Annotated in this window: 50 protein-coding genes and 1 pseudogene; 38 read left to right on the forward strand and 13 right to left on the reverse strand. The window is 40.0% G+C overall.

Features of this window, described 5'->3' with window-relative positions:
- The first annotated feature begins 14 nt into the window (after positions 1-14).
- Positions 15-353, forward strand: coding sequence for a hypothetical protein (locus tag NB463_RS09045; protein WP_258431652.1), 339 nt, complete (start codon positions 15-17; stop codon positions 351-353).
- Positions 354-602: 249 nt separating this feature from the next.
- Here NB463_RS09045 and NB463_RS09055 read toward each other — a convergent pair whose 3' ends face one another.
- The gene (locus tag NB463_RS09055; RefSeq protein WP_258431655.1) at positions 603-1,370 is read right to left on the reverse strand and encodes a BRO-N domain-containing protein; all 768 of its coding nucleotides are present in this window, start codon (positions 1,368-1,370) and stop codon (positions 603-605) included.
- Between the two features lie 229 nt (positions 1,371-1,599).
- On the opposite strand from NB463_RS09055, the gene NB463_RS09060 reads away from it, so the two are divergent.
- From NB463_RS09060 to NB463_RS09100, 7 genes are all read left to right on the forward strand, one after another.
- A complete protein-coding gene (locus NB463_RS09060) occupies positions 1,600-2,025 on the forward strand; it encodes an N-acetyltransferase (protein WP_042764686.1) in 426 nt (141 codons plus the stop codon).
- A gap of 145 nt (positions 2,026-2,170) precedes the next feature.
- A complete protein-coding gene (locus NB463_RS09070) occupies positions 2,171-2,563 on the forward strand; it encodes a nuclear transport factor 2 family protein (RefSeq protein WP_145473816.1) in 393 nt (130 codons plus the stop codon).
- A 158-nt stretch (positions 2,564-2,721) separates the two neighbouring features.
- Entirely contained in the window at positions 2,722-3,138 is a 417-nt protein-coding gene (locus tag NB463_RS09080; RefSeq protein ID WP_023623408.1) for a lysozyme inhibitor LprI family protein, read from the forward strand.
- A gap of 740 nt (positions 3,139-3,878) precedes the next feature.
- Entirely contained in the window at positions 3,879-5,732 is a 1,854-nt protein-coding gene (locus NB463_RS09085; protein WP_025607840.1) for an ATP-binding protein, read from the forward strand.
- A 366-nt stretch (positions 5,733-6,098) separates the two neighbouring features.
- Positions 6,099-6,812 carry a hypothetical protein gene (locus NB463_RS09090; protein WP_025607893.1) on the forward strand — a complete coding sequence of 238 codons (714 nt, stop codon included), beginning with the start codon at positions 6,099-6,101 and terminating at the stop codon, positions 6,810-6,812.
- Between the two features lie 331 nt (positions 6,813-7,143).
- On the forward strand, positions 7,144-7,623 hold the full coding sequence (locus tag NB463_RS09095; RefSeq protein ID WP_015728478.1) for a DUF1456 family protein: 480 nt from the start codon (positions 7,144-7,146) through the stop codon (positions 7,621-7,623).
- Positions 7,624-8,172: 549 nt separating this feature from the next.
- On the forward strand, positions 8,173-8,448 hold the full coding sequence (locus NB463_RS09100) for a hypothetical protein (protein ID WP_258431828.1): 276 nt from the start codon (positions 8,173-8,175) through the stop codon (positions 8,446-8,448).
- Here the strand turns inward: NB463_RS09100 and NB463_RS09105 are convergent.
- Complete coding sequence (locus tag NB463_RS09105) at positions 8,445-9,293, reverse strand: hypothetical protein (protein ID WP_258431829.1); 849 nt, start codon at positions 9,291-9,293, stop codon at positions 8,445-8,447. The two genes, NB463_RS09100 and NB463_RS09105, sit on opposite strands and share 4 nt — an antisense overlap.
- A 185-nt stretch (positions 9,294-9,478) precedes the next feature.
- On the opposite strand from NB463_RS09105, the gene NB463_RS09110 reads away from it, so the two are divergent.
- From NB463_RS09110 to NB463_RS09130, 5 genes are all read left to right on the forward strand, one after another.
- Positions 9,479-10,324 carry a DNA-processing protein DprA gene (locus NB463_RS09110; RefSeq protein WP_120416723.1) on the forward strand — a complete coding sequence of 282 codons (846 nt, stop codon included), beginning with the start codon at positions 9,479-9,481 and terminating at the stop codon, positions 10,322-10,324.
- A gap of 27 nt (positions 10,325-10,351) precedes the next feature.
- On the forward strand, positions 10,352-11,737 hold the full coding sequence (locus NB463_RS09115) for an HAD family hydrolase (RefSeq protein WP_120416722.1): 1,386 nt from the start codon (positions 10,352-10,354) through the stop codon (positions 11,735-11,737).
- 630 nt (positions 11,738-12,367) lie between these two features.
- Positions 12,368-13,486: a hypothetical protein gene (locus NB463_RS09120; RefSeq protein ID WP_258431830.1), complete on the forward strand. Its 1,119-nt coding sequence runs from the start codon at positions 12,368-12,370 to the stop codon at positions 13,484-13,486.
- Complete coding sequence (locus NB463_RS09125; RefSeq protein ID WP_258515985.1) at positions 13,486-13,965, forward strand: three component ABC system middle component; 480 nt, start codon at positions 13,486-13,488, stop codon at positions 13,963-13,965. The genes NB463_RS09120 and NB463_RS09125 overlap by 1 nt, the downstream gene beginning before the upstream one ends.
- Entirely contained in the window at positions 13,962-15,914 is a 1,953-nt protein-coding gene (locus NB463_RS09130) for a DUF3732 domain-containing protein (RefSeq protein ID WP_258515986.1), read from the forward strand. The genes NB463_RS09125 and NB463_RS09130 overlap by 4 nt, the downstream gene beginning before the upstream one ends.
- A 286-nt stretch (positions 15,915-16,200) precedes the next feature.
- Here NB463_RS09130 and NB463_RS09135 read toward each other — a convergent pair whose 3' ends face one another.
- On the reverse strand, positions 16,201-17,409 hold the full coding sequence (locus NB463_RS09135) for a MarR family transcriptional regulator (RefSeq protein ID WP_258431982.1): 1,209 nt from the start codon (positions 17,407-17,409) through the stop codon (positions 16,201-16,203).
- Positions 17,410-17,503: 94 nt separating this feature from the next.
- Between NB463_RS09135 and NB463_RS09140 the strand changes: the two genes are divergently transcribed.
- From NB463_RS09140 to NB463_RS09155, 4 genes are all read left to right on the forward strand, one after another.
- On the forward strand, positions 17,504-18,331 hold the full coding sequence (locus NB463_RS09140; protein WP_257890076.1) for a hypothetical protein: 828 nt from the start codon (positions 17,504-17,506) through the stop codon (positions 18,329-18,331).
- 72 nt (positions 18,332-18,403) lie between these two features.
- Complete coding sequence (locus NB463_RS09145) at positions 18,404-20,791, forward strand: hypothetical protein (RefSeq protein ID WP_258431984.1); 2,388 nt, start codon at positions 18,404-18,406, stop codon at positions 20,789-20,791.
- Between the two features lie 457 nt (positions 20,792-21,248).
- Positions 21,249-22,592 carry a DUF262 domain-containing protein gene (locus NB463_RS09150; protein WP_140162643.1) on the forward strand — a complete coding sequence of 448 codons (1,344 nt, stop codon included), beginning with the start codon at positions 21,249-21,251 and terminating at the stop codon, positions 22,590-22,592.
- Positions 22,585-24,498, forward strand: a complete 1,914-nt coding sequence (locus NB463_RS09155; protein WP_025574272.1) for a DUF262 domain-containing protein — start codon at positions 22,585-22,587, stop codon at positions 24,496-24,498. The genes NB463_RS09150 and NB463_RS09155 overlap by 8 nt, the downstream gene beginning before the upstream one ends.
- Positions 24,499-24,530: 32 nt before the next feature.
- On the opposite strand, the gene NB463_RS09160 is transcribed toward NB463_RS09155, so the two are convergent.
- Together NB463_RS09160 and NB463_RS09165 are read right to left on the reverse strand one after the other, a co-directional pair.
- Positions 24,531-25,856 (reverse strand): relaxase/mobilization nuclease domain-containing protein, encoded by a 1,326-nt coding sequence (locus tag NB463_RS09160; RefSeq protein ID WP_258432012.1) that lies wholly within the window; start codon positions 25,854-25,856, stop codon positions 24,531-24,533.
- Complete coding sequence (locus NB463_RS09165) at positions 25,846-26,598, reverse strand: chromosome segregation ATPase (RefSeq protein WP_258431986.1); 753 nt, start codon at positions 26,596-26,598, stop codon at positions 25,846-25,848. The genes NB463_RS09160 and NB463_RS09165 overlap by 11 nt, the downstream gene beginning before the upstream one ends.
- Before the next feature lie 730 nt (positions 26,599-27,328).
- Here NB463_RS09165 and NB463_RS09170 point away from each other — a divergent pair.
- Together NB463_RS09170 and NB463_RS09175 are read left to right on the forward strand one after the other, a co-directional pair.
- Positions 27,329-27,619 (forward strand): helix-turn-helix transcriptional regulator, encoded by a 291-nt coding sequence (locus NB463_RS09170; protein WP_025574276.1) that lies wholly within the window; start codon positions 27,329-27,331, stop codon positions 27,617-27,619.
- A gap of 283 nt (positions 27,620-27,902) precedes the next feature.
- Complete coding sequence (locus NB463_RS09175; protein WP_258431987.1) at positions 27,903-28,550, forward strand: hypothetical protein; 648 nt, start codon at positions 27,903-27,905, stop codon at positions 28,548-28,550.
- Positions 28,551-28,791: 241 nt separating this feature from the next.
- Here the strand turns inward: NB463_RS09175 and NB463_RS09180 are convergent, their stop codons facing one another.
- Positions 28,792-31,665, reverse strand: a complete 2,874-nt coding sequence (locus NB463_RS09180; RefSeq protein WP_258431988.1) for a UvrD-helicase domain-containing protein — start codon at positions 31,663-31,665, stop codon at positions 28,792-28,794.
- Between the two features lie 890 nt (positions 31,666-32,555).
- Here NB463_RS09180 and NB463_RS09185 point away from each other — a divergent pair.
- The 5 genes from NB463_RS09185 to NB463_RS09205 all read left to right on the forward strand — a co-directional run bounded on the left by NB463_RS09185 (position 32,556) and on the right by NB463_RS09205 (position 37,283).
- The gene (locus tag NB463_RS09185) at positions 32,556-32,810 is read left to right on the forward strand and encodes a helix-turn-helix domain-containing protein (RefSeq protein WP_065771941.1); all 255 of its coding nucleotides are present in this window, start codon (positions 32,556-32,558) and stop codon (positions 32,808-32,810) included.
- 270 nt (positions 32,811-33,080) lie between these two features.
- Positions 33,081-33,356 (forward strand): hypothetical protein, encoded by a 276-nt coding sequence (locus NB463_RS09190; protein ID WP_258431989.1) that lies wholly within the window; start codon positions 33,081-33,083, stop codon positions 33,354-33,356.
- Positions 33,357-33,976: 620 nt separating this feature from the next.
- Positions 33,977-35,644 carry a P-loop ATPase, Sll1717 family gene (locus NB463_RS09195; RefSeq protein ID WP_258431990.1) on the forward strand — a complete coding sequence of 556 codons (1,668 nt, stop codon included), beginning with the start codon at positions 33,977-33,979 and terminating at the stop codon, positions 35,642-35,644.
- A gap of 107 nt (positions 35,645-35,751) precedes the next feature.
- On the forward strand, positions 35,752-36,630 hold the full coding sequence (locus NB463_RS09200; protein WP_258431991.1) for a DUF6236 family protein: 879 nt from the start codon (positions 35,752-35,754) through the stop codon (positions 36,628-36,630).
- A gap of 80 nt (positions 36,631-36,710) precedes the next feature.
- Positions 36,711-37,283 carry a hypothetical protein gene (locus tag NB463_RS09205; RefSeq protein ID WP_258431992.1) on the forward strand — a complete coding sequence of 191 codons (573 nt, stop codon included), beginning with the start codon at positions 36,711-36,713 and terminating at the stop codon, positions 37,281-37,283.
- 139 nt (positions 37,284-37,422) lie between these two features.
- On the opposite strand, the gene NB463_RS09210 is transcribed toward NB463_RS09205, so the two are convergent.
- Both NB463_RS09210 and NB463_RS09215 read right to left on the reverse strand, forming a co-directional pair.
- Positions 37,423-38,679 carry a Y-family DNA polymerase gene (locus NB463_RS09210; protein ID WP_258431993.1) on the reverse strand — a complete coding sequence of 419 codons (1,257 nt, stop codon included), beginning with the start codon at positions 38,677-38,679 and terminating at the stop codon, positions 37,423-37,425.
- A complete protein-coding gene (locus NB463_RS09215; protein ID WP_029838628.1) occupies positions 38,679-39,092 on the reverse strand; it encodes a S24 family peptidase in 414 nt (137 codons plus the stop codon). Before NB463_RS09215 ends, NB463_RS09210 begins: the two co-directional genes overlap by 1 nt.
- Before the next feature lie 385 nt (positions 39,093-39,477).
- On the opposite strand from NB463_RS09215, the gene NB463_RS09220 reads away from it, so the two are divergent.
- From NB463_RS09220 to NB463_RS09230, 3 genes and pseudogenes are all read left to right on the forward strand, one after another.
- A complete protein-coding gene (locus tag NB463_RS09220) occupies positions 39,478-40,191 on the forward strand; it encodes an AraC family transcriptional regulator (RefSeq protein WP_258431994.1) in 714 nt (237 codons plus the stop codon).
- Positions 40,192-40,293: 102 nt separating this feature from the next.
- Positions 40,294-41,190 carry a DMT family transporter gene (locus tag NB463_RS09225; protein WP_258431995.1) on the forward strand — a complete coding sequence of 299 codons (897 nt, stop codon included), beginning with the start codon at positions 40,294-40,296 and terminating at the stop codon, positions 41,188-41,190.
- 285 nt (positions 41,191-41,475) lie between these two features.
- Positions 41,476-42,012: pseudogene (locus NB463_RS09230) on the forward strand (integrase).
- A 172-nt stretch (positions 42,013-42,184) separates the two neighbouring features.
- Here the strand turns inward: NB463_RS09230 and NB463_RS09235 are convergent.
- Positions 42,185-42,532 carry a winged helix-turn-helix transcriptional regulator gene (locus NB463_RS09235; RefSeq protein ID WP_104970134.1) on the reverse strand — a complete coding sequence of 116 codons (348 nt, stop codon included), beginning with the start codon at positions 42,530-42,532 and terminating at the stop codon, positions 42,185-42,187.
- 192 nt (positions 42,533-42,724) lie between these two features.
- Between NB463_RS09235 and NB463_RS09240 the strand changes: the two genes are divergently transcribed.
- Both NB463_RS09240 and NB463_RS09245 read left to right on the forward strand, forming a co-directional pair.
- Positions 42,725-43,132: a YybH family protein gene (locus NB463_RS09240; RefSeq protein WP_074189953.1), complete on the forward strand. Its 408-nt coding sequence runs from the start codon at positions 42,725-42,727 to the stop codon at positions 43,130-43,132.
- A 45-nt stretch (positions 43,133-43,177) separates the two neighbouring features.
- Positions 43,178-44,158: a quinone oxidoreductase family protein gene (locus tag NB463_RS09245; RefSeq protein ID WP_258431997.1), complete on the forward strand. Its 981-nt coding sequence runs from the start codon at positions 43,178-43,180 to the stop codon at positions 44,156-44,158.
- Between the two features lie 955 nt (positions 44,159-45,113).
- On the opposite strand, the gene NB463_RS09250 is transcribed toward NB463_RS09245, so the two are convergent.
- The gene (locus NB463_RS09250) at positions 45,114-45,488 is read right to left on the reverse strand and encodes a YybH family protein (protein WP_074189956.1); all 375 of its coding nucleotides are present in this window, start codon (positions 45,486-45,488) and stop codon (positions 45,114-45,116) included.
- A gap of 110 nt (positions 45,489-45,598) precedes the next feature.
- Between NB463_RS09250 and NB463_RS09255 the strand changes: the two genes are divergently transcribed.
- A complete protein-coding gene (locus NB463_RS09255) occupies positions 45,599-46,462 on the forward strand; it encodes a LysR family transcriptional regulator (protein ID WP_258431998.1) in 864 nt (287 codons plus the stop codon).
- 282 nt (positions 46,463-46,744) lie between these two features.
- Here NB463_RS09255 and NB463_RS09260 read toward each other — a convergent pair whose 3' ends face one another.
- The 3 genes from NB463_RS09260 to NB463_RS09270 form a co-directional block, all read right to left on the reverse strand.
- A complete protein-coding gene (locus NB463_RS09260; protein ID WP_258431999.1) occupies positions 46,745-47,518 on the reverse strand; it encodes a hypothetical protein in 774 nt (257 codons plus the stop codon).
- Positions 47,519-47,532: 14 nt separating this feature from the next.
- A complete protein-coding gene (locus tag NB463_RS09265) occupies positions 47,533-48,375 on the reverse strand; it encodes a hypothetical protein (protein WP_258432000.1) in 843 nt (280 codons plus the stop codon).
- A 142-nt stretch (positions 48,376-48,517) separates the two neighbouring features.
- Positions 48,518-49,867 carry a tyrosine-type recombinase/integrase gene (locus tag NB463_RS09270; RefSeq protein WP_213897820.1) on the reverse strand — a complete coding sequence of 450 codons (1,350 nt, stop codon included), beginning with the start codon at positions 49,865-49,867 and terminating at the stop codon, positions 48,518-48,520.
- A gap of 318 nt (positions 49,868-50,185) precedes the next feature.
- On the opposite strand from NB463_RS09270, the gene NB463_RS09280 reads away from it, so the two are divergent.
- The 8 genes from NB463_RS09280 to NB463_RS09340 all read left to right on the forward strand — a co-directional run bounded on the left by NB463_RS09280 (position 50,186) and on the right by NB463_RS09340 (position 55,065).
- A complete protein-coding gene (locus NB463_RS09280; protein ID WP_258432001.1) occupies positions 50,186-50,812 on the forward strand; it encodes a hypothetical protein in 627 nt (208 codons plus the stop codon).
- Positions 50,813-51,573: 761 nt separating this feature from the next.
- A complete protein-coding gene (locus NB463_RS09290) occupies positions 51,574-51,852 on the forward strand; it encodes a hypothetical protein (RefSeq protein ID WP_258432002.1) in 279 nt (92 codons plus the stop codon).
- Between the two features lie 136 nt (positions 51,853-51,988).
- A complete protein-coding gene (locus NB463_RS09300) occupies positions 51,989-52,516 on the forward strand; it encodes a hypothetical protein (protein ID WP_258432004.1) in 528 nt (175 codons plus the stop codon).
- A gap of 111 nt (positions 52,517-52,627) precedes the next feature.
- Positions 52,628-53,155, forward strand: a complete 528-nt coding sequence (locus NB463_RS09305) for a CbrC family protein (RefSeq protein ID WP_059678521.1) — start codon at positions 52,628-52,630, stop codon at positions 53,153-53,155.
- A 146-nt stretch (positions 53,156-53,301) separates the two neighbouring features.
- Complete coding sequence (locus NB463_RS09315; RefSeq protein ID WP_053809700.1) at positions 53,302-53,706, forward strand: hypothetical protein; 405 nt, start codon at positions 53,302-53,304, stop codon at positions 53,704-53,706.
- 146 nt (positions 53,707-53,852) lie between these two features.
- Positions 53,853-54,320, forward strand: a complete 468-nt coding sequence (locus NB463_RS09325) for a hypothetical protein (protein ID WP_258432007.1) — start codon at positions 53,853-53,855, stop codon at positions 54,318-54,320.
- 1 nt (position 54,321) lies between these two features.
- Positions 54,322-54,651: a hypothetical protein gene (locus NB463_RS09330; protein WP_258432008.1), complete on the forward strand. Its 330-nt coding sequence runs from the start codon at positions 54,322-54,324 to the stop codon at positions 54,649-54,651.
- Between the two features lie 141 nt (positions 54,652-54,792).
- Positions 54,793-55,065, forward strand: a complete 273-nt coding sequence (locus tag NB463_RS09340) for a PnuC protein (RefSeq protein ID WP_258432009.1) — start codon at positions 54,793-54,795, stop codon at positions 55,063-55,065.
- Positions 55,066-55,173: the final 108 nt, after the last annotated feature.

Consider the following 55,173-nt stretch of genomic DNA (forward strand, 5'->3'; position numbering starts at 1 on the left):
ACTAGGAGATAATATTGGCTAAGGTAACTAGAATCCAAGCGGGACAATACTCGGTGGATGATGGGAGGTTTATCGTAAAACAAGGTTCAGGCTGGCTTGTACTTACTGCAAACGGTTCTCATGATTTTGGTCCTGTACCTACACTCGCATCTGCGAAACAGTATGTTGAGTCGGGAACCACACCGTTGGAGCAGCATAATTTGTCCACGAAACATGGCAGAAGACAAAGTAAAAAAGAGTTCAATTCATATTTGGCGTCTGAAGCTAAAAATGGAAACCCGATGCCCGCAATTTTGTGGTTTATTGTTCTTTTCATAGTCTGCGGTGTTGCATTCGCTGTTCGAGGTCATTAGATAGCCAAAAGTCGTCGCCTAACAAATTGTTCAAGAGTGATTCGGCACGCGTGGCATTTTTATTATGCGTCGGTTTCTGTGGTTAAGGTGTTATACGGAAGCTTAGGTATTGCGTGCCTCACACCTTAACAAGGCGTTAGTACTGGTTGGGCATCAAAGGTTAAACATTCGGTGTTTATTGGTTCCCTTTCCCAGGTTTGCACCTGAAACGGAGCCAATTACGGCTCCAATGTTATACTTACTAGTTATTTATGAGATTTTGGCCATACTCAGAGTTATGATATCGAAGAAATGGCGATCTTCTTTTGATGGAGTAGAAACAATTTCGTGTCTACCATTTGTTTTAAATTTGTAATTTGCACAAGCACTTAGAAAGCGGTCCCTTGATACTTTTATTTCTGGATTATCGTTAATGAACTCATCCATACATACTAATCCGTAGGTCTTATCTTTATCTTCTAAATTCTCTAATCGTGCTTTAGTCTCGGATTTGAATTGTTCTGCATCAGCTCTAACGTTAGCAATTTCTTTCCTTGTTTCTATCAGCCCATTTGCGAGGTGAGCAATCATTTGAAGGGATGTGTCAGTAACATCCATACTTGCAAAGTTAGTACTCGTCGCTGGAGTGTTATCTTTTGCTGGCGGTGGGTACTGCTTGTGCTCACGTATCGATGGAATTACATCGTGGAAAATCCATCTTTGAAAAGCTTTGCCTGCCTCAGATGTGTCCCTGCTCAATACTCGGTACAGTCCCGGTTCTGTAACGCAAATTTCGTCGTGATCTTCTCCGGTTTCCGGGTGCTTTAACATGAAGTTTTTATGTTCATCACGGTCTAAAACTTTAAGCTGTGCTTGTAATAAAGTCAGCATTGATTTTGAATTACCGTCTTTTATTTTCTGGTTTTCTACACTAAGAGTTTTCAGTACGTCCCTTAAACAGGCGTATATAATTCCATTTGAGTAAAAGCTACGAATTACATGATCTTGCTTGTATTTTAGTGTAAAAAAGTCGTCCATCTTTATGCCTACAGTGGTTCAGGTATCAGAGTCATATTACAATACCGTCGAGCGATCCGTAAATGTAAATTTGGCGCAAAGTGTGACGTAGGGGTTTCAGCTAACAAAGCATTTAAGAGTGATTCGCAACGCTTGGCAGTTTCGCTTCGCTCAAGTATAGCCAAGCGTCGCTCACACCTTAATGCGGCGTTATATTGCCCCGATAAGTTCGGCTATTTAGAGCTTTAAAATGATAAGAAAGTACAACGAAAATGATATGGATTCAGTTCTTGAAATTTGGCTTAAAGCGTCAGTTAAAGCTCACGATTTCATTTCGGCTGAGTTCTGGGAATCTCAAGTAGAAAACATGCGTAGCATCTACATTCCAGCTTCAGAAACTTACGTTTACGAAGCTGAGTCGAAAGTAGTCGGCTTTTACGCACTGTATGAAAATAGCCTAGCTGCTATATTTGTCTCTCCTGAACTTCAAGGTAAAGGCATTGGTAAGCAACTATTGAGTCATGCTAAAACTCAGAGGGCGGAATTGAGTCTTTCTGTATATAAGGAAAATCAGGCTAGTTATCAATTCTATTTGTCTCAAGGCTTCAAAGTCGTGAGTGAGCAATTGGATGAGCACACTGGTCATCCAGAGTACACAATGAGTTCGGGCATATAACAAACTGTTTAAGAGTGATTCGCAACGCGTGGCATTTTTGCTATGCGTTGCGTTTAGTGTTTAAGGTGGTATGCGGGAGCTTCGGCATTGCGTTGCTCACACCTTAACAGGGCGTTAGGCAAATATTGGTGAGGTGATAATTGAAATGAGTTTAGAAAAAGCACTTATTAAAAATTTATTTACAGATGTTCTTATGGCGCCAGAGTTAGATGTTTCATTAATTGAGCAGTACGTCGACCCATCTTATATACAAAAAGTGGATGGAGTAGAGTTGGATTATGATAGCTTTGTAAATCATATAGAGGCACAGAAGAAAGTTATTAGTACATTAGATGTCAACTTTCTTACTTTGGTTCAAGAGGGCAATGTTCTTTTCAGTAATCATGTAGTAACAGCCCACAAAAAAGATGGCTCGATTATAAAAGTCAAAGTTATAGCCCAGTTCACGATACATAATAATCGTTTAGTCTTGTGTGATGAATTAACAAGGTTAATTGAGGGCGGTGATGAAGATCATGATATTGGGTCAAGGCATTAAATCACTTTGACTATTTGCCTAACAAGCTGTTCAAGAGTGATTCGCAACGCGTAGCATTTTCACTATGCGTTGGGTTTAGTGATTAAGGTGGTATGCAGCAACTTCGGTATTGCGTTGCTCACACCTTAACAGGGCGTTATGTGCTTACGGAGAAAACGATGAATAAGTGTCTAATCATCATATTAGCTAGTCTTTCATTTGGTGCTCTTGCTGAAGAAGAGTCCATTGACTGTAATAACGCGATGACCACAATCGAGATAAATCAATGTGCCGCTATTGAACTAGAGTCAGCACAAGTTAAATTAGACAAATATCTAAGTACTAGCTTTGAGCATAACTCTCATGACCCAGAACTGATCGCAGCAATTAAGCTTGCGCAACAGGATTGGCAAGCATATATGTCCTCTCACTGTGATTCGGTTTATACGCAATGGCGTGATGGAACTATTCGTGGAATTATGGCGATATCGTGCAAAACTAAGCTAACTAAACAAAGAACGCACGAGTTATGGGAAAACTTTTTAACTTACATGGACAGTACACCACCAGTTTTACCGGAGCCAAGTGTAGAGTAGGTTTCAACCACGCACATAACAAACTGTTCAAGAGGGATTCTCGCTTTTACCATAAGATACTGTTTTATAAGTTCTTTTTTCTTGATGTCACCCCCTGGGGGAACATTGAGGGGAACAGCGGAAAATAACTCTTAATTGTGATTTAAATCACTATTTTTGCTTATTTTTGTTTCGGCTCTTCACCGAATAGCCTCTCAGAGCAAAATGTGCTCAAGAGGAGCAATTCAAGTTTGTGGAACTAGCTCAGGCTTCGAGATACTTTTTAAGATAGCGCCCAAGCTTTTTAAAGCGGTAGCTCTTGCCCCATTTCGTGCTGGCAACAAGTAAGAAACCATTACCAGTTACTTTCCAACTCAAAGCAATTCTTTAGTTGTTGCGTCCGCTGTAACTGTGACAAGCTCTGCCCCGAAATGAGCTAGCTAGTTAACTGCCTTACGGCTATAGGTTAATTGAAACAACTTATTTAGAGTAGTGGGTAAATGTGCAAGCCACTAGCTTATAAGTCTTTGCCCCTTTTTGTCCTGGCAACTAGAAAGGAATCCTTCTCGGTTGCTTTCCAGCTCTAAGAAATACTTAGTAATTGCGTCCTCGGCCGCTGTAACGAGCCTATGCCCCATTCTGAGCTAGGACTGCTCTGTACCTCATTTCTATATGAGATTCTTTGACCTATTCTTTCTTATGCTACAAAGTGTCTATGGCCTTGGTGGCAATCCATCTCTCATTGGCTTAAGGAGTACGGGGTGAAGATTACAAAATTGACGTTGAAAAATTTTCGTGGTTACAGGGATGTGTCTGTCGATTTTGACGAAAATTTTAATGTGATAATTGGTAAAAATGACATTGGTAAATCTACGATTCTCGAAGCATTAGAGATATTTTTCAATAATGATACGGTGAAAATAGATATTAACGACCACAACGTTCATGCGGCTGGTCAAGACTTCATGTCAATTCAAGTCTCCTTCAAGCCTGAAGATAAGGAATACACGATAGATACCGTACCAACAGACCTGAAAAAGGAGCATCTTCTAGATAGTGACAACAACCTATCTATAAAGAAAGTATGGGATTGTTCAAAAGATAAACTAACGGCATCATCCCTAAAAACGTATCTAGTTGCCAACTACCCAACAGCATTTGACTCACCTCTGATAAACCAGAAAATTGCAGATTTAAAGAAACTTCTAGATGGCTATAAAGACCAGCTTGATGTCAACGAAGTCAAGAAGCATAAAAGCTCTTCCATCCGTCAAGCAATATACGGTGTTGAAAATCTGAATGATTTTTCTGTTATAGAAATCCCAATTGATAAAGAGGATGGGAAGAAAATTTGGGAGTCATTAAAGTTAGACTTGCCGCTGTTCTTTATTTTTCAATCTGATCGTGCAAACAAAGACTCAGATAAAGAAGTTCAAGACCCTCTTAAAGCAATTACAAAAACAGCTATTAGTCAATTAGAGGCTGAGCTTGAGGATGTAAAAGAGCAAATTAGAATCAAAGCTGAACAATTAGGACACAATACATTGGCAAAGCTCAAGGAAATGAGTCCAGAGATTGCCGATGTTCTTTCTCCTGAGATGACCCACAAACCTTGGGAGTCATTATTTTCGTTCTCATTCAACTGTGACGATGGCATTCCGATCAATAAAAGAGGGAGTGGTGTAAGGCGGTTAATTTTGCTTAATTACTTCCGTGCGGAAGCTGAGCGTAAGAACTCAGAAGAGCGTAACGTTATCTACGCAATTGAAGAACCCGAAACATCACAGCACCCAACATGGCAGGTTGAACTTTTTAATGCTCTTGTAGATCTATCGGAAAATTCTAATACTCAAGTGCTGATTACTACGCATAGCCCGTCTCTTGCGGGGCTGGTGAATACAGATAAAATCCGATTTATTGATCGAGTAGACGGTTCCACTATCGTTCGTAAAGGGAGTCAAGAAAACTTGGAGGATATTGCAAATACGTTAGGTATGTTACCTGACGTATCGCTCTCAATAGATAACTTAGGTGTGCAAACGATCCTTTGTCTGGAAGGGCCAACTGATGTTGAGTTCTTTAGTCATATGGGCAAACTATTCGATCTAGACTTGAAAAATGATGACCGCATATTAACGATATTCTTAGGCGGTGGCACTTTAATGCATTGGGTTAATAACAACTACTTAGCTAAATTGAATAAGCCCGAAGTTCATATATATGATAATGATGTATCTAAGTACCAGCTTGCTGTCGATCAAGTTAACCAGAGAGAAGGCTCTTGGGCTACATTAACCAATATGCTAGAGGTGGAAAATTATATTCATCCTCGTTTGTTTAAAGAAGTTTACCCTATTGACGATGACTTCATTGACTTAGTGGATGGTTGGGAAAGTGAATGGAAACATAAGAATATTCCAAAGGATTTATCTATATTTTTGAAGGAGCTAAAGGCTGCGGGCAATAATGAAATAGCTGGTGAAGGCGCAGGATCAATAAAAAGGATTCTATCCGAAAAAGCAGCCCCGCTTGTCACTGTCGAGGATCTCAGACAGCTTGGAGCTTATGAAGAGGTCTGTGGTTGGTTTGATAGGATAAAAGAGAACCTCCAATAGATACTAGCGTTAAGGCTTCAAGATACTTTTTCTTACCCTAAATAAATACGTTAGTTCATTTGCACTAACGTATTTCTGCCCCAAACCTTGCTAGCAATGATGATTCGTTCAATCTCATCATGGAAGTTTGAACTAGATTTTGTTATCCAAGTGATGCCTCAAGGTATGGGTTTTGTTAGTTTGACTAATGAGTTAGTATGAGATAAATTGTTAAATTAAGGCTGGATGGAAGCCTGCTCACTCCAATAAGGCAAACTCTTTCGAGAACCATAATCCTAAATTATATATTTTTTTCTTATTTATTTCGGCGGGAAGAAGAAAATTAGGAGTGGATTTACTTAGCTTTTCGTCTAGGTATATAAGATCATGAATATTACTCAATCTTTCATTTCAAATGTCAAGAAATTAGCTAAAAAGATTCAAGTTGAACTAGGTGTTAAGCACACCCAAGCACTTGAATTAGCAGCACGAGAAGTTGGCTTCCCTAACTACCATTCACTATTACAGCATTCGAAAAAAGCTAACAATCATAGAGCTAATATAGTTAATGCAAATAAAGGTATGGATGGGGTTAATCAAGAGTTCGCTATGGCTCAGGGGAATAGAGGTAAACAGCTTAATCCAAATCAAAACAGCTCTCTATTGGTTATATTTGATGATGATTTGATGGTAAATGAGCTAGAGTATGAAGGCACCACTCCCAAACTTATTAGACGTAACTTTAAGGCCGAGTATCTCGATAAAGGCTTTGCAACCGATATAGGTGCAAGGATACTAAGTTTCGCTGAAGTTAAACACCGTGACTTGGATATAGGCTATGGTTCGCAATTACACCAGTGGGGATACATCTGTGTTGAGTTCTTACGAAACAGAAACAATCCTTGGACTATTGAAGACGCTAATGAAATTGCGAAAGAGCGCATAGGTTCGAAATTTGGCTCTTGCTACCGTGAATTCTTTTTCATCGATGGAGAATATGTAAATAACCATGTCTATGATGAAAGAACTACAGCATTAGACCTCGAAAACGATAGACAGTACCATCCAGCAATCGATGGCTATCATGACAACTATAGCTAAGTGTTAAATTAACTAGTCCACTTTGAGTCAGTTGTTCTTCCTAGCTGACTCATCATTGCCCCATTCCTTGCCAGTAACCTTCTACCTCACAAATAACAGTGAGGTGGTTTGACCTACTTCTTCTAATCAGCATAGTGTCTATGAAGGTGGGGTCTTACCAACTTAGCCGACTAGTTCGAATAGGCCGTCTTATTTATATTTTTTAACCTACCGAAGAAACGTGTTCTCTGTTAAAGTCACCGTCAACTACGCTATTGAATAAAGACACCCACAGATCGCATGTCATTGATGGATTTTTATTCACCCTTAGAACTCATTTTAGGAATCCCTAGTGACTAACAACGAAATTTTACGTCGTATCCAACACGCGTTAAACCTTAAAAACGCGCAGATAATGAAAGCTTTCGGGCAGGCCGAAGTCACTGTGGCTCACGATAAAGTGGCAAACTGGTTAAAAGATGAAAGCGACAAATCTTGCGTTAAGATGAAGGATCAAGAGTTAGCGGTATTCTTAAATGGCTTTATTAACCTCAAGCGAGGAAAAAAAGACGGCGAGCAACCTAAACCAGAAGTCACGTTGACCAACAACATGATTCTTATGAAGCTGCGCATTGCGCTAGACATGAAAGCAGAAGATGTGTTGGACGTATTAGAAGTGGTTGGTATTAGTTTAAGTAAATACGAAATTGGTGCGTATTTCCGCAAGCCAAACAACAAAAACTACAAACAGTGTGAAGACCAACTGCTGTGCGACTTCTTAAATGGTGTGCAGTTTACCAATCGTCCCGATTCTGAAGAGTTTACGGGGTAATTTTTATCTCGAATCGAACGTGGTAATTGATTAAAAAAGCGAGAACCATTTTATTTTGCTACTCGCTTTTATCATGCTAAAGACCGATTTTAGAGCTTCACAATCACGTCAACTCTTTGTCTTTCTTCAGTAGATACCTATCAAACCACGCTGAAATCTGGTCGGCTTTTAGAATCAAGACACACACCGCCCCCTATGACCCTACCAAGATAAACCCAAGCTAAAACCCCAATCCAGTTAGGGGCCACTATTCTGGTCAAGATTACCCAGACATCTTGTAGTGATTAACTAAAACTGGCCACGTATATAGAGTTTTTCCATACTTTTGGTCATGCGTGCAGAGTCACGACTGACGCCATTGGTAACACCAATTTGCCCCAAAATGTGTCGGCATCGCTGGTTCCTCAGATTTGAACACGTGATTTAGAAATACTTAAACTTAGTGGTAGGCAAAAGGCAGGGCCTGCCCCCGAGCGGTGCGCTCTTAGCCCACGCTAATAAGCCATGACTTTGTTTATAATTCATAAAGGTGTGATATGGTTAACATAATTGACTAGAGAATATTGGTCTGAAAGCGCTATCGATGGTCACATCTGTGCTACTTACGAAATCACTGACTACGTAAAAGCAGAGGCTTGTCTGACAGCAAGCTACCCATTGACTAACAAGACCCAAAGAGAAGGTACTTCAACATCAACTACAACCAAGAAGGAATCGAGCATGAAGAAATCATCTAAATCTCTAAAAAAACTTGGTGCAGTTACTGGCTTATCTTCAGCGTTACTAGGGGGTTCTGGACTACAGGTTCAGACCAATGCGCTTTAGTCTTCATCTACCGAGATAAAAATCCTGTCAGCATTCCATAATTCAATGATTTTCCTAGTTTTCTGAGCATTCCAGAAGCACTTGCCAAATAAGATGAATCCCGCACCTTCTAGATCACGTCTTTCAGTTATCTTAAAACGTTTGAAGAGCTTATCTTTATGTCTTTTTATTGGAATCCCCACATCATCACAGTCGGCTGGGTTTAACCATTCCAGATCAGCGTCAGAGTGCGAGATTGTCCCCCAAAACATCTTAGGACGGGCATCTTTTGGGTTATCCGCTGGCTCAGCATCTGCAAAATTCACAAACAAGTTCTTAGCTTTATAAGGGTACTTTTCATCTATTGTGATGATTGTGTCTGAATGAGCTAAATCACTTCCACGCATCAAACTATTCAGCGCTTTTTCCATACCTAAGACAGTATTTCTAACAGTAGTTACAGCACCTGTATGCGATTTACTACTTCCTGTTTCTGTTGATTTAGGTCTAGATGGGCGAGCTATATTACTTTCCCCTGATGGCTTGGAGTCGGCAGCAAAGAAGTCAAAAATAACTTCACTTGAATCAGCTATGATCTTATCTACTTCGAGCGCATGCTTAATTTCACGTTCACGTTGCGGGGATGAACGTCCTTCGTCGCATCCTTGGACATGATAGCGCGAACCAAAACATGCAGCTTTACCATCAACACTTTTTTTACGGTAGTACGCTTCTGCTGAACATTTCGGATTAGGGCATTCTAGATGCTGTCTGTACTTTTCGATATCTGAGTTAGACAGCTTTTGAAAATTGAAGATGTTGTAGGTCTTACGTTTCCCACCATATGTACAAACAGCATCAATCATTTAGTAACCCCTACAATTAGTGTAATCTATTGACTTTTCAACATTTATAAATGTAGTTGTAAAGTGTTAGTACCACTCATTAAACTAAAACTTGAACTAAATCAATTAGTAGGTAAAAAGTAAGAATATTCAGTTGCAGTCAGTGCGCTTATTAGCATAGATTCGAGAGTGATTGGAGTATTATTGTGATTAATTTGAATAAAGATCAAAAACTTGCATGGTGTCACGCAGCCCTGATACTGACCAAAAAGGTTCCAGTAGGTAGTGTCACCGCTAATAACAAGCTACGAGATATGTTGTTGAATATAGGTTCTTTTGAGGACATCTATAATCAGCATTTCGGCATGTTTCCCATTGAAGAAAAGATTGAAAGTCAATTGGATAGAGCTTACAGCAAGATTGATTTCGACTTCAAAGTAATCACCATAAACGACCCTGAATATCCTGAGAAATTAAGGTCTGTAGAGGGGGCAACGCCTGTACTGTACTGCCGTGGTGATTTGAATCTATTAAATGCCGATAAAACCATTTCATTTGTTGGAACACGTGAGTTGCACAACCCTGAGCACTTAAGACATGGGGATGCAGTAATAGGTAGGCTGCTGAATGCTGGCTACCAAGCGATTGTAAGTGGTTTAGCGGCTGGTTCTGACACATTGGGGCATCAATCTGCATTAAAGCATTCAGGAAGGACTATAGCGGTTCTAGGGACACCTCTAGACCAGTACTTTCCAAAGGAAAATAGGGAACTTCAAGATGAAATTGCCAAGAATCATCTTTTGGTATCTGAGTATCCGATAGGCATACGTAGTTTTGGTTCTTTCTTTGCTAACAGGAACAGAACAACTGTGGGTTTATCAAGTGAAGGTGTTGTAGTCGCCCGTGCGGGTGATAGAAGTGGAACACAGTACGCTATTAGGCACTGCGTCGAGCAGGGTAAGCAGTTATACGCCCTTGAAAATAACATCTACGAACCTGAGTACCAGTGGGTTCAGAAATACAAAGATAATATGAAAGTGATCAGGCAATAGGTTCATTGATAATGCAGAGGTCTGCAAATGAAACTACTGATCTTCGATCTAGATTTAACTTTGGTCGATACGACCAATTGCCATGATTATTTGAAGACAGCGGCAGGTCGTGAAGCTATTGTCGATTTGCTTGATTCTGGTGAAGTAGAAACATCACTTTACTTCGATAAAACAGTTACTTTTTTCAATTCATTGGTAGATCGTTTTACCGATGGTGAAACAGATACACTACCAATCATAGTCTCAGATTCCCCGAAAGCATACTGTGAAAAGGTGTTGAATGTACACGGGTTTAATATTCCGACTTCCATGGTTTTCGGTGGAGTTGGGAAGCCATGTGTTGACTTAGACAAAATTGTCGATGTCATTCAAAAGCTCGATATAGAAAAATATGTCGATAGTACTGAAATTACAGATTATTTGATCATTGGTGACAGTCCAAAAGACGTTCACTTTGGACATGTACACAGCATACCTTCTGTTTGGGCGAAATGGGGCTACGTTTCCGCTGAGTATCGATTTTCCTTTAATGAATGTGAACCTACACGAACTGTCGAACGACTACGTGAACTTCGTAATGTAATCGCTGAGTTTATTGCTGATGGTGAAGCCGCTTTTAACTACAAAAAGCCCGACTTTGCAAAGACCAATAAGATGCGCACTGTCGATATTGATAATTTCACTGAGCATACAGTGCAAGACATAGGTTACGTGCGAAAGTATGTTCCAGAGGCTTTTGAGTTCGATAACGCTGACTATATAGACGCATTCTTTGAAGTACACTGGATGCTAAAACGTGCTAAAGATGTCCCGCAATCGCTCATTCGTAGAAACCGAGCAACTTACTTTTTTAAAAAAGATGGTGAGTTTATGGAAGCGAAGCGATTGAAAAGTCGCGCTGGTGCTTATAAGCGTAACTTTGTCACATGGCTTGAATCTAAAGGTATCAAAGGTAAGGTTCTATTAGTTCCTGTCCCAAGTAGTGTTCCAGCTGAGTGCAATCGAACATATACGGTAGATGAGATAGCAAAGTGGTGGGCTAATTGGACTGATCATAAAGATATCAAATTGCTCCATAGTCGATACCTTTTTGTAGAAAGGTTTGCACCTAAAATACCTACGCATGCACAGGCAGGACAGCGTTACATCGAAGACCAATTAACTACATTGGGTTTCTATCCTTCTATGTTTAACACTATCCCCAATGACTTAGCAGCAGTTGTGTTTCTAGATGATGTTGTGACTTCTGGTAATAGCATCAATGCTATGGCTACTATCTTTCGAGAGTTGGGGGTAGTCCCAAAGACATTGCCACTATATGGCTATGTCTGGTTCAAGACTTACCATCCAGATTTCGAAGATGATGACGAAGAGCTATTTGCTATGGCTGATACTGTTGCTGGTGAGAACTAACAGTCAATGGGGCGCGTTTTACCCTGCATGTTTACAGCGCCACACGATGTAACAGCCACAGCTTTACGCATGTCGGGCATAAGCATTAACCGTTTATGCCCATTGTAGTATTCAACCGAATAGTACTAAGAGGGGCAGGTTGCCTTTTGCTAGGCTAAGTTCCCATACTTGAAGTAATCCGTTTCAAAATAAATTAGTAGATGCCCTGACACATAAATGTCCATCTTCGTTTCAGCCTGTTCGGGCTGAAACATTTCTGCCCCAAGTGAGTTGCGCCTCCAAATCACAAAATGATGCTCAGTCAACTTTGATATACAAAAAGTAATAAGAGACAAAAGACAAGACCTGACCCCGTGAGTTTTAACAGCTTTCCCTTCAATGGTGTAAAAATTGTACAAGCGTAACCCTTTTTACAAAATCTTGTAACTACACAGGTCAATATTCAACAGGTTTTACTTGCATTTGTGGAGTATTTGTACAAAATTAATCCCTTCTAACCGTATGGTAACTATGGTGATTTTATTTGCTTCGATCTAGCATGGTGGTGAAATTGGTTTCGAGAACATAACGAGATCGCGAGTTTCCCAGTGCGCGAAGTTAATGAGAGTGAATCTAGGAGTAATCGACAGCATGACAGAAGGTTTTGCCAACAACGCTACACCAAAGTATTTAGGCTATGTTTACCAAGTCTTAATCGCCATTGAGAAGTGCTTTGATGCAAAACCCAATGAGACTATCTGGATAGAGTGCTTTGGGGATGTCTATGATGGTAAGACGTTCACAGAGGTAAAACACCACGTAGAAGAGCATAACTTAGCTAGTAACTCAAAAGATTTCTGGAACACTTTGAAAAACTTGGTGGTTGAAGATTCCTCTATATTTGAGCAAATCGTGTTACACACGACATCTTTCATTTCCGAGAGTTCAATATTTCATGGTTGGAACACACGAAGTGCTCATGAAAAACTCAACATCATAAAGTCTCACGTACCATCATCTTCAGTTAAGCCTCTCTATGACAAAATTTTTGAAGATGCATCGGATGCCGAGCTATTGAGCATATTGTCTAGATTTACAATTGATCAATCTCGGGAACATGTAGAAGAGAAATGGAAGAGCTTATTGGAAGCTCGCAAATTGAAGTGCGTGTTGGAGCCATACAGAGAAAGCATTTTCCATTGGATATACTCATACGTTAATAAAAATGCAATTGTAGACCACCGACATTGGAAGGTTAATATCAATGATTTTGACGATGCTTTCCAGTTTCAGGTTAACAGATGGAGTGGAGATAGCATTCCTTTTCCTGTAGACCGCACGGAGTATGATACGGAGCAGCAGCATGCTGACGGTTACTTGTTTTTATTGGAGTATAGAGATATTGGTTTGAAAGGCAGAGATAGAGGTGTTGCTCTCAATGATTACTTCAAAGTTAAAAACAGTGAAGAGAGCCTTGTAGATCTTAAACCAGATATTATGCCCGAAATTATTGATAACTATTTAGTAGATGCGGTAGAGAAAGCTACAGGATATAAAAGACAATATTCTTACGAAATAGATTATGAAGATTTAGGTTCATCTAAATCTAACAAGGCAGCTTGTAAAGCATATTTTGAATTTCATAATAGTTCGGTGTTAGAAGTGCCTGAGGTAAGTGGTACGAAACCTTACTTCATGAGAGGTAAAGTTCACGAGGCTATTAATAACACCGCTTATACTTGGAAATATAATAAAGAGGATATTGACTAATGAATCCTCAGGTTATTAGAGATTTGAAGTATTCTCCCTCTTTTGTTGCTGAAATACTATATTCATTTATTCAAGGAGCTAGACGAGTTGATGAGCGAGGCGCGAAGTTTGAGTTGATTTATCTTGTTGTTCCTTTTGTTATGGATGATGTTTTAAGGAAGAAACTAAATAGGTCTAATGTTAGTAGTACATTTCAAACTGCATTTCTAAAAGATGATGAAATTAAAGAACGGTTGTTTTTGATAAATGATAAAGTTCAATACTCAAAGTCTGTGACAAATTGTGGGATAATCTACCTCAGTTCAATTTGTGAAATTATAATTAATTCTTTTGTTTTGAATGGAAATGATTTAGAAGAAATATCAATAACAAATGACTATAAAAAAGAATTTATAAAGGCATCTTATAACTTAGGTATTATTTTTTCGAAAGAAGGATATGTTAATGTTCTTCTGAAATCCAAGGTCACAAATATATGAAAGCTTTTTTAAAAAATATAATTCTCATTGGTCATGATGGTGATTTGAAACGTCTTGGCTTTGACCGAGGGTTAAACATAATAACAGGTGACTCTAAAACAGGTAAAAGTGCTTTAATAGAGATTGTAGATTTTTGTTTGTTTTCGAATCGCTCTACAATCCCTGTGGGAAAAGTTACTGATTTCACAGATATATTCTGTTGCGTATTTGAACATAATAATAAAAAGATAATCATTGGACGCTCAAATAATCAGCCAACAAAGTGTTATTTTTCTGTTGAATATTCGGCTGATTTCTATGTTGATAATAAAATTAACTCTAACTATTTTAAGTCCAAGAAAACTAGAACTAAATTCGAAGTTCAAAAGGATTTCGAAGAGCACTTAGGATTATCGGTTGAAGATACATCATTGAATGATGATGACGATTATAAACTTAAGAAAGGGAAAGTCTCGATTCGGAATGCTACTTCACTATTCTTTCAGCATCAAAATTTAATAGCTAACAAGCATAGTTTGTTTTATAGGTTTGATAACTTCATTAAAAGTAGAACAGTAATTGATCAATTTCCTATATTTATGGGTTGGGTTGATAGCAGATACTACAGGTTGAAGAAAAGATCTGAAGATTTAGAAAAGCAAATAAAAAAGATAGAGACAGAAGAAAAGAAAGCTCTGCTAGGTATTCAAGAAAAAAGAGAAAAATTACTTATACCAATTAGGCAGTATTATAGAGTTTTAAATCTTAAATTTTTGGATGAAGATGCATCACTAGGAAAGCTGAAAAATTTAGCGAGAAACCTGCCTTCTGTACCATTGAATGCAGAGCAAAATGTTGATTTCAATAAGCAGCTAAATGCCTTAGAGAAAGCAAAAGATAAAGAGCTAACGTCTTTATATGAATGTAATCAATTGATAAGTCTTATTAAGGCGAATGAGGAGGAGTCAATAGATTACTCCAACTCGATGGCACGCCTTGCTGAAGTATCGCAAGATGAGTCAGTACCTAAAAACAGTGTTAGTTGCCCGTTATGTAGCACACCAGTAACTAGTGTTGTTTCTAAAGTGGAAGAGGTTAAGCGATCTAGAGCGCTACTTCTTGATGAACTGTCCCGAATTGGTAGTTACAAACAGGACAGTTCTAAGTCTCTTAACTCATTACTTTTAAAGCGAGACAAGCAAAAACAGGTCGTAGCTAATATAGATAATGAAATAAGACAATTAAGAAAATTATTCAAAGTTAAAAATAATCTAGATATAAGGGACTCACTAAATAATATTCGAGGGAGGATAGAGAACACCTTAGAATTCTTTATTGAAGGGCAAAAGTTAGAAAAATCTAACCACGATCTTCCAGCTATGAAAGAGGAATTAGAAAATTGTATCAGACTGATTCGAGGCTATGGTCTTGAACATAAATTTTCCGAGGCTAATGCACTTATCAATGAGACAATGAATGAGCTTAAAAAAGACTTAGATTTTGAAGATGATTTACGAAATGGTGAAATGAAATTCAAAACAGAAGATTTCACGTTCGCTTATTACTTTAAAAATCAAGAAATACTACTATCAGAAATGGGTAGTGGTGCGAACTGGTTAGCTTGTCATCTAGCGGTTTTCTTGTCAATTTTAAAATTAACCTCAAGCTCAAATTCTGTAATACCAGCAATATTATTTCTAGACCAACCTAGTCAGGTATATTTTCCAAAAGTAACAAGAAGATTTTCTTCTAATAATAAGCAAGAGTTATTGGGTGAAGAAGAAGTTGATGAGAATATTAAACAAGTAATAAATATATTCAAGGTTTTTGAACGATTCTTAAATGAACTTGAAAGAGATCCAAAAATTGGGTTTAAGCCACAGATTATAGTTTTAGAACATGCAGATGAACCTGAGTTTGATCAGTATGTTAGATATAGGTGGTCTTCAAATGGTCAAAAGTTGATATAATTTTACTAAGGTCAAGCAGTAACGTTTGACCTTAATATTATTGCTAATGATATCTATGACATAAAGGCTAACAATACTCGGGGTCAGATCCTTCTTTTTACCCTAGCAAAATTTATCTGAGAGTCCGACATTCACCAGATATCGTAACACAGAAATGTTCACTTTCGAGTTAGCGAGGTTAAGCTTGATTGGTCGGACTATAGGTCAGCACAAGCACTTGTTGCTTGTGCATTCAGAAAAGTGCATTTTTGTTAGGTTATATATATAAACTGAACAAATGCACTTTTTACATTAACAGAAGCTCTTTCACTAACACACTCACTCTTTGCCTAGAGAGTCCCATTTCTCTGGCAATTTGGGATAAGTTGACTTGTCCGTTATCTTCTAACTGCTTACGGTAGAGTACACGCAAAATTTCTCTGCGCTCCACGTCTGCACCATAGCCTTTCATCGGACCCGACTTCAATGGCTGATATATGCGCTGCGTAGCTTCATACCTCGCTAAAATGCTCAGAATAGCAAACCTCAATTGACCGTTATTGAAATGATTTAATTCTTCAGAAGCTTCCCATCGTGAAGATTCACTCTCCGAGTCATCAAGGCTTTCGATAACCATGAATCCCCAACCTAGAAGAGAATTAAAGCTGGAGAATTGCGTTAAATTATCGGTCTGTTGTAAGCGATGAAAGCTAGTAGGGTAGTTATTTTTAGCATAAAGAATTATCGATTCGGCATATGACTCCCAGTGTTCATCGGTTTGATAACTGAGAACATCAACTACTGCTGGGACGCTATCGTTCACCATGCAGAACAACTTAGCAGCTAGGCCTCTTTGCTTTCCGTTCTTCTTTCTATATGCATTGGAAAAATCTTTTAACTCTGAATTAGAAGAGTGTCTTTCCGTAAATGATAGAACCTTTCGTACGGCCGAGTTGTACGCTTTTTTGTTGTGAATGGAATGGTGCTCTTTACAATAGTAACTGGATGAAAATGTCCGTTTCCAACAAACAGCACACATAGGCAAACGAGTTTTGTATTGGGACTCAAAAAGATTTAATCGACCTTGCTCTTGAGCGATTTCAAAAGGTATCCATTTTTTAGTTTGGTTAGTTGCACTCCTTGCTTTTAGCAAAACGCTTTCTAACGAAAAAAGTAAGAACTCTAAATCATCATCTACTTCCACCCTCATCGGTAATTCGAATTCGTAAGCATATTGGATGTTATTTATAGCTGTGCTTAGTCCACCACAGTAGCGTATTAACTCTTCAACACTTTGTGGCTTCAGGCCTTCATATTTCCTGCAAAAAGGAATGGTATCTGAAATTAAGCTTGAATAATGGGCTGACAATTGTGGTTGAGAAAATGCTGTTGAAACCAGAATTCCCGAACTCTTGTGACACTTCTTTTTGAGGAGGTTAAGCCCTTTGTGAGATGCACTAGCTTTGAGTTTTTCAAGGTTGGATACTAATTCGGCTTCTAGTTCTTTATATCTCATGTCAACATGGTTGGGTGGTTTTTTGGTTGTTTTGTGTATGGTACAGAGATTTTAAAGTGAAGTCATGTTCAACACATAAGTCGGAAAATCAAAAATGAAAAAACAAAATTACAACCAAACAAAGTCAGTCAGTGAGCAGACTATAAGTAACTTACTTACTGACGGACATACCGAACAAACTAACTTTACTGACCAAACTTACTTGCTGATGGAAGCATCGTTTGTAGAGAAACTGAAATCGTTGGGATATAGCCCCCAAAAAGGAAAGCCATTCTCTGATTACTACAAAGCAATGAAAGAGGGCGAAAACTCAGGGGAGCCAATTGAAAACGTGACTCAATTGAATGAAGCGGTCGGCGGTAAGTTCAATAAATCGAGAGCGGCTTATGAAGCGTACTGGGAGTTCCATTCTCCAAACCTGGCGTTAGAGCCTATTCCGCAAGCTTTTTCCCAAAAGCTAATGGGTTCGATTCAGGTGGATATTGAAAGCATATGGCGGCAGACACAGGAAGAGATTAACAATGCCCTAGCTGAAAAATCTGCTCAAGACGACGTTGAAAAATCAATGCTATCACTTCAGTTGATAGAAAGTGGCGAACTCATCGATGAGTTGAGGGGCCAGTTAGTAGTATTGGAAGGGAAGGCGATTGAGTCTCAAGCAAAGATGGAAGAACTTTTTGAGACTAAAGCTCAGCTCATGCAACTAGAGCAATGTCAGATAGAAATTGAAAGCTTACAAGACAGAGATGCTGAAAATCAGAGAGTGATAACTGAGCTTAATGTCATGAATCGACAGCTAGAAATTCAAGCTCATCAACTCATGGAGCAAAACCAAAGGTTACAACAAGAATATGAGTTCTCAATGGCAGAGAGGTACCGTCTCGAAGGCCGCTTAGAACAGCATTTATCTGAACAAATATAGAGCAATCAACATAGATATACAGGCACTCAGTGCCTGCTTCAAAAAACTAGAATAAGAATAAGAATAAAAATAATGAAACTAGTAGCTAAAAATCATAATTTTGCTCATTTAGTTGAGCAAGAAAGACAAACGAAAAGTATCGTTGTTAAGGCATCAGGCAAAATCAATTTCCAGTCAGAAACAGCAACAATCGTAACCCCTTTAGATAAAAAAAATCTCCAGAAAGTTTGTGAGTATTATCGATATGCAAACTATCGTGTAACCATTGCTATTGACAGCCAAAATTTTCGCAAAGAAGCAGTCAGGATATTACAAGAGAATTACTTAGGGCTAGGTTGTTCTGTGTTTGATTTGTCAATTTCGGAGTCCCTCCCGCATCCTAAAAATGCAAAGCTTGAGTACTTATGTAAAGCATTTGAGTTAACGCGCTCTGGAAACCTTGCTCAGCTAGCAGCGAAGATAGCGATCATAAAAATTCCGTTTGTTTTTTCTTGTGCTAAACAGTGTGCAGCAGCATATATTCAGGATGATAGTTTGAAAGCACCTTTCATTCGATGTCTTGAGCGCAAGATAGAAAGGGTGAAAGAGGCTGTAGAGCGTGACTTTAAAATCAATTCATCTGATAACTATCAGCGAGTGGACAGCTTGAGAGGTTTAGAACTCTCTCAACTCCCGTCAACTACGGCAATTATCGCTGCGACGGGAGTGGGTAAAACAAGCTATGTATATACTCCTATTGCTCGTAGCGCTTCGGCAGATAAAAATGTGACTTATATTTCGCATTTGATTTCGTTAGTGGAGCAATTTTGTTTGGAAGTAAGCTGTGCGTCCTATCAAGAGCAAGATCTAATGAAGTTAGGACAAGCCAACAGCATGGGGAGTGTAATTAATAGTATTTGGAAACCCCATCTCTTCGAGAAGATATGCTCATCACATACTTTACTTATCGATGAGTTTGAGAAGGTCTACAAGACTCTCGTATGTAGCGAGAACAGTCGAACGATGCAAGCAGATAGAGTGTTTGATGCACTAGTTCATATTTTAAAAACTGTACCAAGGGTAATAGTAGCTGACGCTGATCTTACAGATAACTCATTATCCTTTCTCAAGCAAATTCGTGGGGAACTGTCAGTAATTGAGTGCGCAGAAAACCCTTATAAAACCCTTAACGCAACGATCTTGAACAAAAAGGAACTTTTAAATTCTAAGCAGATTCGAACTGTATTAGAGCGGGATAAAGTGTTTCTGTTTGACAATCTTCAAACACTGAAACAAGTCGTTGGTCAGCTAGGCTATCAAAATCATCTGGGTTTAGATTGCGAAACGAAAGCTTTAAATGACGGTGTACTTGTGCTGCATAGTGATAATCGAGAGATGCCAGCTCAGAAAGCTTTTCTAAAAGATCCAAATCGAGAAGTGACAAAGTACAAAGCTGTCATTGCATCTCCATGTTTAGGTGCTGGTTTTTCGATTATTGAAAACTATACCAACACAGTGAATGTCATCTGTGAATCCACCTTGATACCAAGAGAGTTAGTTAATTTCTCGAGGCGATTTCGATGTGCAAAGGAATATAACTTTTGGTGTGGCGATTTGAAAAGCTCTCGTAATAACCAATCTAACGACTGTCTTGAAAAACACCGCCACTCACATCTCGGGCTACGTTATACAGAAAGGTTGAAATTCGAAAGGCAAAAGCGAGAGCTTAATGAGCATCTAGCTCTATCAATGCGATTTACACTAGAAAAGCTTGGCTTTGCAGTCTCTTGTGAAAATTCTATGCAGCACAATACTGCCGTTTCCAAACATAAAAGGCAGTTTGATATTGAATTCAAAGCCCAACAGCAAATTGCAGTCGTGAAAGCGGTTGATATAACATCGACGGAATTTGCCACCAAACAACGTTGTAATGCACTATCGTCAATAGCTTTAGCAGAGGTCAGAAAGTTTGAGATCAAAATGATCTACAATTTAGACAAAATCAATGTAGAGCATGTAAAGTTTGATGATAACTTCGATAGAGAGCTATTTGCTCACCTCCCGTTTGTGTTGGACAAATCGAGTCTTCTAAAGCTCGGTATTTATTCAAGGCAGAAAGAATACATAGCGAATATGATTTATCTCGTAGTGTTTGATGGCTATAACTTCGAAGAAGAAAAGTCGAATCACTTCTTATTTAAATCTTCTGTAGCCGACGTATTGAGAAAGATGGATGGTGATGGCCTTGGCCTCTATTTCCCACCGCACTTGAAATTCCCCAGCTTAGATAAAGCGGAGCAGACTTACAAAGTAACAAGTTATTTAAAAGCAGTGCTGGCTAAGCTTGGGTTTGTGCTTGGAAGATACGGAGGAAAGGAGCAAAAAACCAGAGTATCGGTGTCACCTCTAGCAAAAGAGTACAAAATATGGTTGCGTCGAGCCTCACTGAAGCCTGTTGCTGGCTATGAATCAAGTGATTAATGTATTAGCTATACTCGGTTTTTCTAGCACAAGTAAAGCGATGAAAGATAGGACAGAAACAATACTGTCTGAGCAAGTTCAGTTCGGTCATTTGGAAATAAAGGGCGGCACCTACCAAGTTGCTTAGTATGCTTTTAGCCATATTCCACTGAGTTGTTGCTCAGTGGAATCCTTTTACTTTTTTAAGCATAGCAGCACGTTATGCTTATCGATAGACTATCGGATTCATATGTTGATTACGGTATACTGATTAGAAAAGATAAACTGAGCGAACGCACAAAATGGTCACCAGAATCAACAAAGCTAAGCTATATAAAATTGATATTATAACTAGGATTATTCTGTCTGCGTTTAAAGAGTCAGTGATACTATGCGACCAACATAAAGCTCGCTTAAAAGAGTTTCAAGCTACTCAACTGTATCTAACTGAAGCTATTATTGAGCAGGTGGCGTAATTATGGCAATTGTCTTTAATCAACCTCAAACCATTGCACAGTTGTTGGAGCAAAAACTCACGATTCCTGAGTACCAACGCCCATACAAATGGCAGCCAAAGCATGTTAACCAACTGATTGATGATATTTTTAACCATCGTACTAAGCTTTGTTATCGGCTTGGTACGGTGGTACTGCATCAAGACAAAGATTCAGAAAGTGGGGGGGAAGGTGGCCTCAACATCGTTGATGGTCAGCAGCGCCTTCTTACCTTAACGCTACTTTGCACTATTCTGGATGGAAAAGAGAAAACCATCTCATCAACTCTGCTTGAGCACCAATTTGAATCCTCAGTCAGTATCGAAAGCCTCAAGAACAATGCGCAAATTATCTCTGAACGGGTAGCGAATCTGCCTGCCACAGAAAAGCAGGAACTACTCAATTTTGTTCTTAATAAGTGTGAGCTTATTCAAGTAACGCTGGATGACCTGAGTGAAGCATTTCAGTTCTTCGATTCACAAAATGCCCGTGGTAAAGCACTTGCCCCTCACGATCTACTAAAGGCTTACCACCTACGTGAAATGATGGACTCAACAGAGCAAAACGAGCGTCTTCACCACGTAAGCTTGTGGGAGCAGGGCGTCAACCCTGATGATGAGTCGGCGAACTTGCACACCATAATGGGGGATTTTCTGTTTCGTATGCGCCGCTGGATTGACGGTGACTACGGCATCCAGTTTAGTCGCCATAACATTGATGTATTCAAAGGCATTAACCTAGACAGTACTCAGTACGCCTATGTTGATGCAATGCTTGCGCTTGATTACGCGATTGAAACCTTCAATGCCGATCCTGCGAGAAAATGGGACAAGCAAACTAAGGGTTATCCATTCCGAGTTGACCAAGTGATGATCAACGGAAAACGGTTCTTTGAGTACATTCAGCACTATATGGCGATTCACTCTAAGTTGTTTGTTGGCAAGGATGCAAGGCTAGCTTCATTTGTAAAGGAGCACACAAAATACAGTGGCAGTAACCGCAAAGGGGATAGCTATGTGCGAAACCTGTTCTTGTGTGCGGTGATGTACTACTACGATAAGTTTGGTGATGTGGAATTAGATAAAGCAGCACAGATCTGTTATCGCTGGGCGTATTTCTTACGTCTTGATTTGCAGCGTATTGGTATGGAGTCGGTAGATAATCACGCCAAAGCTCGAAGTGGACTCTTCAGGGCTATTAGCAAAGCCGTTCACCCTCAGCAGGTACTGAACTATCAGCCCCGTTATATCCAAAAACCTAAGTTCAATAACGCTGAGGACGTGCAGGCATCAATTGAAGCAATGAAATCGGGAAGTGTAAATGAGTGATTCGAACCAAGTAGAACAGTTATCAGTTAAAGACCTTTTCGATAGTAAAACTCAATATGTAATTCCTATCTACCAGCGTAACTACGCTTGGGGTGCGACAGAGATTGAGCAGCTAATTCAAGATATCAGTGATGCCGCAGGGCTTATTACTCAATCTGATGAAACAGCTACTGCCCAACAAGCTAAATATTATCTGGGTAGCCTCGTCGTTTATCAGCGTACAAATCACACGCACCAAACTGATGTAGTGTACGAAACCATTGATGGACAGCAAAGACATACCACGCTCTCTATATTATTAGCGTATCTGAAACACCGTAAGGTGCTGGGTGCAGACAAACTCGAAGGGCTAAATATTAATTTAACCTTTGATAGCCGCCCAAAGTCTTCCAGAGCGTTAAATGATATCTATACAGGTAACAATAATGGCGAGTCTGAAGAGCCTAACATCCATGCTGCCTTTAACATTATTCAGCGTTACTTCAAAACCAAAGGGTTAGACGCAGACGATAAAACTAAGCGTTTTTTCGACTACTTGTTAGAAAGCGTCACTATACTAAGAGTTGTTGTTCCACCGCAAACCGATCTCAACCACTACTTTGAGATCATGAATAACCGTGGCGAGCAGTTAGAAAAACATGAAGTATTGAAAGCGAAGTTTATGGCTACACTCGGTGATGAGGAAAGAAGCTGCTTTTCTACAATTTGGGATGCTTGCTCGAATATGAAGCGCTATACGCAGATGGGCTTTCAATCTGACTTGCGAAAAGAAGTATTCGGTGACGACTGGCAAACCATGCCACATAGCTTTGAAGCTATACAAGATAAGCACACAAGCAAGCTGCAAAAGCAAGATGCAATGACGCTACGAGAAATTATCGCCAACAAGACATCCAGCTCAAACAGTGATGATGAAGATCGAGAGAAAGAAGAGCGTTTTGGCACTGTTATCGACTTCTCAAACTTCTTGCTTCATGTTTTAAAACTTATGAAGACAGAAGAAAACGTTTCGTTAGATGACAAGAAGCTGATCGATTCATTTATTTCTAAAGACGATGGTTTGAGGGTTGGTGCCAAAGACTTTGTGTATCAACTGCTTAAGTACCGAATTCTATTTGATAGCTACATAATTAAGCCTGATCAACACGATGAAAAACGTAAGTGGAGTTTGTTGAGGCTCAATGCTTATAAAAACGGTAATAGTCTAAGTCCTGAGTATCCAAATGCCTTTAGTGACCATAACGAAAAGATTCGCATGATATTGGCTATGTTCCATGTATCGAATCCAGCATTAGTCTATAAGCGTTGGTTAAATGATGCGTTAAGGATATTAAATAACCTAGCTACTGACAATGAAAGGTTGGAAGTCGATGGTAGTACGTACTTGATAGATCTTGAAGCTCTGAGTGATAGCTACTTTGATGAAATTTGTGGTGGTTCGAAACTTGAGTTTAGGGAGGATAATGTTGGCGTCTTGCATCAAGGGACGGGCGTCCAAAACTTCGTGTTTAATCGACTAGACTACCTACTGTGGAAGCGTCTATCTGACGATGAGTCGTTTGATGGTATAGGTAAAAAAGAACTTGGGAAGCACTTTGATGATTTCCAATTTTCATTCCGAACCTCTGTTGAACATTACTTCCCGCAAACCGATCCATCTGGCGCACGTAAGATGGACGATGTGGATCGATTTGGCAATCTCTGTCTTATTTCGCCAAGCAGTAACTCAAGACTTAGCAATTACTCTCCTCAAGATAAGAAGAAGTTCTATCAAGAGAACAATCGCGCCGAGAGCTTAAAGCAAGCGATAATGATGAGCTACGATGAGTGGGGGTCAGAAGGGGCAGGGCATGACAATATCCTTAACCATGAAGCTGAAATGATTAAAGTTCTGTGTAATCAGTAGCAATAAGTGAGGCTCTCTGAGCCTCACTTTTTCTAACTACCGAATGTCTGTTGAACGATAGGGTTCTTTTCATGCTGAGTTGTTGCCAGTTCATCCAAAGGAGTAATCGAGAGGTTAAACTTATTTTGAAAAGAATACTCGAAGACAGTCAGTATTAGATGATAAAACAAGTTGCTTATCATACTGGATGCAGTGTAAATCCCCCGTTCACACTCATAAATAGCTCTTACAATCGCTTTGTCAAGGGTTGAACGTATACGCTTTGCATATTCAAACCAATACTCCATTTGTGATTGCTGAGCAGCTTCATGAGCACGAGAAAACGAGAACAGCAGGTAACGATACTGCTGATGCTCGTATTCCTCTAGTTGTTTCTTGAGTTTATCAGCGTGTTCAATCGCCTGTTTCCGAATCGTCTCAAAATGAATGATGGCTTGATCCACTTCAATTTTGCACTTGTTGTAATTGGTGCTTTCAAGGCATGAAGCGTTCAGTACGCCATTTTGAATCAGTTTACCTAATGTATACTTATTGCCACTTCGTAGCGAGGATGCTGCAAAGCGATATTGATGAAATCGATAAGCAATACCTTTAAATCGAGAGTTTGCTTTGTCTGGTATTAGCTCTATTTCAATTCCTTGTTTGAGCAATGCCATTTCAAACAGAGTCAACGAGCAAGAGGGCTGCAAAGTACGAATTGCAGTATCAACTTTTCTTCTCATCATACGAATCACCGTTTTCTCTTTTTCGCCTTGTACATCAGTGTCGTAACTTGAGTGGAGTTCCCCTGAGCTTTGTAATGCTTGTAACCCTAGCGTAACTTCTTGCTCCCTCATGATTTCTTGGGCTTTGAGGTGCGATTGCCAGTTAGAAATAATTTTTCCAGTAAGTAAATCAGTCGTAGACGCTACAATATGGACGTGTTCATTGTCGGTATCGGAGTGCTTAAAAACGATATAACGAGCATGCTCATATCCTAAATGGTCCATCAGCTTCTTAATCGTGTTTCGCCATTGGGTTAGGGGTAACTGTTCCCCCTCCGCGAGGGAGACAACAAAATGGCGGAAGGGTTGTTTCGTATTAGGGTTAGCTAGGTGAGCGCTTTGTAGTTCAGCAATCGCACGGCCCCAATCAATGTCTCGGGCATCTTGGTTTCTTGCATTCAGGGGAACCGAAGCGATTTCGTTGGCGCAGATAAACTGCGATGTTCCCCCGAGTTCGTCACCCTTGGAGTGACTTGAAGAATACTCGACCAACAGCATGACGTCGTCATTTTGCTTGGCGCCATATTGAACTAACTGCGTAGCATCATGCACCGTTTGTTTATCATTCTTACATTTCAATTCCTCAAATATCATCACTGGTGTTCTCTTGTTCAAGTTTGCGACGGTAAAGCTCACGTAAGGCACGGCTATCCAGAAATTGCATTGCTAACAGCTCGGCAGTTTGAGAATTATGTGCATCGATAGCGAGGTTTCGGATGAGTTGTAAATTCTGCTTTAGTTCATATAGAGCATCACCCAGTTGGCGGGCAGTTTCATGGTCGTAAAGGGGGTTATCTTGTTCAATGAGTGATTCCATTACATTCGCGATACATTTAGTTTGCTTGAAGTAATCGGTAATTTCTGAACTTTGTTGAGGTTTGATTGTGAGTTTTTGAGTTATGACATCTCTCAGGAACCGACTAGCGGATTTATAGTTATAGCTATGCATGACTTCAAGAAACTGTTGGTATTCGCTTTCTGTTAGATTGGTTTTTACTGCTCTGCAATACAGCTCTTTGTCAGTTTTTCGTTGTTTCTTGAAATTGGCTTTAACGGTACGAATGAGGGCTTTTACCTGCAAAAGTTCATCTTGATTGGAAGACGTTTGAGGATGTTGGTGGATGAATAGGGTATGAGCAAATGTCGTGATAAATGCTTGCTGCTCCTTGATACTGACACCTGATTCAATTGGGGAAGGTAAAACCCCTGGGAGTAGGGTCGTTAATTCATCAACGGAATAGTCATGATATTCCATCCATGATGTTAGATGTTGCTTTTGTTTTCTGGAGGTGCAGCGAATAACAGCCGCTACGACTGTATTTATATTAATGTCCATTTTTTAATTCTCTATTTATTATTTTAATTATTTAGAGTGTATTGTTTTTAGCGATAACGCCGAAGGCTGTTATCGCAACCCTACTAAGTAGGGCAAGTTTTCGTACGTTTATTTGGAACAAATAAGAACGAGCGATATCAGCTTGTTACTGTTTTTGTTCTATCTATTTTTATTATAACAATATAATTTATAATATTAAATGTGCTTATTTAAATAAGTAGAATATATCTTGTGTGATGGCTGGTGTAATACGGAGTTCAACTGAGGAATATGATAAGGAGCTTGTCGCATGCGACAGGGAAAGTGTGGGTTACGACATCGCAAATGCCGTTTGCGACAAGGAATTTGCGCCGCACTCTCACTACGTCTCAGCCGCTTTCATCCGCTTTTGCTCTGTCTCACTGAAAGTCAGTAGGTAGTTGTCGGGACAGATGTTATATGATTTAAGCTAAGAAGTAACAACAAAAGGAAGTGTGTTCGTGATGGCTGAGTTAAATTAAAATAAAGGATTTATTTATTATGTCTTTATTTTGATTGCTTTGCGTGGTTATATTGTGTGATATCCAATATATGTTGCATGTATATTTTGTGCGTTGTTAAATATATGGAGCTTGTATATTTTACCTCATAAAATAAAAGCAAAAAAGTGATTGCTTTTTACTTCTAAATACGAATATTATATTTGCAACGACTCCTTGAGTCATAATAATAAAAAGAACGGAGGCGTCCAATGGCGCTTATACACCCAATCAACCAATTAAAAATAGAAAAAAAAGTCGATGTATTAAAACGCGTTGGCTTATCCCAAGCCACGCTTCACAGACGTATAAACGATGGCACATTTCCGCCCGCCGTGCAACTGGGTCCCAAGGCTGTGGGATTCATGTCGCATGAAGTCGATGCGTTTCTTATTGCATGTGCTTTGGGAGAAGATAAAAAGCGAGTTGTATCTGAGCTTCTTGCGCAGCGACAAGCGCTTAAACAAGCGAATCCCTTATTGCAGTACATGAACTTTCACTAATCTATCTTTTAGTTCTGTGCATACGTTGCACAGAGCTTGCTCAACTTCAGTGGTAATTGCAAGATTCTCAACGACTTTTGCGCTCAAACTGAGGAGGATAAAAAACTCTTGACATTAAAGCACAGGCTAAGTTAGCTTGATAAGGCTTCCAAATCGCTCTGCTCTTTGAAAGCTCTGAATAATAATATAACAGCAAAAATAATAACGATAAAAACAAGATAAGTGGCTGAAAGCCATCAATAAAAGTTATTACGTTGTCACTCATTATTACTTCGGAGGAAACATGAAAGAGTTTAACGTCTTAAAGAAAAATCGAAAGTATTTTGCTGCATCGCTTAACGGCTACAAGTGCAGAATCTTAATCGATGAGCTGTCCCAGAATCTCTCAATCGGTACGCAACTGCTGGATGTCGAAGACATCTCCATTCGTTCAAAGTATGGAACCGACCTCATATTCAAACTTAAATCCTCGATTGAGGAGCAAAATGAGTCTGGTTTTATTACTTTAAACAGCACTTACAATACTTATCTCGTTGATAAATGCCGCGCTCTGGGTGGACAATGGGATAAGTCCAGTGAGTGTTGGGTTTTTAGCGGCCTTATCGAAGAAAAGGTTGATGAACTGGCTTATATTTTCAATTCCTCTCTCGTACCCGTCGAAGTGACGATTCATGATGACTATGATGTGTACGAAGAAAAGGGGACGCTGTGTTGCCTTGGCTACCCAGTCGCACGCGCATTTGACCGTGATTCAGGAGCAAGAGTTGAAGAAGGGGTGGGTGTCGTAGCGGGCGGCTTCACAAGCGGTGGTAGTAAGAAAAATTGGGTGACTCAAGCCGAATCTGGGACAGTGTTTCGCTTTGAGGTGGCAGAGCAAGTGCTCATCCATTTTTCTGAGAAAGAGCCTCATTACCACTTTAAAGCTATCTGAAAATAAATGATATAAAGTGGTTGCCACCACGTCTTGATGAAACTGAGGCCGTACTTAACAACGCTATTATTCATAATAGCGTTGTTTTTTCCAAGTTCTTCATGGGGTGCCGCAACTGCGTTTGTCTTGTATGGCATATTCATGCCAAGTTATCAGAGTTTCATATGTGAGGTCTGATGGTTTTAAGTTGACCAAATTTTAGTAATGATTCCTTGTATATATTAGTTCAGTTACGATTTGTCTATCCTTTTTTCTTGTATGTGCAGGTATTCGTAGTCCCTTTTCGGTAAGTAGAACATCCCCAGAAATTGCCATACTTACCTTCCCAAAGCTTCATCTCACCACCGCAGTTTTTACATATTGGACGTTCATCGTTACAACTCTTATCTATACAGACTTGGAAGCCGCTCTTAATACCACGGCTCATCGGGCTGCCACATTTGCTGCATGGTGCTTCCGTGTTCTTACAGCGTGGATAGAGAGAACAAGACAGAAATTTACCATACTGACCGAACTTGGGGCGTAAAGTACCTTCACCGCATTGATGGCAAGAAATTTTATCGGATTCTTTCTGAATAAGAGAGACATCAAATTCGTTGGTTTCTACAGGGTACTTAGCTTTAATAAGCTCGGTAACAAAATCACTAGCATCCATCATATCAACAAGCAAATAAGCTCTGTGTTTTGCACGAGTGAGAGCAACATAGAACAAGCGGCGTTCTTCAGCATGTTCGAATCTATCTCCCTGTGGCAATAGTGCATCCACTAACGGTGGAGTTTGTTTCTCTGAGGGAAATCCATGCTTACCAGTGGTAAGCCCCAGTACAATTACATACTCAGCTTCTTTCCCCTTGGAGGCGTGGAAAGATTGATTCTCTATGTTCAAAGTCGGGAACTGATGCTTCAAAGTCCTTAGCTGGTGTAAATCAGGGAGTTGGTGCCAGTAGCGGGCAAGCAAGTATACCTTGTTCTTGCTCGGTTTCTGAGATGCGAGCAATTGATTAGATATCGAAATGAGCGCCTTTTCTAATGCCGAGATTCCTTGTTCATCTTTTCCATGACGAACGATACTCACCGCAGGTTTATCTACTTTAACAAGTGAAACTATGTCTTTCTTTAACTGAACGGGGTTTTGTGTGACAAATCGAGTTGCGACATCACCAATTGAGCTATTGAATCGGAAGGTCATATCTAAGGTGGTTTCAGATGTAGAACCAAAGTAGTTGGAAAACGCTGTGGTAAGACGCACATCGGCACCGCTAAAGCGATATATCGCTTGCCAGTCATCACCCACGCAAAACAGTGATGAGCGTTGCACACTATCCCTAAGAGCCTTAACAAGCCTGGCTCTCGGTTCTGAAATATCTTGAAATTCGTCGACTAACAGATATTTCCAAGGAGACTGGAATTGACCTGTTTGTACATACTTTAACGCTTTTCCAATCATATCGTTAAAGTCGATAACTTGATGGTCTCGCAGGTACTTCTCATAGCTGTGATACAGCGGCATTAATAACTCAAGCGCTTTTGCTGTTTGCTTCGAATCAATCGATTCTTTGATGATTTTGTTTACGCCAGCGTCATCAAGGCATGCTGCTTTATACATATCAACTAGCGCACCGAGTAGCTTAGCTAGCTCAGTTACCCGACCCATCTGCTCCAAGCTGTCTAACAAAGCACTCTCGGAAACTGGTTGAGTTTCCACACCATGCTTATCTAACTCTTTTTCTAGTGCTATGAGTAGGGTGCCTTGCTTGTGTTGGTGGTAAAAAAACTCGATGTAACCTGTCCCATATTTCTTATGGGTTTCACGCTTCCATTTGATACCTGCATGATAACTCTCTCTGTCTATGTACGGTGCGGTGTTGCCGTTTTCATCAATGCCGTAGTATTCGATATAAATATCATAGTCTGGGAGATAGAAATCTGGCTCATACTGGCGATATTCCGCTGTTGCAACGTCGAAGCGATATTTAGCCTCATACTCGTAGTTGATACCTTTACGAAACAACCAGTTGGCAATAACTAGCTCGCCATAGCTTTTAACTTGCTCGCCTCGCATAGAACGAATGTCGTTATCATTGAGATATTTGAGATATGAGCCGCGGGACTCAAAATCCCAAGGGTTTTTATCTACGTAGTAGTAGGAGCTAAAGTAATCGAGTAATGCCTTTTTGTAACTGCTGTCAGACATCAAGGCCTCGACTTCATCGTGCATCCATTTGGCTTTCATCTTGGCGCTGTCTTCGAGCTTAGACAGACTCGGTGCCTTACCTTCAACGGATGAGATAATCCTTACGCCAATACTATGAAAGGTACTAGCTTTCACGTCCTCAAAACCTAACTTGTCTTTGATTCTCTCATCCATCTCTTGGGCTGCGATGCGGCCATAAGCTAATAACAAGATATCGCTAGGATTAGCTTGTCGACTTTTGATGAGGTAACCTGTTCTTCCTACCATGACACTGGTTTTGCCTGTACCTGCACCAGCTAATAGGAGGTTGTTGTCATTATCGGTAACGCAAGCGATTCTCTGTTTATCAGTTAGCGGGTTGGATTCCACACAATCAAAGAACGATTTGTATTGAGCGAGCTGCTTTTGCACATACCGACTTCGTATTTTTTGGACATCCGAAGCGCTCCAACTACTGATATTAGTAAGTTGCGATGCTGTGATTTGAGCTAGTTCTGAGAGACCTTGTACTTTGTCCCAACCTTTCCAACGCTTTAATTCATTACTGGCAGTTGTTCTAATTATCTCAACAGAAGAGTCTCTCAGAAATCTTGATGTGCATTGAAGGTATGCATCACTGAGAAAATCTTGCAGGCGCTTCGCACTTTGATTTGCCCAAGATGGGAAAAGTCGTTTTGAATACCTAAACGGTGTAAGATAGCCCAGCATACGATAACGGTAAGTTTGTTCTTGTGAAACTATGACTAAGCACCCGCCATCAATAGCGAGTGACAGGTGTGGTGGATAATCAAGCTCCGCCCAGTTAAAGTGAGCATCTTCTCCTCCTTGAGCAACATGAATCCCATTATCGTCCACTGTTACCTCGATCTCTTTGTTAAAGAGACGGGCAATTGGATTCGTAGTAAGTGTCCATAAAGTCATTGCACGTAAGCCAGTATATTTACTATTTGTCTCGAAAATTTTTTGTAGTTTACCGTAATGCTTGGAGAGTTGTACTTGAGCTTGGTTAAGCTCTGGTCAGGCACTCAGTTTATGTACAGAAAATTAGCGGACATCTAACTGATGATATTGCTCTAGGGACGTTTCTCAATTTTAAAAGTGTTATAAATAGCTAGCGCATACGTGTCCCAAAGTGTGTTTGAAAATACTAAATATTTTTGTCTTCCGACATTCACGTCCATCTCCTGAGTCTATTGTGTGTCCTGCCTGAATAGAGACCCAACACATGAGCCTGTCAAGCGTTTTGACTTACTTCATTTTGTTGCTGGTGGAAGGTATGAACAAAAAACACTACGTGGGTCATATCGTCCCCACACCAAGAGATTTTCCAAGCCTAACTTTAACGTAGGGTCGATAGACATGGTTAAAGCTCTTATCGATGCCAGTTTTGAGAATCAAAGTGGCACCGTCACTAATGCGCACAGAGCAAGCTTTGTTTCAAGACTGATGTCAAAGCACTACAAAGCGATTGGTAGCGCAAACACGACCATAGTAGACAGAATGGTGACTTTTATACTGATACATTGCCTCACTCAATTGACTCATTGCGTCATTTAAGTGGGCTGGTCATGATAAAACTGATTATTTATCAGTATCTTAAGCGTGATGGAGTGGTGGGGGGTTAAATTCCATCTCTTTGAAAGCCTATATATCAAGCTCTTGTGTTTTCTAATGTTCTTACCTAGTCAACTAAACCTCTTAATCCTAGCTATGACTGATTACCCCTTTGCGCGGGTAAAATTAACTTTAACCCCCTAAGGGGTTAAAGTGCTAATATCCTCTGTAGGGGTTAATTGACATGGTAGGTAGATATGCTCATAACAAGTCCTAAGCAATTAGGAATATATTTACGTGATGTGCGCAGGAATCAAAGGCGCAACCAAACCAAAGTCGGAGATATTGTCGGTCTAAAACAGACAACGGTATCGAAGCTTGAACGTGATCCTGCCTCGTCCAGTATCGAAAGTCTGATGCGCCTGCTGTCTTCACTAGATCTTGAGCTACATATTAAAGACAAAGCTGTAAGCCGTGAACAGGCAAAGCTTCGTGACCCTGATGATTGGTAAAATCCTATAAAACAAAGCCAACTGTATAACTAAGTTGTTCTCTCACAATCATCATCGAGTTAGCAAATCGATGGTTACGCGACCAGTTTATTTTTGCCCAAAAATGTGTCGGCATCGCTGGTTACTCAGATTTGAACACGTGATTTCGAAATACTTGAACTAGTGATGGGCAAATGACAAAATCAGCGCCTGAGCGGCGCGTTCTTAGTCCACGCTAATAAGCCAATGAATTTGTTTATAATTCATAAAAGTGTGATATAGTTAACGTAGTTGACTAGAGCATATTGGTCTGAAAGCGCTACCGATGGTCGCATCTGTGCCACTTACGAAATCACTGACTACGTAAAAGCAGAGGCTTGTCTGACAGCAAGCTACCCATTGACTAGCAAGACCCAAAGAGAAGGCACTTCAACATCAACTACAACCAAGAAGGAATCGAGCATGAAGAAATCATCTAAATCTCTGAAAAAACTTGGTGCAGTTGCTGGCTTATCTTCAGCGTTACTAGGGGGCTCTGAACTACAGGTTCAGACCAATGCGTTTTAGTCTTCATCTACCGAGATAAAAATCCCGTTTGCATTCCATAATTCAATGATTTTCCTAGTTTTCTGAGTGTTCCAGAAGCACTTGCCAAATAAGATGAATCTCGCACCTTCTAGATCACGTCTTTCAGTTATCTTAAAAGTGTTTGAAGAGCTTATCTTTATGTCTTTTGATCGGAATTCCCACATCATCACAGTCGGTAGGGTTTAACCATTCAAGGTCACTAGCTCATTTCTGTCCATCAGCGTGCTGGCGAGACCTAGTTAGCAAAGGTTTGCCCCTTTTCGTGCTGGCAACTAGGAAGGGATCCTTCTCGGTTGCTTTCCAGCTCTAAGAAACACTTAGTAATTGCGTCCTCGGTAGCTGTAACGAGCCTATGCCCCAAAGTGTGTTAACACTGTTCGATACCTAATTTACCTAAATGATAATAATGCATACCCAACCAAAACTGTGAGGTAACTATAGTTTTTTCGTGTTTTATATTATGTTTAATATTGAAGTAGGACACTGTTTATCAGCGATATGGGTTATGAATCTCATTTCTTAATAGGGCTAATTGACCACACGGATATTCGGTAATAGCTTTTAACTACATGTAGTTATTAGAAGTTGAGGAACAGCGCTTGGCTAACCCGATTACAATCAAAAATCATCTAAAAGTTGGTGACCTAGATGCTGAGACCGATACTAGCCTGCTTGAGACATGCTTTGTCGATAAAGGCTACATAAGTCAATTAATGGATGTAGGTGATCCTCTATCTATCGTATTAGGCAGAACTGGAGCAGGAAAAAGCGCTCTGATCTATAAGATTTCCCAACTAGCCGAAAAATCAAAACAAATAGATCCCAATGACATATCAGTAAGGTTTCTAGAACACTCAGACATAATCCAATTCTTGGATACCTTAGACGTTAATTTGGATCTCTTCTATCGCCTTCTATGGAGACACATCCTTATAGTTGAGTTACTTAAGCTCAGATATAACATTAAGAATGAAACAGACAATCGAAACTTCTTTGACAGTATCAGTGATTATTTCAGAAGAGATACTGTAAAGAAAAAAGCTATTGAATACTTTAGAGAATGGGGTGATAGGTTCTGGCTTGATACTGATGAACACTTAAAAGTAATCACTCAAAAGCTTGAAAATGATACCAAAGCAAACTTAGGCGCAAAATATACAGGCTTGTCCTTCAGTGTTAGTGGTGCTGAAAAACTAACTGACGAACAAAAAACAGAGATAAAACAAAGAGCTAGCCAAGTAGTAAGCGGTTTGCAAATTAAGAAACTGAACGAGATGTTAGATTTAATCGCGGAGCACTCATTTCATGACCCCCAACAAAAGTTTTATATCGTAATTGATCAATTGGATGAAAGCTGGGCTAACACGATTACAAGATGTAAGTTCATTCGGGCGCTAATTGAGGAAATCAAAACTTTCCGAAAGGTCGAAAATATTAAGATTATCGCGGCTATGCGGAAGGACTTATTAGATCTCGTTTTCGACAAAACGCGGGGGGCTGGATTTCAAGAAGAAAAGTATGAATCATATATTTTACCCATACAGTGGACACGCGATGAGTTGACCGATTTGATAGAAAAGCGCGTCAAAGAAGTATTCAAACGGCAATACACCAATGAAGATGTAACATTCAAAGACATATTCCCTTCAGCAACTAAAGGAGGAGGTCAACTAGCTATTGATTTTATTATGGAGCGTACGCTCTTTCGCCCCAGAGATATTCTTCAGTTTGTAAATGAGTGTTTCAAAGTTGCATATGGACGTGAGCGAATCTCATGGAGAACAATTTATGCTGCTGAAGCTCAATACTCCGAGAAAAGACTTAAGTCCCTCAAAGAAGAGTGGGGAGAGGTCTACCCCTCATTTGACGAAACTGTTGAAATTCTAAGGGGTTTACAGACGTCTTTCAAACGTTCGGATCTCTCTGAATCACGTCTAGAACATATAATTACAGATTTATATGACCAGAAAACAGATGATCCATGTGTTTGCGCCGTAAAGGATTACTTCGACACAACGGGAGAAGTCAAACAAGCAGAGATACTAAATAAGATCCTAATTTGTTTATATCGTGTTGGAGCCATTGGAATAAAAATCAGCGCGCTTAGTACATTTATGTGGTCTTTCTTTGATCAAAGTACGGTGAGCAGGGGTGAAGTGAGGCGTGCTTCTCAAATCAAGGTACACAAAATGCTTTATCGTTCTTTAGATATACAGGTAACTGGCTCAGAAAGGTTTGAAGCAATTGACACCGAAGATGTACCTTAGACTGTTAAGATTCTTTTCCTAATCTGAAACAACAGTTTTAGAATAATAGCCCTAGCTCACTTTTGTCTAATAACTGTTAGCACTCATAAGTTGAATTTGGAGTGGATATGGAAAGAGGGATAATTACTCCAGCAATGGAGATTGTAAGCAACGGTGACTCGCTTTCTATGAGAGGGGGGATACCACCTGAGAAATGCCGTTACTATGCTCTGTATTGGGATAAGGTGGTTGTAACCGATAGCAATATTTTTGGGACGGGCTTGTCAGATGATTTGCAATTGTTAGAGGGGGCTGGGATTGTTAGGAAAGATACCGCTAGGATGAATTTGAATGGTACCTTCAATGGAAGTGATCTTGCGAGTATTCATTTCCAAGGACTTGCTGAAATTGCTACTCATCTCACCAATAAAAACCCAGGACAATGGGCTATCCATCAGAGCGGTGATCAACTAACTGTACCTGCTTCTATGTCTAAAGACCTAGTTACAGCCGACTTTGAATTAACTCGCTGTTTACCAGTACCAAAGCCAGATTTCCCGTTAGATAGACTGTTGGAATTCAAGTTAAAAAGAGCTGATGAACTAATAGCATTGCGCACCACATTGGATGAATTATATTTGGAAATATCGAAGTCGGCAGATATTCCGCGTTCCAAAATAGTACAAATTCAGCGTTTAGAGCAAGCAATAAGCGACTTGGACAAAATTGCACAACAAAGCTGGGGAGAAAGGTTGTTGGCGAGTAGAAAAGTGTCGCTTGATCTCAACTATGGCTCGATGACAAATGGGGTGGTTACGGCTGGCCTCGTTGGCGCTGCATTTTCAAATCCACTCGCAGGGATTTTAGCAGGCGCAGCTCATACACTCGCTTCAAGCCTCAAATTTGAGGTGTCACTCTCGAATCAGTTACAAAGTCCCCAAGGGAAACAGTTGGAGCTGTCTTATATAAGCTCAATCAAAAAAGAAGATATTGCGAATAAGTACTAAAAAAGTGTTTCTGTCGGACAAATTTTCGCTACGCTTCAAATTTTCTGAAGAGAGCGGCGTTAGCTTACAACGAGGAAAAAATGACGAAAACGAAGAAAGTTAAGATATCTGTAGAAGCTCCAGAACTAATTCCATTGCAGTCCATCGCTATGAATCAGTTACGCATGGCGGGTGAAGAAGCAGATGGACATAAATTTAGGTGGGTTATCCCATCTATGATTTTTTCAGTATTTTCACTAGAGGCAATGTGTAATGTCTATGGTGGGCAGATCTTCGGCAATAATTGGAAGAATTTCGAGTCCACATCAATTATTGGTAAAGTTATTTTAGTTTCGAATCAACTAGGTCATGAAGCAGATTTTTCTGCACAGCCTTGGCAAACCATCCAGGAAATGATCAAGTTCCGTAATTGGTTAGCTCATGCCAAACCACACAAAACTACTCGAACAGATACGGTTCCCTACGACACTCCTAACGAAGAGTTAGATCCACTTTACCCAGAAATGAAAATTAGTTCTTTTTCTGACATCTCAAATGCTGAACGTTACCAAGCTGCAGTTAGAGAGCTTGAATTAAGATGGACACACGGTGCAAATGTTAAAGGTTTCGAAATAGATCTTATAGGTAAGCCTCAGTACACCGTTGTGAAATAAGCTAACAAACAATTAAGGAATCAACATATTTTTCCTAATCAGATAGAAGCGTTTTTAGAGTAAAAGTGTTAACACGGTTTTGTCCAAAGGTGTACTAACGCAGCTCACAGAAAATACACCTTTGTTAAGAATTGAACTGTTAACACCTTACTTTAGGTATATCTAGCCAGTTGGTTGTATATTGCGGAGTAAGCATTTCTCTCCGCATGCTCCATTTCTGCTCTATGCCTTGGGAACCAACAAAAAGCGTATCAGTGCCATACCGATTATTAAGACTATCAAACACTTTCATTAAGTTATCATTACTCGGAGTTTGATTTAACAGATCTAATTGTTCGTGCTGCCCATTAACTAGATCGATCAAACCGATGCCAATTTTGTAATAACGTACACCTGGTTTGAACAATTGTGTTGCTGCCTTCGTAGCAATTTTGACCAACTGCATTGAGTCAGCAGTTGGATATGCAAAATGATGAACTATACGGAAGCTCTGAGGTTTATCATCAAATGGGGAGTTGGAAGCAAAACAGAGCATAGCTTTACACAGCGACTTTTGATTTCGTGCTTTACGTGCTGCTATAGCGGCGTGTTTACTTAGTGCTTGCTTCAGTAGTTCAAGGTCGGTGATTCTTGTTCCAACACTACGAGTTGAGTAAATCTGCTTTTTATCAGCTCTAGCTGTGTCCCAGCCCTTGCAAGCGACACCATTTAATTCACGAACGGTTCTTTCAATTTCTACTGAAAATTCCCGACGTGCTTGTTCTGGGGCATACTGAGACAAATCATAAGCCGAGTTAATCCCCATATGTTTTAATCGTGTTGATATTTTTTTGCCCACTCCCCATACATCACCAACTTCTAGCTGCTTTAATATAGAGGTACGCTGATGTTCATTGTCGATAACGCAAACGCCCTTACAGCCTTGAATTTTTTTAGCTGCATGATTGGCAATTTTGGCGAGGGTTAGCGTTGTTCCCATACCTATACATACTGGTAATCGACACTCTTTCCAAACGGCTCGTCGGATTAAAGAGCCATGTTCTCGTAAGTCTTTAATGGCAGGAAAGCAGCGATGAAAGGAAAGAAATGATTCATCAATGGAGTATACATATTGCTCAGGCGCAAACCGCCCGATAACATCCATCATTTTGGACGACAAATCTGCGTAAAGTTCATAATTAGATGATAGAGCAATTACACCTTTCAACTCACACAATGCTTTGACTTCAAAGTAAGGTTTAAACTTTGCTATACCTGCTTCTTTAGCCTGACGATTAGCTGCAACGACACAGCCATCATTATTCGACAGAACGATTACGGGCTTACCTCTCCACTCGGGTCTAAAAACTTGTTCAGCACTACAATAAAAGGAATTAGCATCAACTAGGGCGAACATTATTTTCTACGAGATGAGAGTAAATAGCTTGGGCGGTGACAACGGATAGATCGAATCACTACACCTTCAATCGAAAATGTATCTTGAGCATGAATACAGATAGGCATCATTGCTTTATTTGCAGATAAGAGTGATCGACGTGTCATATCTAGCATTTTACAAACGAACTCACCATTATAATTGGCCACGATTACATCAAGGTTTTGGACGGCAACGTGACGATCTACAATCAACAAGTCACCATCAAAAATGCCAATCTCTTGCATAGATTCCCCCATTGCTTGTCCGATGAATGTAGCACTTGGATGCTCAACTAGCAGTTCATCAAGGCTCATTCCCAGTTGTCTGTATTCAGCAGCAGGGCTTTCAAAGCCTGTAATACCAGCGCTTGCTAAGATAGGGATAACTTTCATAATAAAGATGGCTGTACGTATATACAGTTATTTTGGGGCTAAACAGTTTGATCGTCAAGGGCATTAGAGAGAAAATAACGCACTTATCCTACTAAGTGTTTAGGATGTATCGGGTCGGCAGTAGGGCTACCTATCGTGCATAATTCGCCAATTTCATATACATACACCGATAAAAATGCTTGAAAAGAGGGTAGGGTGTAAAGGGACTTTCTTTACGCTTCGGGTTAGTCGTCGATTGCTATTGTAGAGTTTTGATACTGCGAGTCTGGCTGAAGCATTTATGCCCCATTGTGAGCTACGTGAGCCATCTGCTTGACCTAATTTTTGTAATGAGTGAAAGTTGCTGGAAATACCTGTTATTGTCTTTTGCTAACTTGTTGTTGATATGAAAACTAGTTTAAGTATTCGCAGTTACACAAAGCGCTTTAGTCGCCATGTTCACGATAGCTATCATCAACTGGTACTGCCTATTCAAGGTAATATTCATATTGATATGGATGGTTTCTTGGGTAAGGTGAGTGTCGGTGAATGTGTGGTGATCCCAAAAGGTGTAGCACATGGATTTAATGCTGATGAAGCAGCACGATTCATTGTAGCCGATCTTGATGAACTGCCTTCTCATTTGCTCAGTGAGGAACTCGCTGTTTTTTCGATCTCTCCCCCTCTATTGAGCTTCATTCACTTTGTTGAAAAGCAACTTGAATATCAGGTGGATAGTGCAATTGAAGCATCTATGGTAAGTATCTTCACCTTGTTGCTGGGACAGCAAGAGTTGTCTCGAACTAACGATCCACGGATTCGAGCAGTGCAGGTGGTGATCAGTGAACGGTTAGCCGAGCCTCTTACCATTCAGTCGCTTGCTAAGATTGCGTATCTTAGTCCAACTCAGTTCAAGAAGATCTTCAAAGAAAACATAGGGGTGAGTGTACTCAAATACATCACTGAGCAACGTATGGAGAAGGCTAAGGCACTGCTAACCCATACTGACTTACCTGTGCAGTGGGTAGCTGAGCGAGTAGGATACAGCGACCTTTCAGCTTTTAGCCGACGCTTTTCCGCCCACTATGGAATGTCTCCAAGGGAGTTCGCGCGCTCTTGAGTTCGTCTATTTAAACAACTATTGCGTCCTTTTAGCAAAAACATGATGTAATTAATCGCCTAAAATCTCTGCCTTGTTATGAGTTTTTCGGTAGATATAATTATGTTGTACAGTCGCTATACTTCCTATCAGCTTGGCATTTTCTCGATACTGTTTGCCTCAGTCTTATGGGGTACTACAGGTACAGTCGCTAGTTTAGCTCCAGATATTAGCTCTCTAGCAATAGGCGCTTTTTCAATGGGTGTTGGTGGGCTTTTTCAAGCCGCACTATCTCGCAAACAATTGCTAAATGACTGCAAAAAGATTCTGATTCACAAGAGAAAATTAGCGATTAGCGCAATCGCTTTGGCTGCCTATCCATTAGCATTTTATTCCTCGATGAGGCTGGCTGGTGTCGCAATTGGTACCGTAATTTCTATTGCCACAGCACCGTTTTTTGCGGCCATACTTGAGTGTCTATTTAGCAAAGGTAAAAGAATAACGAAAAAATGGTTGCTAAGCTTCTCTGTCGGAATTGCAGGCATCATGTTGTTGGTTTTCTCTGAGTCACCTGCAACCCATACAGTTAATAGCTTGAGACTGTATGGCATCTTGTTAGGTTTTATTGCGGGTTTGTGTTATGCCGTCTATTCGTGGATTGCTAAGACACTGATTGAACAGGGTGTCCAATCCCAATCGGCTTTAGGCAGTATTTTTGGTTTTGGTTCGTTAATTTTGCTCCCAACACTTTTGGTTACTGGAGATAATCTTTTTGCATCAACAACCAATATTCTGGTAGTTGGCTATATGGCGTTGATTCCAATGGGGTTGGGTTATATTGCTTATGGATTTGGCCTAAGGTTTGTAACCGCCAGTAGTGCAAGTTTAATTACACTTTTTGAACCTGTTGTAGCAGCAGCTTTGGCAGTGGTGGTGGTTGGCGAGTCGATACCAATGCTTGGATGGAGTGGCATCGGTTTAATCCTAATTTGTTTGTTGATTCAAGTGAAAGGTAGATAGCCACCTACGAACCAACAGGTATAGATATTATCGTGTCTAGTTGTTTCCTATGTTAAGCAACTAGGCTGATGACTGCTAACAAAGCTGTTCGATTATGAATATATAAAGTCACACTAGGAAATGGCCCCCTCCAAGCGATTTTCCAATACCTATAATTATTCGTATATTACTAAATGAGCAACCTCGGTAGCTCATTTATGTCCACCTATGTTTCAGCCGATCCTGCCCACTACAAATGTGACTGCCAAACTTCATGTTGACCAACAACATTTAGAGGATGTGAATATGAAAAAGTTCTCTTCGGGAAAGTGCAGCGGCATTAAAAGATTATTCAAGTTAGAAGAGATTTGGCGAATCAGAACTAGTCTAGAGCTTGAAAGTAACCTAATACAGCTTGCACTATTGAACTTAGCCATTGATAGCGAGTTGAGGGCGAGTGATCTACGAAAGATGCACGTATATGATGTTTCTTCGGCAGGAGTGATCTATGAGAGGGTTCAATACATCCAGCAAAAAACAGGTACCGATGTACACTATGAGATTACTCCGAGAACGCAGCAGAGTATTAGTCGGTGAGTTTACTCAGCACACCTAGAGGCAAATTTCCAAGCTGTCGCCGTAAAGACCAAGTCATCAGTTATTCGTTTTATCCTACGATTATCAGGAACTGGGCTGTAAAGTTGAGGCTGAATGCGGGCTATTATGGTATTCATTCCATGCTTCGTATTAGAGGTATTCTGAACTATGCCAGAATGAAAAACATAAGGGGTACAGCTCCTACTTGGACACTTAAAGCTAGATAATACTGAAACGGACTGTTAAGAGAAGCCTGTGCTCTTACGACTAGCGAAAACAAACTCTCAATGCCTGTTAACTCATAGAACAATAAGTAGGAAGATTTGAGGTGCAAATTTTTTATAGATGATTCATCAGAACCTATTTATCATCAATAATTCTAGTTTTAATTTTAGAGTTTGTGCCACACAAACCCTAATTACCTCGAATCCCAGTCGTCCGCTTTTTGCACAATAAAATTAACTATTTGTGCAAACTCTTTTCCTTTATGTGTTAAGCCATAGTTTACGGTCACTGGTATAGTATCTTCTTGCCTACGCCATACAAAGCCATACTGTTGAAGCAGCTTCAAACGTTCTGTGAGCACTTTACTTGAAACCAACGCTAACTGTTTGCGAATTTGTCCAAAACGCATTTCATCACTTTGACCCAAAAGCCAAACGATATGAGCTGTCCACTTCGTGGATATCAAAGTTAAATACTTATCCACGCTACAGTAGTCATCGGGCTGTACTTGATGATTCACTACCTTTTTTGTCACTTTCATAATAATCCATACTGCTCTTATGCATTAGTGATCAGTCTAATGTTCAAGTTTACCACAAACCATTAGTTACCTTTGTGTAACTAGTTACTTTTTAGTAGCTAATTTTAATTAGTAACCAAGTTCATTATTGTTATCAAATCAACAACGCACCAATTGGGTTTACATTGGCGCAGTAATAATCAAGGACTAATTATGCGATTTATTTTACTTTTTCTCCCTATTTTCTCATTTGGCCTACAAGCTGCGGAATATATCAAGCCTCAAACACCTGGAGAGCTTCACGCTCTTTTTGGACAGTATTTTGCCCAGCACGATTTAGAAGGTTTGAGCACTCTCTTTGATAAAGATGCAGTACTCGTCCTCGATAAAGAGGGCAATCAAGCTAAAGGTCATGACGAAATAAAAGAGGTATTAAAAACATTCATGCAAGGTGATGTGGAAATGGTGACAAAAAGTGTATCTATCCACATTAATAATGACGTTGCCATGATTCGCTCGGAGTGGGAGATATCAAATACTATGACAGGAACAGCTCTTGAAGTTATGCGCTATGTGGATGGTGGCTGGGTTTACATTATAGATAACCCCAACGGATTTTAGTTTAGAAATTAGGCGAATTTAAACAAATAAAATAGGTAACAACTTATGAAAGCAGTGCAATTAAAAGCATTTGGTGGCATCGAAAACCTAGTTACTAGTGAAGTAGAAAAACCAACCATTACTTCAACACAAATTCTAATTAAGGTGGCATTTAGTGGCATAAACTACGCTGACACATACATCCGAAAAGGTGCTTTCCCAGGGCTCCCTACTCCACCATTTACTCTAGGAATGGAAGGCTCTGGCATTGTAGAGTTGGTAGGCAATGACGTTAAAAACTTTCAAGTTGGTGAGCTGGTTGCCTTTGCTGGAAACCAAACATACGCTGAATATGTGATCATCGATACACAAAGCACACAATCTTGGGAAGTCGCTGTCCCAGTAACACTTCAAAAAGATATTGCTAGTAGTATTGCTATGTCCGCTCGAACAGCAATGTTGTTAACATACAGAGTGAATCATGCTCAAAATAAAATTGCGTTGGTACATGGTGCAGCAGGCAGTGTCGGTAGTGTATTAGTACAACTTCTAAAAAAACAAGGTTATACGGTTATTGGCTTCATAGGTTCTGATGATAAATATAGTTTCGTGAAGGAATTGGGCTCAGATGTCGTACTAAATTATAAAAATCATGGACTTAATAAAACCATTTTTAAACAATTTCCTGAAGGGTTAGATCTGATCTTTAATGCCACTGGCGGAGATACGATTGCAAGAGATATCGAGTTACTGGCTGAAAACGGCCACATCATTTGGTACGGTTTTGCCCAAAGTAATCAAGCGCCTCAGCTCGAATCAGCTATCAGTAATGCATTCATGAAATCGATAAAATTTGAAGTATTTAATGGTGGCTCGGTTTGTAGGCAAGACAACATTCGAGCAATTAAAGAGCTTGAAGAGCTGATACAAAACAATGAATTAAAGATCCACATTCATAGTCATTACCCACTTGATTGTGCATTTTTAGCTCATGAAGAGCTTGAACAAGGTCAAACGCAAGGCAAACTATTACTTCAAGTGGAATGAAAATCGTAAGGCATGGCTCAGTAATGACTGAGCCTATTTTCAAGTCACTTCCTATTTCGAATCGAATTAGCAAATGCACTTGTGATCTTTTACTGATGAGAGAGTTTTACTGCTATATCTCACTCTTTCCAGAGCCGTCACAGTAGGTACTTTCTAACGAGATGGTGTCAGTGACAGAACATTTCACTGACACCATAAATATCATTGTAGGTGGGGGATCCGCCGCCTAAATGTGTGAACGCCTTTGGTTCACAATACAACTCTAACTCCAAAAATTCTGTCTCAGAGCCAATTCAGTAATGGAAGTTGAGGTTTTACTCCATTCTACTTAAACGCTGAAGTTCTAATATCGTATATGGAAATTACCATAAACTTTCTTCCTGAATGATATTTGAAGGTTTACGGATGCTTTCGCTATCCTTTTCAAAGACTAGAAAGAACAGAGTCACTTTACTTTCCTCAGAACGATATGTGTTGGACAACTTCATCCTAATACGTATAGAACTTGATGCTTTTTTCAATATTCTTAATTTTAAGAGTTGAAAGGTTAAAAAATTCAGAACCTATCCGACTAGGAGCTTTGAGAGCATTTTTTGAGGCTTTTATGAATAATTTCAATATAATAGTTAGTCAGGTGACATAAGTAGGCAAGCCCTTTAACGTCAAAGCACTCCCCGATAAGAAGACCATGTTCGATAATCTTGCTACGGGTAGAATCTAAACCATCTACAACGATGTTACATTTCCAATATCCTTCGATTGCGCCCGTCTATCTAGACACGGTCATATTGGTTTCTGCTTGATAACTCAATTCCAACATGGTTTATTCTGAGTCAAAGGACAGGTAGTAGTGCGACTGTCCTTTAGTTTCGCTACATATCTAATCGGTTCTGATAAAAACCCAGAGTGATCTCTGGATTTTTTATCAGTAGGCGGTGTGCCGCAATTCTCACTATTAACGCTCACCTTGGACTTCAAAATCATCATGAACCAATCGGGCATGTCCGTCACTCTCAACAACCCAGTGCTCTCGATGCACAACACCAAAGACATTATTCATTGTCCATTTCGAAGAAAGAATATAACCATCGTCGCCACACGGCTCCCATTTGACATCGGTATAGATTATGTCTCTGAACCCCTTATCCATAATATCTTGCCAGAATGCTTGAATGGCATCCTTACCTTCAAAAGTACCAAATGGTCGGGCATGCATTGTGCAGGCTTGAGTATATTGATCTGCACATCCTTTAGCATCCTGTGTATTGAATGCCTTTTTCCAATCCTCAATGCCCTTCTTGCAAGCAGCTAATACATCACGTTCTAACATCACAATCTCCTCAATTAATATCGTAGCGTTTCGAGTTTTAGGTTAAACATATCAATTACCAAGAAAAACAGAGATAATGAAAATTACTGTTTAATTAAAGAGAACAATAAATGAATAGACTAAAGCAGATGTCTATCTTTGCCTACATAGTTGAAGAAGGCTCTGTTTCAGCTGCTGCGCTCAAGCTCGACCTTTCCAAATCAGTCGTAAGTCAACACTTGAAAATACTTGAACAAGAGCTAGGTTTGACGCTAATAAAAAGGACTACAAGAAGGCAGGCGCTAACTGCAGCAGGAGAAGCCTTTTATCAAAACTGTAAAGAGATCAATTCCATTGCCAATTCAGCGTGGGAACAGGCTCAGGAATCTCAGGTTGAACCAAAGGGACGCATACGTATAACTGCTCCAAATGCACTCATGGAGATACTAGTTACACCTGTGGTAGCAGAATTAATGAGGCGGTATCCGAAGCTTAAACCTGAGCTTATAAGTGATGATCAAGCCCTAAATCTTATGAAGCACGATGTGGATCTGGCAATTAGAGTCGGTAGCTCGCAGGATAGCAATCTCAAGCAAAAACGGATTGGTGAGTTCAGGGATGTTTTCTGTGGCATTCCAGACATAAAACTTGATGATATCGATAAGGAACCCTACATCGCTAACCACTGGCAAGGCAAGTTCGTTCGGCACAAGTTTAAGTCAAAGACGGGCAAAACTATGATTTATGAGAAAGAGGCCGACTGTATCGCTAACTCGTTTCACAGTTGTTTGGCTTTAATTAGATCAGGAGCTGGTATCGGTATCATTCCCGACTTTTATTTCTCTCAGATTGAGCCAGAGGTTGTATCTCTATTACCAGATATGATGTTACCTAAGAATCCCGTTTATGCGTTAAATCCATTCAATAAAAACACTCCATTAGCCGTACAGCTATGTATCACTGCTCTTGAAGAACGATTAAGAAGTGGTGTTTAAGTATTTGCTCTAGGAGAATATTATTTATTGCGCATTTATATGCAAGCTAGGTATTTCGAGTGAGTTCAAAACTCTGAAAGAAAATGTCCAGTTCCACGTCCGCGCAAATCTACCACCGCTGACAACAACGATCTTTGACATTTTGGGATACGAAAAGTTATTCAATGATAGCTAAATTAGAAAATCCATTAACTCACTTTTGTCCAAAAGAGAGTTAAACAGCTTTCTTGCAAGAAAGCTGTATCTCTAATTCGAATAAGATGTTTGAGGCGTTCAAGGCACCTAAGTTGGTATTGTGGTGTTACGTGTGTTTCTCTCAATCAGGGTTTTAAAATCAAGAATTTTTCTCTGATTTCTGAGTTTGGTCATTGCTTGTGCATCATCCACCACACAAATCCCAGCGGCGGTGTTCTGGCAAAACTGAGAAGCCAGGCAACGTACCTCGATAATTGCGGCTTTATCGCGGCGATGCGCTCGTAAGGTCAGGAGTGATTTCGGTTCGTCATACTCAATAAACTCGTAGTCTCGAAACAGTAAAGCAAAACTCACCGCCGCTGCTTCGGTGTCCGTAGCAGGAACGGTGGCATAATGGCTTCGGGTTATAGGAATAGCATGAATAGGGTAATCATCATTGAGTAATACCGACAGGTTGGGATGCATGTCAGCAATATGCCCTTGAATGTAATCTCGTCGTATATCTTGATAAAATTTCTGATATTGGAAGTACGAGAGCGTAATGCCGTTGCTAATATCCCAATTGTTATCTCGTAGTAAATCACTAAAACAGTAATCATCAATCTTCAACAGTTGCTTGAAGTTGTCAAAACCACCCAACGTCCGTTGGATTTGTTTTTGGCTCACACCACGTTTGAGCAGGTCGGCTTCATTGAGATACGGTTCAGTGCGTAATATCGTGGTGACCAGCTCAATTAGACCGATATCCACGGCACTAATACCTTGCATCAGAAGCGGCGCAAAGTAGTCGGAATGGGAGTAAGCCAGGCCTTCATCTAGTGCTGAAATTACGCTAAGGCGTATGGGGTTAGTCATCATCATGGTTAAACTCCTAATTAAGAGAAAAGGGGACGTGTCAGGCTTGGGGTAGTGTAATAACCTCTATAGATCAGCCAGCGGAAGTAAAAACGAATGGCGTCAATACGTTGTTTTTGCTCTTTGTGGCATATGTTCGATTGGCGAAGTGTCTTACGATATTGACGAATGTCTCGCGTCTGTATGTATAACCTTTCATTGCTGCTGGAGTGGTTGTCGTCAACGAAGCGTAAAAAATGATGAAGGTAATCTGTAATCTGATTGAGTCTGAATCTAGGCATCCCTGACTGAGCACGCTCTTCCATTAATTCACTTAACCAATTGAGGTATGGAAAACGAATGTCCTCTTCTGCATTGATCAAGTCTAGAGGGGGCAAGGTTGGGAAATCGTCTGTTGACGGTTTGTGTTTGTAAGCACGAAGCACAGGAAAATGTTTAGCCATTAAATGGATTTGCACTAATAATTGCTGACTCAATGACGGAGAGTCGGGAAGGTCATGAGGGATGTTTTTGAAGAAGCACTTAGCTTGCAAGCGCACTGCTTTCGCTCTGCTTATTGCATACTGTAGTTCATCTGTTTTCAGTGCCACAAAATAATGAGACCTAGTGTGACCTGAGATTCTTAATAATAATGGCGGTGTGATTTTGACTTGATAAATGCCATGCTGATTGGTGGAGATATGATGGGCGCTAAGCTGACGGTGTTGCTTTATTCCGATGTTTTCAGTTTGATGAGTGACGGTTTGGCGGCCTTTTCGACGTATACGGCGCAGTGCTTGCATTTCACCAAAGTGTGGGGGTTCGCTGATGGACTTCACTTCTAATTGGCTTAAGTGAGTTTGAGGTAAGTGTGAATGTGGCATTAAAACAATCCTTATTTACTGAATTTAGGATGCAGAAAGCTGCACCCTAAACTAGTTGAGGGGGTCATAAGTGACGGTGAGTTAATGAATTGGAGCTAAACTGTTTAGGCTCAGCAGTAATACCTCAGGTAGAGGTGGGTTATTACGCGCTCCGTCTACACTCGGTACGGTACTGTCCCGCAATGGAATAGTATTTACCTGTTGATTTGACAATATAATCGCTCCAGCACTGATGAATCTCATATCGCTCATTGAGATACAAAGCACTGTTGTATGAGGCACGGGTCGTATTTGGATCTAAATGGGCAAGACACATTTCAATGGCATCTACTTTGAAGTTAGTGTTCTCGTTGAGGTAGGTACTTGCGATACCTCGGAATCCATGACTGACTAAGCGTCCTTTTAACGTGGTGAGGTTTAATGATGACGTAACAGCGTATGGGCTGATGTGAGGAAACTTAGTGTTCTGTTTATCAGATGGGAATACATGCGCCTGGTCTCCTGAAATGGGCTTCATAAAGGCTAACAAGCCGAGCGTATATTCGTTCAGTGGAACGAGATGCTCACGCGCACCTTTAGTGTAAAAGTTAGGCACCGTCCAAAGCTTCAACTTAAAGTCAATGTCACACCATCGCATCGCGGCGAGTTCAAACGCTCGTGTCATCGTGTGGAGTTGCATTTCAAACGCGCAGCGAGTGACTAATTTCATATTGTGTTTTGACATGGTAGCCATTACCTCTGCTAACTCATTAGGAGGGACAGCAGGCATATGCGTTACCTTTGGCTTAACAAACTCATCTTTGATATTTGCTAACCAGTTACTCTTGATGTAGGTTCTATTAATAGCAAAATACATGATTTGGTTAACAAAAGTACAAGCGCGTTTTACGTTTTCTAGTTGTCCTTTTGCTTGAAGCGGTTTGATGACTTCAATCACGGCGGTGGTGGTAATAAGGCTCAGAGGTATGTGGCCTAGCTTTGGGTATAAATGACGCTTGAAGAACAAGCGCTTTCGATGACTTGTTCTCACCTTATTCATAATACGCTTGATTTCTTCTTCACCAAAACCTGTACCATTCTTTTCGGCTTCCTTCTGAGCTTCTTCAAGTAACTTTTTACGAGTGATCGTCTCTTTTCCTTCGTCTCGTTCAAGCATAAGCTCGGCAACCAACTCAAAGGTACGCTCACTGACAATGGCTCGGTCAAGTTTTTGCTTATCACGATAGATTTTTGGATCAACGTTATTTGCCATCTGTGTACGAAGCTCTTCTGCTATTTTTCGGACTTTGGCGAGTGTTAGGTTAGGGTATGAACCAAGCCCGATTTTCTTGCGTTTTTTGGTGTTAGATTCTGTATAGATAAATAACCAGTTCTTTGAGCCATTATTACGTACTCTTAAGTAGAGGTTTCCTCCATCCGATAGTGTGTATTCTCTATCATTTGGTTCTGCTTTTTTAATTTGTGTGTCTGATAATTTATAGATAGCAGCCATGCTGTTACCCTCCTTTATTTGTGTGTGTCCCCTGAACTTATCAATCGGTTTAGGGGTACGCAAGGGGGTACTAGAGCTGTGAGATGTAGTGAGAAACAATGATTGTGAAAGAGTGTTATTCTATTTTAAATCAATTGGTTAGGTGGTTGCGTGAGAGTTAGTGAGACCTAATGAGTCGTGTCTAGGAATTCTCAAGAGGGATTCGCAACGCGTGGCATTTTTACTATGCGTTGGTTTTAGTGTTTAAGGCGGTTTGCAGCAGCTTCGGTATTGCGTTGCTCACCCCTTAACAGGGCGTTATGTACTAGGAGTCATTGGTTGGATATTTTTATCGATAATATATTAGCTCAGTTGCTTTCTACCTCTGTGGTGGTTGGGATTGCTGCTTTCTTAATGAAATCATGGTTTACGCATCACTTGTCTAAGCTAGAGAAAAGTAACATTCATGAATTGAACATACAGTTGGAATCCCTAAAGGCTCAGTGGACTAAAGAAACCGCAAAGTTAAATGTACATGAGTCATATCTTCACAATAAAAGAGTTGAACTCATCGAAGATCTATACGAACAGATGCTCGAAGCTGAGTTCGAGTTACAAAATTTTCTTTTGCATTGGTGGGCATACACACGTAAAGCTAATGATGGTATTTACGCAGAGCAAGATTCCGTCGTGGCAGATGATTCAATGAGAGCACGTGGAGAAGCATTCTGTGAGAAATATTTATATATTAATTCAGTTCTTCATAATAAAGCTCTTTACTTTGATGATCAGTTCATAGAGTCGGTATTAGGTGCATATAAGCCGTATTTCGATAGAGTACTTGAACTAAACTACAATCAGCTATCTTTGATGCCAGAAGAATTTCATGATGTTGTCAACAAAGGTAGAGAGCCAAGAAGAGAAGTAATTGATATATTTAGAAAAGCTCTTGGTGTTGCTAGTTAGTACGTACATAACAAAGCGTTTAAGAGGGATTCTCAACGCTTGGCAGTTTTGGTTCAAAGTTTAGCTTTTGTGTTTATGGCACAATGGTTTAAGTTGGGTGGCATCGCGTTGTTCACCCCTTAACGCGGCGTTAGTACGGGTTTGACATCAAAGGTCATAAGTTTTGGTGTTTATCTGTTTTGGCGATCGTCTTTACACCTTTCAGTTAGTGCCTTTCATGTTCTTTCCGGTGGCACTATATGCGGAGTGTTTGCTTTGATTTCACCGTTTACGGTTTCTAACTCTTACCCTATTTCTTTGGTGCTTCTTCTCTTTCGTGGTTTTTTGCTACGTCAGAATTGTCTTTCTTTGGTGTTGCCGTCGAGGTCCGAGGATCGAATCCTTTCCTAATTTGAAGCAAGTGAAAGTAGGGCAGTTCAGTGCATTTTTCTTCTAGCCAACTCTCGTCTCTTAATCGAGTTTAAGTTTTGTAGCTGCCCGTCTCACTTCAGTGTTCAAAGCCTTTCATATCATGCTACTTTTCAATATCTTGGAGCGCATAAATAGAAGTCGCGCATGTACTAACAAATTGCTTAAGAGTGATTCGTAACGCGTGGCATTTTTACTATGCGGTGGCTTATGTGATTAAGGCGCCGTGCGGTAGCTTTTGTATTGCGTTACTCACACCTTAGCAAGGCGTTAGGCGACATGAGATAAACGATAGAGTAGTGATAGTATCTTGGCGTGAATCTAGCTTCAGTTAATAGAAAAGGAGTGGATTAATGAATGGTAAAGCATTTGATAATTGGCAAAAATCTCGAAAGAAAGGATGTTTAAATTGGCTTTTCAGAACAACTTTCGTCGCAGCCATTTTGTACATGATTTTTAATGTTATTTTCCTTTATCCATCTTCTGATGCGGCAAGCATTACGATTTTCTTATCGGATAATGCTCTTAATTACTCAATTTACACGATCGGGATGTTTTTCGCATTTGGGGCTATTTGGCTATACAACGAATCTTCGTATGAGAAAGAAGTTAAACGTAGAAATGTCGCCTAACAAACTGTTCAAGAGGGATTCGCAACGCGTGGCATTTTCACTATGCGTTGGTTTTTGTGTTTAAGGTGGTATGCGGCGGCTCTTGTATTGCGTTGCTCACCCCTTAACAGGGCGTTATGTTAATGGAGTATACATCTTGAAAAATGATTCAGTGGTTGAGTGGAGAAAAACATGCTCTTATTGCCACACCAAGTTCATAGCTAGAATGACTAAGCCTTTCCCAATCAGGGTCAGTGACTTTAAAGTTTCTCATGGAACATGCAGTGATTGTCGTGAAAAGCAGCAAGAAGAGTTTCGAAAACATAGAAATGCAGCTTCTCTTCATTGGAGCTTTGACAGCGTCAAAGAATACTTTGAAGACAATCCACCTTATTTGGGGCAGGAGTTATTAGTTCATGATACAAGTTGGCATACAAATACCTATGCAGTCGTAACTGTTAAAGTTCCCGCACATACAAAGCAAAAGAGAATTGTTGTAGAAAGTTATACAAATGGGTACTCGGGGCAAAGCTTCTATCGTTCTGGTAAAAATTGTTTCTCTCCCAAAGGTCAAGTAAGGCTATTACCTTACAATGACAAGATCGGTTCATTAGCCAAACAAGCTCCAAGAAATGAAGTACAGCTAAGCTCGAAAGAAGTATTTGATATTATTGGTGAAAATTAACATAACAAAGCATTTAAGAGTGATTCGCAACGCTTGGCGCTTTCGCTTCGCTCAAGTATAGCCAAGCGCCGCTCACACCTTAATGCGGCGTTAGCTTTACTCGGAGGTACAATGGAATTACCAACATTTAAGTATCATCCAGATCCCATTAAAACGGGTGCTTTAGAAGTTACAGATGAAAATTGTGAATGTTGTGGTGTCAGTCGTGGCTACAGGGCAACTTCTACTATTTACTCTGAGCATGACATAGAAACTATTTGTCCCTGGTGTATTTCTGATGGCTCGGCGGCGAAGAAATTCGACGGAGAGTTTGCTGATCCACATCCATTGATGAAAGCTAGACTTGATAAGTCTGTGGTGAAGGAAGTTTGCGAGAGAACTCCAAGCTATATTTCATGGCAGCAAGAAGTGTGGCTATCGCACTGTGGCGATGCTTGTGAATTTCATGGAGATGCAGAGAAGTCTGATCTATTACAGGTAAAAGACGCTGAATTAGAGGTTTTACTAAACGATCAGCTAATAGGTATTAATGAGTGGCATCAAATAGTCACTTACTATGAAAAAGGTGGAAACCCAGCAATCTACAAGTTCAAGTGTAGATCATGTGGCATATTTACTTATTCGCTGGACTTTGCGTAAAGCTAACAAACTGTTTAAGAGTGATTCGCAACGCGTGGCATTTTTACTATGCGTTGGTTTAAGTGTTTAAGGTGGTATGCGGGAGCATCTGTATTGCGTTGCTCACACCTTAACAGGGCGTTAGCCCTCAAGGAGAAAATATAAAATTGTTTGAAAATCATTTAAAAAGGACAAAGTTTTTGCTGTTTTTACAGGGTATATCTGTTGCAGTTACTCTGTTTCTACTATTTACCTTGCTTGCCCAAGTTAATCAATTGAGCTCTTCGAGTCTTTTTCTCGCATTTGCAATCGTTTTAGTGATGCTAAGCTTGAACTTGTCTAGTTTTTACGGGTTGTTAAAAAAGAAGCTTTGGGTATTTAAGTTAATGATCGCTCTTTATTTTATCCAGATGATAGGCATAGAAACGCCTAACTTTTCCTTAGCCTTTTCTTCTGGAATTGAAGTACCGATAAGTGTGAATGTTAATGAAGTAACAGTTTCTCTAAACTTACTGGCAATCTTGGTGGTTTGGTTGTCGTATACAAGTCTTAACCTTTTGAAAAAGGGCTAACAAATTGTTCAAGAGTGATTCGGCACGCGTGGCATTTTTACTATGCGTTGGTTTTAGTGGTTAAGGTGGTATGCGGAAGCTTCGGTATTGCGTGCCTCACACCTTAACAAGGCGTTAGGGGTTTTAGTTCAAATTCGGAGAATTACGTGGTAGAAAAAATTGGGCATATAAAAAAACCGTTAACAGTAATTGCAATATTTGCAGCAATCGCAGAGATTAGTGGGACTACAGTTTTGCCGTTTATTGACCCTAAAAACCAAGAAATCTATATTTGGTTTTTAATGTTATTTCCAACTTTATTGGTCTGTATCTTCTTTTTGACTCTGAACTTCAATCATAAAGTACTATATGCGCCTTCTGATTATAAAGATGAAAACCACTTTGTTAATTTATTTCCTAAGGCATCTGTTGAGCAACAAGAAGCGAAGTTAAGAGAGGAAGTGGAGGAAGTTCAAGCTGAGTCTGAAATTGACAAACCCAAGGATAAGACATCTAAACTGAACCCCCATTCTAATAAAGTTGTTCAGAACAATTCTCGACGAACTTTAATGGGTGAGGTAGCGCTAGCTGAAAAGCTTGCTGTTAACAGCTTAAGCCTTGAGACTCAAGACTGATGTGACATTTAATGGTCAGCCCTTTGATGCTATTGGTGTTTCAAATGATACAATTCATGCAGTTGAGGTTAAGTTGTTTAGGGCAAAAATGGTCGATTTCTCTCGCTTAACAAAAGTTTTAGAAAGAGCTGAAATTGCAGCTAGTCACTCAGCTAATAGTTTTGACTCAAAGAATTTTGTATTACATGTAGTTGCTGTTATGGATACACCTCATCTTGAGAAAGGTATGTTTGAACATGGTTTTAAGCAATTTTCAGAACGTTTTAAGGTCAAAGTTAAGTTGCATGTCACTAGTTTAGAAGAGCTGCAAAATCAGTATTCGTACACATAAACCCCTAACAAACTGTTTAAGAGTGATTCGCAACGCGTGGCATTTTTACTATGCGTTGCGTTTAGTGTTTAAGGTGGTATGCGGCAGCTTTGGTATTGCGTTGCTCACACCTTAACAGGGCGTTATGTGCTTGGAGGAAAAATGGAATATTTTCAGTACTATGGAATCGACTGGGTTGCAATGGTACTTACGTTTCTTGCAATTTGGCAAATTGGAAATAAGAACAAAATCGGGTTCATTTTAATGATGTGCGGTAACACTAGTTGGGTAGCAGTTGGTTATCTTACTGGCAGTGTGGCAATGATAATTGCAAATATCATCTTTTTCTCAATGAACCTTAGAGCAATCATCAAATGGTCGACGACAGAGAAAGAGCCTAAATTTAGTGTTGCTGAGCAGTCATCTACAAACTAGAAGTTCGCACATAACAAACTGTTCAAGAGGGATTCGCAACGCGTGGCATTTTTACTATGCATTGGTTTTAGTGATTAAGGTGGTATGCGGCGGCTTTTGTATTGCGTT

Origin of the sequence: Vibrio sp. RM-41-2B (genome assembly GCF_024744415.1) — a bacterium.
GTDB classification, from domain to species: Bacteria; Pseudomonadota; Gammaproteobacteria; order Enterobacterales; family Vibrionaceae; genus Vibrio; species Vibrio diabolicus.

Coding starts and splice junctions, on each gene's coding strand:
- NB463_RS09055 (WP_258431655.1), bottom strand. CDS start 1,370: ATGGACGACTTTTTTACACTAAAATACAAGCAAGATCATGTAATTCGT.
- NB463_RS09060 (WP_042764686.1), top strand. CDS start 1,600: ATGATAAGAAAGTACAACGAAAATGATATGGATTCAGTTCTTGAAATT.
- NB463_RS09070 (WP_145473816.1), top strand. CDS start 2,171: ATGAGTTTAGAAAAAGCACTTATTAAAAATTTATTTACAGATGTTCTT.
- NB463_RS09080 (WP_023623408.1), top strand. CDS start 2,722: ATGAATAAGTGTCTAATCATCATATTAGCTAGTCTTTCATTTGGTGCT.
- NB463_RS09090 (WP_025607893.1), top strand. CDS start 6,099: ATGAATATTACTCAATCTTTCATTTCAAATGTCAAGAAATTAGCTAAA.
- NB463_RS09105 (WP_258431829.1), bottom strand. CDS start 9,293: ATGATTGATGCTGTTTGTACATATGGTGGGAAACGTAAGACCTACAAC.
- NB463_RS09115 (WP_120416722.1), top strand. CDS start 10,352: ATGAAACTACTGATCTTCGATCTAGATTTAACTTTGGTCGATACGACC.
- NB463_RS09120 (WP_258431830.1), top strand. CDS start 12,368: ATGACAGAAGGTTTTGCCAACAACGCTACACCAAAGTATTTAGGCTAT.
- NB463_RS09125 (WP_258515985.1), top strand. CDS start 13,486: ATGAATCCTCAGGTTATTAGAGATTTGAAGTATTCTCCCTCTTTTGTT.
- NB463_RS09130 (WP_258515986.1), top strand. CDS start 13,962: ATGAAAGCTTTTTTAAAAAATATAATTCTCATTGGTCATGATGGTGAT.
- NB463_RS09135 (WP_258431982.1), bottom strand. CDS start 17,409: ATGAGATATAAAGAACTAGAAGCCGAATTAGTATCCAACCTTGAAAAA.
- NB463_RS09140 (WP_257890076.1), top strand. CDS start 17,504: ATGAAAAAACAAAATTACAACCAAACAAAGTCAGTCAGTGAGCAGACT.
- NB463_RS09145 (WP_258431984.1), top strand. CDS start 18,404: ATGAAACTAGTAGCTAAAAATCATAATTTTGCTCATTTAGTTGAGCAA.
- NB463_RS09150 (WP_140162643.1), top strand. CDS start 21,249: ATGGCAATTGTCTTTAATCAACCTCAAACCATTGCACAGTTGTTGGAG.
- NB463_RS09155 (WP_025574272.1), top strand. CDS start 22,585: ATGAGTGATTCGAACCAAGTAGAACAGTTATCAGTTAAAGACCTTTTC.
- NB463_RS09160 (WP_258432012.1), bottom strand. CDS start 25,856: ATGATATTTGAGGAATTGAAATGTAAGAATGATAAACAAACGGTGCAT.
- NB463_RS09165 (WP_258431986.1), bottom strand. CDS start 26,598: ATGGACATTAATATAAATACAGTCGTAGCGGCTGTTATTCGCTGCACC.
- NB463_RS09170 (WP_025574276.1), top strand. CDS start 27,329: ATGGCGCTTATACACCCAATCAACCAATTAAAAATAGAAAAAAAAGTC.
- NB463_RS09175 (WP_258431987.1), top strand. CDS start 27,903: ATGAAAGAGTTTAACGTCTTAAAGAAAAATCGAAAGTATTTTGCTGCA.
- NB463_RS09180 (WP_258431988.1), bottom strand. CDS start 31,665: ATGACTTTATGGACACTTACTACGAATCCAATTGCCCGTCTCTTTAAC.
- NB463_RS09185 (WP_065771941.1), top strand. CDS start 32,556: ATGCTCATAACAAGTCCTAAGCAATTAGGAATATATTTACGTGATGTG.
- NB463_RS09200 (WP_258431991.1), top strand. CDS start 35,752: ATGGAAAGAGGGATAATTACTCCAGCAATGGAGATTGTAAGCAACGGT.
- NB463_RS09205 (WP_258431992.1), top strand. CDS start 36,711: ATGACGAAAACGAAGAAAGTTAAGATATCTGTAGAAGCTCCAGAACTA.
- NB463_RS09210 (WP_258431993.1), bottom strand. CDS start 38,679: ATGTTCGCCCTAGTTGATGCTAATTCCTTTTATTGTAGTGCTGAACAA.
- NB463_RS09215 (WP_029838628.1), bottom strand. CDS start 39,092: ATGAAAGTTATCCCTATCTTAGCAAGCGCTGGTATTACAGGCTTTGAA.
- NB463_RS09220 (WP_258431994.1), top strand. CDS start 39,478: ATGAAAACTAGTTTAAGTATTCGCAGTTACACAAAGCGCTTTAGTCGC.
- NB463_RS09225 (WP_258431995.1), top strand. CDS start 40,294: ATGTTGTACAGTCGCTATACTTCCTATCAGCTTGGCATTTTCTCGATA.
- NB463_RS09235 (WP_104970134.1), bottom strand. CDS start 42,532: ATGAAAGTGACAAAAAAGGTAGTGAATCATCAAGTACAGCCCGATGAC.
- NB463_RS09240 (WP_074189953.1), top strand. CDS start 42,725: ATGCGATTTATTTTACTTTTTCTCCCTATTTTCTCATTTGGCCTACAA.
- NB463_RS09245 (WP_258431997.1), top strand. CDS start 43,178: ATGAAAGCAGTGCAATTAAAAGCATTTGGTGGCATCGAAAACCTAGTT.
- NB463_RS09250 (WP_074189956.1), bottom strand. CDS start 45,488: ATGTTAGAACGTGATGTATTAGCTGCTTGCAAGAAGGGCATTGAGGAT.
- NB463_RS09255 (WP_258431998.1), top strand. CDS start 45,599: ATGAATAGACTAAAGCAGATGTCTATCTTTGCCTACATAGTTGAAGAA.
- NB463_RS09260 (WP_258431999.1), bottom strand. CDS start 47,518: ATGATGATGACTAACCCCATACGCCTTAGCGTAATTTCAGCACTAGAT.
- NB463_RS09265 (WP_258432000.1), bottom strand. CDS start 48,375: ATGCCACATTCACACTTACCTCAAACTCACTTAAGCCAATTAGAAGTG.
- NB463_RS09270 (WP_213897820.1), bottom strand. CDS start 49,867: ATGGCTGCTATCTATAAATTATCAGACACACAAATTAAAAAAGCAGAA.
- NB463_RS09290 (WP_258432002.1), top strand. CDS start 51,574: ATGAATGGTAAAGCATTTGATAATTGGCAAAAATCTCGAAAGAAAGGA.
- NB463_RS09305 (WP_059678521.1), top strand. CDS start 52,628: ATGGAATTACCAACATTTAAGTATCATCCAGATCCCATTAAAACGGGT.
- NB463_RS09340 (WP_258432009.1), top strand. CDS start 54,793: ATGGAATATTTTCAGTACTATGGAATCGACTGGGTTGCAATGGTACTT.